The organism is Amycolatopsis sp. CA-211722 (assembly GCF_056828465.1).
In genome coordinates this window covers 8,613,806-8,669,928 of record NZ_CP184752.1, presented here as the reverse complement: position 1 = coordinate 8,669,928, position 56,123 = coordinate 8,613,806, and the positions used below count along the sequence as shown (strand labels likewise).

General features: G+C 69.8%; 54 protein-coding genes (2 of these 54 running past the window's edge). 34 read left to right on the top strand and 20 right to left on the bottom strand.

Annotation, left to right across the window (positions count from 1 at the left end; translation table 11 throughout):
* The 3 genes in view from trpD to ACOCEP_RS39770 are tightly spaced (at most 42 nt apart) and all read right to left on the bottom strand, a layout consistent with a single transcriptional unit that may run on beyond the window.
* A protein-coding gene (gene trpD / locus ACOCEP_RS39780; RefSeq protein WP_482335086.1) for an anthranilate phosphoribosyltransferase crosses the window boundary here: on the bottom strand, positions 1-255 show its 5' portion. The gene continues 777 nt to the left of window position 1, outside the view; 255 of the gene's 1,032 nt are visible here — the first part of the coding sequence; the start codon lies at positions 253-255; its stop codon lies off the left edge, out of view.
* Between the two features lie 4 nt (positions 256-259).
* A complete protein-coding gene (locus ACOCEP_RS39775) occupies positions 260-670 on the bottom strand; it encodes a hypothetical protein (protein WP_016336048.1) in 411 nt (136 codons plus the stop codon).
* 42 nt (positions 671-712) lie between these two features.
* Positions 713-1,147: a hypothetical protein gene (locus ACOCEP_RS39770; protein ID WP_482335085.1), complete on the bottom strand. Its 435-nt coding sequence runs from the start codon at positions 1,145-1,147 to the stop codon at positions 713-715.
* Between the two features lie 95 nt (positions 1,148-1,242).
* On the opposite strand from ACOCEP_RS39770, the gene ctaE reads away from it, so the two are divergent.
* From ctaE to qcrB, 4 genes are read left to right on the top strand one after another with little or no spacing between them, the layout of a single operon-like run.
* The gene (ctaE, locus tag ACOCEP_RS39765; RefSeq protein ID WP_091599208.1) at positions 1,243-1,866 is read left to right on the top strand and encodes an aa3-type cytochrome oxidase subunit III; all 624 of its coding nucleotides are present in this window, start codon (positions 1,243-1,245) and stop codon (positions 1,864-1,866) included.
* A gap of 55 nt (positions 1,867-1,921) precedes the next feature.
* Positions 1,922-2,740, top strand: a complete 819-nt coding sequence (gene qcrC / locus ACOCEP_RS39760; protein ID WP_038510197.1) for a cytochrome bc1 complex diheme cytochrome c subunit — start codon at positions 1,922-1,924, stop codon at positions 2,738-2,740.
* Positions 2,737-3,870 (top strand): cytochrome bc1 complex Rieske iron-sulfur subunit, encoded by a 1,134-nt coding sequence (qcrA, locus tag ACOCEP_RS39755; protein WP_482335084.1) that lies wholly within the window; start codon positions 2,737-2,739, stop codon positions 3,868-3,870. The genes qcrC and qcrA overlap by 4 nt, the downstream gene beginning before the upstream one ends.
* The gene (gene qcrB, locus ACOCEP_RS39750; RefSeq protein WP_482335083.1) at positions 3,867-5,534 is read left to right on the top strand and encodes a cytochrome bc1 complex cytochrome b subunit; all 1,668 of its coding nucleotides are present in this window, start codon (positions 3,867-3,869) and stop codon (positions 5,532-5,534) included. The genes qcrA and qcrB overlap by 4 nt, the downstream gene beginning before the upstream one ends.
* Positions 5,535-5,609: 75 nt before the next feature.
* Here the strand turns inward: qcrB and ACOCEP_RS39745 are convergent, their stop codons facing one another.
* Both ACOCEP_RS39745 and ACOCEP_RS39740 read right to left on the bottom strand, forming a co-directional pair.
* Positions 5,610-5,894: an Lrp/AsnC family transcriptional regulator gene (locus tag ACOCEP_RS39745; RefSeq protein ID WP_482335082.1), complete on the bottom strand. Its 285-nt coding sequence runs from the start codon at positions 5,892-5,894 to the stop codon at positions 5,610-5,612.
* Between the two features lie 40 nt (positions 5,895-5,934).
* Positions 5,935-7,653, bottom strand: a complete 1,719-nt coding sequence (locus tag ACOCEP_RS39740) for a DEDD exonuclease domain-containing protein (RefSeq protein ID WP_482335081.1) — start codon at positions 7,651-7,653, stop codon at positions 5,935-5,937.
* 84 nt (positions 7,654-7,737) lie between these two features.
* On the opposite strand from ACOCEP_RS39740, the gene ACOCEP_RS39735 reads away from it, so the two are divergent.
* On the top strand, positions 7,738-9,126 hold the full coding sequence (locus ACOCEP_RS39735; RefSeq protein WP_482335080.1) for an NYN domain-containing protein: 1,389 nt from the start codon (positions 7,738-7,740) through the stop codon (positions 9,124-9,126).
* A gap of 61 nt (positions 9,127-9,187) precedes the next feature.
* Here ACOCEP_RS39735 and ACOCEP_RS39730 read toward each other — a convergent pair whose 3' ends face one another.
* Positions 9,188-10,180 carry a hypothetical protein gene (locus ACOCEP_RS39730; RefSeq protein ID WP_482335079.1) on the bottom strand — a complete coding sequence of 331 codons (993 nt, stop codon included), beginning with the start codon at positions 10,178-10,180 and terminating at the stop codon, positions 9,188-9,190.
* A gap of 192 nt (positions 10,181-10,372) precedes the next feature.
* Between ACOCEP_RS39730 and ACOCEP_RS39725 the strand changes: the two genes are divergently transcribed.
* The 3 genes from ACOCEP_RS39725 to ACOCEP_RS39715 all read left to right on the top strand — a co-directional run bounded on the left by ACOCEP_RS39725 (position 10,373) and on the right by ACOCEP_RS39715 (position 13,348).
* Positions 10,373-10,615, top strand: coding sequence for a hypothetical protein (locus tag ACOCEP_RS39725; RefSeq protein ID WP_482335078.1), 243 nt, complete (start codon positions 10,373-10,375; stop codon positions 10,613-10,615).
* A gap of 445 nt (positions 10,616-11,060) precedes the next feature.
* Positions 11,061-12,113, top strand: coding sequence for a C40 family peptidase (locus tag ACOCEP_RS39720; RefSeq protein WP_482335077.1), 1,053 nt, complete (start codon positions 11,061-11,063; stop codon positions 12,111-12,113).
* A gap of 77 nt (positions 12,114-12,190) precedes the next feature.
* Positions 12,191-13,348, top strand: coding sequence for a glycosyltransferase family 4 protein (locus tag ACOCEP_RS39715; protein WP_482335076.1), 1,158 nt, complete (start codon positions 12,191-12,193; stop codon positions 13,346-13,348).
* 180 nt (positions 13,349-13,528) lie between these two features.
* On the opposite strand, the gene ACOCEP_RS39710 is transcribed toward ACOCEP_RS39715, so the two are convergent.
* The gene (locus tag ACOCEP_RS39710; protein WP_482335075.1) at positions 13,529-14,152 is read right to left on the bottom strand and encodes a nucleoside/nucleotide kinase family protein; all 624 of its coding nucleotides are present in this window, start codon (positions 14,150-14,152) and stop codon (positions 13,529-13,531) included.
* 124 nt (positions 14,153-14,276) lie between these two features.
* On the opposite strand from ACOCEP_RS39710, the gene ACOCEP_RS39705 reads away from it, so the two are divergent.
* The 10 genes from ACOCEP_RS39705 (at position 14,277) to ACOCEP_RS39660 (ending at position 26,016) form a co-directional block, all read left to right on the top strand.
* Complete coding sequence (locus ACOCEP_RS39705; protein WP_482339908.1) at positions 14,277-14,630, top strand: SRPBCC domain-containing protein; 354 nt, start codon at positions 14,277-14,279, stop codon at positions 14,628-14,630.
* Between the two features lie 24 nt (positions 14,631-14,654).
* Positions 14,655-15,854 carry a cytochrome P450 family protein gene (locus tag ACOCEP_RS39700; protein ID WP_482335074.1) on the top strand — a complete coding sequence of 400 codons (1,200 nt, stop codon included), beginning with the start codon at positions 14,655-14,657 and terminating at the stop codon, positions 15,852-15,854.
* 25 nt (positions 15,855-15,879) lie between these two features.
* Complete coding sequence (locus ACOCEP_RS39695) at positions 15,880-17,160, top strand: adenosylmethionine--8-amino-7-oxononanoate transaminase (protein ID WP_482335073.1); 1,281 nt, start codon at positions 15,880-15,882, stop codon at positions 17,158-17,160.
* Between the two features lie 239 nt (positions 17,161-17,399).
* Entirely contained in the window at positions 17,400-19,661 is a 2,262-nt protein-coding gene (locus tag ACOCEP_RS39690) for a bifunctional SulP family inorganic anion transporter/carbonic anhydrase (protein ID WP_482335072.1), read from the top strand.
* A 246-nt stretch (positions 19,662-19,907) separates the two neighbouring features.
* Complete coding sequence (locus ACOCEP_RS39685; RefSeq protein WP_482339907.1) at positions 19,908-22,106, top strand: SulP family inorganic anion transporter; 2,199 nt, start codon at positions 19,908-19,910, stop codon at positions 22,104-22,106.
* Positions 22,107-22,155: 49 nt separating this feature from the next.
* Positions 22,156-22,878: a dethiobiotin synthase gene (gene bioD, locus ACOCEP_RS39680; protein ID WP_482335071.1), complete on the top strand. Its 723-nt coding sequence runs from the start codon at positions 22,156-22,158 to the stop codon at positions 22,876-22,878.
* An 84-nt stretch (positions 22,879-22,962) separates the two neighbouring features.
* Positions 22,963-23,979, top strand: a complete 1,017-nt coding sequence (bioB, locus tag ACOCEP_RS39675) for a biotin synthase BioB (protein ID WP_482335070.1) — start codon at positions 22,963-22,965, stop codon at positions 23,977-23,979.
* Positions 23,966-24,169: a biotin synthase auxiliary protein BsaP gene (bsaP, locus tag ACOCEP_RS39670; protein WP_395882922.1), complete on the top strand. Its 204-nt coding sequence runs from the start codon at positions 23,966-23,968 to the stop codon at positions 24,167-24,169. The genes bioB and bsaP overlap by 14 nt, the downstream gene beginning before the upstream one ends.
* A 139-nt stretch (positions 24,170-24,308) precedes the next feature.
* Entirely contained in the window at positions 24,309-24,914 is a 606-nt protein-coding gene (locus tag ACOCEP_RS39665; RefSeq protein ID WP_482335069.1) for a DUF2567 domain-containing protein, read from the top strand.
* A 43-nt stretch (positions 24,915-24,957) separates the two neighbouring features.
* On the top strand, positions 24,958-26,016 hold the full coding sequence (locus tag ACOCEP_RS39660) for a M48 family metallopeptidase (protein WP_482335068.1): 1,059 nt from the start codon (positions 24,958-24,960) through the stop codon (positions 26,014-26,016).
* 407 nt (positions 26,017-26,423) lie between these two features.
* Here ACOCEP_RS39660 and ACOCEP_RS39655 read toward each other — a convergent pair whose 3' ends face one another.
* Together ACOCEP_RS39655 and ACOCEP_RS39650 are read right to left on the bottom strand one after the other, a co-directional pair.
* Positions 26,424-27,140, bottom strand: coding sequence for an LON peptidase substrate-binding domain-containing protein (locus tag ACOCEP_RS39655; RefSeq protein ID WP_482335067.1), 717 nt, complete (start codon positions 27,138-27,140; stop codon positions 26,424-26,426).
* A 40-nt stretch (positions 27,141-27,180) separates the two neighbouring features.
* Complete coding sequence (locus ACOCEP_RS39650) at positions 27,181-27,816, bottom strand: NUDIX hydrolase (protein WP_020630377.1); 636 nt, start codon at positions 27,814-27,816, stop codon at positions 27,181-27,183.
* A gap of 115 nt (positions 27,817-27,931) precedes the next feature.
* Between ACOCEP_RS39650 and nadA the strand changes: the two genes are divergently transcribed.
* Genes nadA through ACOCEP_RS39630 form a run of 4 tightly spaced genes read left to right on the top strand, consistent with a single transcriptional unit; the run spans position 27,932 to position 32,697 of the window.
* The gene (nadA, locus tag ACOCEP_RS39645; protein WP_482335066.1) at positions 27,932-28,942 is read left to right on the top strand and encodes a quinolinate synthase NadA; all 1,011 of its coding nucleotides are present in this window, start codon (positions 27,932-27,934) and stop codon (positions 28,940-28,942) included.
* On the top strand, positions 28,939-30,594 hold the full coding sequence (locus tag ACOCEP_RS39640) for an L-aspartate oxidase (RefSeq protein ID WP_482335065.1): 1,656 nt from the start codon (positions 28,939-28,941) through the stop codon (positions 30,592-30,594). The genes nadA and ACOCEP_RS39640 overlap by 4 nt, the downstream gene beginning before the upstream one ends.
* Positions 30,591-31,481: a carboxylating nicotinate-nucleotide diphosphorylase gene (gene nadC, locus ACOCEP_RS39635; protein ID WP_482335064.1), complete on the top strand. Its 891-nt coding sequence runs from the start codon at positions 30,591-30,593 to the stop codon at positions 31,479-31,481. Before ACOCEP_RS39640 ends, nadC begins: the two co-directional genes overlap by 4 nt.
* Before the next feature lie 46 nt (positions 31,482-31,527).
* A complete protein-coding gene (locus tag ACOCEP_RS39630) occupies positions 31,528-32,697 on the top strand; it encodes a S8 family serine peptidase (RefSeq protein WP_482335063.1) in 1,170 nt (389 codons plus the stop codon).
* A gap of 64 nt (positions 32,698-32,761) precedes the next feature.
* Here the strand turns inward: ACOCEP_RS39630 and ACOCEP_RS39625 are convergent, their stop codons facing one another.
* The 6 genes from ACOCEP_RS39625 to ACOCEP_RS39600 form a co-directional block, all read right to left on the bottom strand.
* Complete coding sequence (locus ACOCEP_RS39625) at positions 32,762-33,139, bottom strand: hypothetical protein (RefSeq protein WP_482335062.1); 378 nt, start codon at positions 33,137-33,139, stop codon at positions 32,762-32,764.
* A gap of 10 nt (positions 33,140-33,149) precedes the next feature.
* On the bottom strand, positions 33,150-34,496 hold the full coding sequence (locus ACOCEP_RS39620; protein WP_482335061.1) for an alpha/beta hydrolase: 1,347 nt from the start codon (positions 34,494-34,496) through the stop codon (positions 33,150-33,152).
* A 30-nt stretch (positions 34,497-34,526) separates the two neighbouring features.
* Positions 34,527-35,834 (bottom strand): WXG100 family type VII secretion target, encoded by a 1,308-nt coding sequence (locus tag ACOCEP_RS39615; protein ID WP_482335060.1) that lies wholly within the window; start codon positions 35,832-35,834, stop codon positions 34,527-34,529.
* Positions 35,831-36,235 carry a hypothetical protein gene (locus tag ACOCEP_RS39610; protein WP_482335059.1) on the bottom strand — a complete coding sequence of 135 codons (405 nt, stop codon included), beginning with the start codon at positions 36,233-36,235 and terminating at the stop codon, positions 35,831-35,833. Before ACOCEP_RS39610 ends, ACOCEP_RS39615 begins: the two co-directional genes overlap by 4 nt.
* Positions 36,236-36,345: 110 nt before the next feature.
* Complete coding sequence (locus ACOCEP_RS39605) at positions 36,346-36,648, bottom strand: hypothetical protein (RefSeq protein WP_005155348.1); 303 nt, start codon at positions 36,646-36,648, stop codon at positions 36,346-36,348.
* Between the two features lie 21 nt (positions 36,649-36,669).
* Positions 36,670-37,011, bottom strand: a complete 342-nt coding sequence (locus tag ACOCEP_RS39600) for a WXG100 family type VII secretion target (RefSeq protein ID WP_073848466.1) — start codon at positions 37,009-37,011, stop codon at positions 36,670-36,672.
* A gap of 194 nt (positions 37,012-37,205) precedes the next feature.
* On the opposite strand from ACOCEP_RS39600, the gene ACOCEP_RS39595 reads away from it, so the two are divergent.
* Complete coding sequence (locus tag ACOCEP_RS39595) at positions 37,206-38,195, top strand: hypothetical protein (protein ID WP_482335058.1); 990 nt, start codon at positions 37,206-37,208, stop codon at positions 38,193-38,195.
* Positions 38,196-38,564: 369 nt separating this feature from the next.
* Here ACOCEP_RS39595 and ACOCEP_RS39590 read toward each other — a convergent pair whose 3' ends face one another.
* The gene (locus ACOCEP_RS39590) at positions 38,565-39,263 is read right to left on the bottom strand and encodes a S1 family peptidase (RefSeq protein ID WP_482339906.1); all 699 of its coding nucleotides are present in this window, start codon (positions 39,261-39,263) and stop codon (positions 38,565-38,567) included.
* A gap of 201 nt (positions 39,264-39,464) precedes the next feature.
* On the opposite strand from ACOCEP_RS39590, the gene cpt reads away from it, so the two are divergent.
* Positions 39,465-39,986, top strand: coding sequence for a chloramphenicol phosphotransferase CPT (gene cpt / locus ACOCEP_RS39585; protein ID WP_482335057.1), 522 nt, complete (start codon positions 39,465-39,467; stop codon positions 39,984-39,986).
* A 401-nt stretch (positions 39,987-40,387) separates the two neighbouring features.
* Here the strand turns inward: cpt and ACOCEP_RS39580 are convergent, their stop codons facing one another.
* Entirely contained in the window at positions 40,388-41,569 is a 1,182-nt protein-coding gene (locus tag ACOCEP_RS39580) for an HNH endonuclease signature motif containing protein (protein ID WP_482335056.1), read from the bottom strand.
* 248 nt (positions 41,570-41,817) lie between these two features.
* Here ACOCEP_RS39580 and ACOCEP_RS39575 point away from each other — a divergent pair, with 248 nt between their 5' ends.
* Both ACOCEP_RS39575 and ACOCEP_RS39570 read left to right on the top strand, forming a co-directional pair.
* Positions 41,818-41,964 (top strand): hypothetical protein, encoded by a 147-nt coding sequence (locus ACOCEP_RS39575; RefSeq protein WP_482335055.1) that lies wholly within the window; start codon positions 41,818-41,820, stop codon positions 41,962-41,964.
* A 69-nt stretch (positions 41,965-42,033) separates the two neighbouring features.
* Positions 42,034-42,576 (top strand): GNAT family N-acetyltransferase, encoded by a 543-nt coding sequence (locus ACOCEP_RS39570; RefSeq protein ID WP_482335054.1) that lies wholly within the window; start codon positions 42,034-42,036, stop codon positions 42,574-42,576.
* A 53-nt stretch (positions 42,577-42,629) separates the two neighbouring features.
* On the opposite strand, the gene ACOCEP_RS39565 is transcribed toward ACOCEP_RS39570, so the two are convergent.
* Together ACOCEP_RS39565 and eccCa are read right to left on the bottom strand one after the other, a co-directional pair.
* The gene (locus ACOCEP_RS39565; protein ID WP_482335053.1) at positions 42,630-43,598 is read right to left on the bottom strand and encodes a serine hydrolase domain-containing protein; all 969 of its coding nucleotides are present in this window, start codon (positions 43,596-43,598) and stop codon (positions 42,630-42,632) included.
* A gap of 9 nt (positions 43,599-43,607) precedes the next feature.
* Positions 43,608-47,549, bottom strand: a complete 3,942-nt coding sequence (gene eccCa / locus ACOCEP_RS39560; RefSeq protein WP_482335052.1) for a type VII secretion protein EccCa — start codon at positions 47,547-47,549, stop codon at positions 43,608-43,610.
* Positions 47,550-47,701: 152 nt separating this feature from the next.
* Here eccCa and ACOCEP_RS39555 point away from each other — a divergent pair, with 152 nt between their 5' ends.
* From ACOCEP_RS39555 to eccD, 6 genes are read left to right on the top strand one after another with little or no spacing between them, the layout of a single operon-like run.
* Complete coding sequence (locus tag ACOCEP_RS39555) at positions 47,702-48,481, top strand: WXG100 family type VII secretion target (RefSeq protein WP_482335051.1); 780 nt, start codon at positions 47,702-47,704, stop codon at positions 48,479-48,481.
* A gap of 21 nt (positions 48,482-48,502) precedes the next feature.
* On the top strand, positions 48,503-49,549 hold the full coding sequence (locus ACOCEP_RS39550; protein WP_482335050.1) for a hypothetical protein: 1,047 nt from the start codon (positions 48,503-48,505) through the stop codon (positions 49,547-49,549).
* Positions 49,550-49,566: 17 nt separating this feature from the next.
* Entirely contained in the window at positions 49,567-50,916 is a 1,350-nt protein-coding gene (locus ACOCEP_RS39545; protein ID WP_482335049.1) for a WXG100 family type VII secretion target, read from the top strand.
* Positions 50,917-50,921: 5 nt separating this feature from the next.
* On the top strand, positions 50,922-51,440 hold the full coding sequence (locus ACOCEP_RS39540) for a hypothetical protein (protein WP_482335048.1): 519 nt from the start codon (positions 50,922-50,924) through the stop codon (positions 51,438-51,440).
* Positions 51,437-51,766: a YbaB/EbfC family nucleoid-associated protein gene (locus ACOCEP_RS39535; protein ID WP_016336001.1), complete on the top strand. Its 330-nt coding sequence runs from the start codon at positions 51,437-51,439 to the stop codon at positions 51,764-51,766. The genes ACOCEP_RS39540 and ACOCEP_RS39535 overlap by 4 nt, the downstream gene beginning before the upstream one ends.
* Entirely contained in the window at positions 51,763-53,139 is a 1,377-nt protein-coding gene (gene eccD / locus ACOCEP_RS39530; RefSeq protein WP_482335047.1) for a type VII secretion integral membrane protein EccD, read from the top strand. Before ACOCEP_RS39535 ends, eccD begins: the two co-directional genes overlap by 4 nt.
* Before the next feature lie 150 nt (positions 53,140-53,289).
* Here eccD and ACOCEP_RS39525 read toward each other — a convergent pair whose 3' ends face one another.
* Positions 53,290-54,363, bottom strand: a complete 1,074-nt coding sequence (locus ACOCEP_RS39525; RefSeq protein WP_482335046.1) for a type VII secretion protein EccE — start codon at positions 54,361-54,363, stop codon at positions 53,290-53,292.
* A 146-nt stretch (positions 54,364-54,509) separates the two neighbouring features.
* Between ACOCEP_RS39525 and eccB the strand changes: the two genes are divergently transcribed.
* Both eccB and ACOCEP_RS39515 read left to right on the top strand, forming a co-directional pair.
* A complete protein-coding gene (gene eccB, locus ACOCEP_RS39520) occupies positions 54,510-55,934 on the top strand; it encodes a type VII secretion protein EccB (RefSeq protein ID WP_482335045.1) in 1,425 nt (474 codons plus the stop codon).
* 14 nt (positions 55,935-55,948) lie between these two features.
* Positions 55,949-56,123 carry the beginning of a response regulator gene (locus ACOCEP_RS39515; RefSeq protein WP_482335044.1) on the top strand. The gene runs 548 nt beyond the window's last position, so the window shows 175 of its 723 coding nt (coding positions 1-175); its start codon is at positions 55,949-55,951; its stop codon lies off the right edge, out of view.

Here is a 56,123-nt window from a genome sequence, read left to right as displayed (position 1 = left end):
GCCGACGATGTCCACCGACGGCCTGTCGATCGTCACGCGCCTGGCGTGCGCCAGCATCGCGTCGGCCATGCCGGAGATCTCCGCCGGTGTCTCACCCTTCGCGCGCAGCGCGACGGCGAACCCGGCGATCTGGGAGGGCGTCGCCGTCCCGCTCATGATCTGGTCCATCGCCCACGCGGTGTCCTCCTCGGACAGGTCCGCGCGCGCGATGAGCTGGTTGAGCAGGGAGGGCCAGGTCTTGGCTGCCGAGCCCATCGGCTCAGCCGTGCACGGCCGGCACCCGCCGGGCGCGCAGCACGTCGGCGACGGTTTCGGCGGCGGTCAGCGGGTCGAGCGGGTGGACCAGCACCGCGTCGGCCTGCGACCAGGTCGCGAGCCAGCGGTCGTCCTTGCGCCGCACCGACACCACGATGGGCGGGCAATCCTCGATCTCGTTCTTCAGCTGCCGGGTCAGCCCGATGCCGCCGGTCGGCTGGGCCTCGCCGTCGAGGATGGCCAGGTCCACGTTGCCCGCGTCCATCTCGACGAGGACCTCGGAGATGCCGGACGCCTCGGTGTAGTCCACCCGGCCGAGGTCGGCGGCGGGCCTGCGGCCGACGGCGTTGATGATCGCCTCGCGCACCTCCGCCTTGTGGCTGAACACCAGGATCCGCATCGCCTGCTCGCCCATGAGCGCGCCTCCGCCTCGTCTAGTCATGTCGACCCCGCGATGTTATCCGCCATGACCGACATCACGTGGACCACCCGACGGCTGGAGCGCGTCCCACCCCAGCGAATCCCCGCCGAGCCGCTGCGCGAGGCCCGCCATCCGTGACCGTTCCTGCGCGCAGTGCAGCGCGTCGAGGGTCTGGACCCGCACCGCGTGCGCGAGGGCGAAAGCGCCGTCCGGGCCCTGTTCTCGCAGCTCCCAGCCGTCCTGGGCGAGGATCGAGGCCGCCTCTTCCACCTTTTCGGGCGGCAGCTTCAAGTGATGACGCAGGATCGCGGGCGCTTCGGCGACCCAAGCGGGTGATCTGGCCAACGCCGAAGAATCCGCCTCGGCGGGATCGAAGGCCTCCACGACGATCTCCACTCCGGGCGTGTCGACGGTCAGGCCAGGGACGGAAGGCTTCCTGACCAGGTCACGAAGCCGATCTAGTAAACCCATGAGTAGCCCTGTTCCCACTTTCGTTCAGATGTGACCCGACACGCACGCGACCCGCCGTGGACCCACCCGGCGGGCCCCGTGCGTGAGAGGACATAATGCGACGCGTGACAACGGCAGCTCCCACCATCAGCCAGCGGGTCCACTCGCTGAACCGGCCGAACATGGTCAGTGTCGGCACCATCGTGTGGCTGTCCAGCGAACTGATGTTCTTCGCCGGACTGTTCGCCATGTTCTTCACCGTGAAGGCGCAGAACGCGTCCGGCCAATGGCCGCCGCCGCTGCACGGTGAGCCCTTCCACCTGAACATCGCGCTGGCGATCCCGTTCACCGTGATCCTCGTGGCGTCGTCGTTCACCTGCCAGTTCGGTGTGTTCGCCGCCGAAAAGGGTGACGTGTTCGGCCTCCGCCGCTGGTACATCATCACGTTGATCATGGGCGCGATCTTCGTGGGTGGCCAGGCGTACGAGTACCTGAACCTGATCCACGAGGGGCTGACGATCCCGTCCGGCGCGTACGGCACGGTCTTCTACCTCGCGACCGGGTTCCACGGCCTGCACGTCATCGGCGGGCTCATCGCGTTCGTGTACTTGCTCATCCGCACCAAGCTGAGCAAGTTCACCCCGGCTCAGGCCACCTCGGCGATCGTCGTGTCGTACTACTGGCACTTCGTCGACATCGTGTGGGTGGGCCTGTTCGCGGTGATCTACATCCTTCCGTGAACGAAGCCGCCACCACGACCTATCGGCCTGAACTGACAGCAAGGGTTGCCGCAAGATGACCTCCAGCAAGAACAACACGGAGCGCCGCTTCCGCAAGCGGTCGAAGGCACGCAGGCGGTTCGCCGGCGCGCTGGCGCTCGGGATCGCGCTGCTCAGCGTGGGCGGGTTGTACGCCGTTTTCGCCCCGGAGCCGCAGACCGCGCAGGCGCAGGGCGAATCCGCCCTCCTGCGTGAGGGCGAGAAGCTCTACAACAACACGTGTATCGAATGTCACGGGCCGAAGCTCGAAGGTGTCACCGACCGTGGCCCGAGCCTCATCGGCATCGGCGACGCGGCCGTGTACTTCCAGACCTCCACCGGCCGTATGCCGGCGGTCCGCCAGGAAGCCCAGGCGCAGCGGAAGCCGCCGAAGCTGAGCGAGGCCGAGATCAACGCGCTGGGTGCCTACATCCAGGCCAACGGCGGCGGCGCCCAGCGTCCCGCCGAGAAGGGCGACGCGCTGCGCGGCGAGGACGTCGCGCGCGGCAGCGAGCTCTTCCGCCTCAACTGCGCCTCCTGCCACGGCTTCACCGGCCGCGGAGGCGCGCTTTCCTCGGGCAAGTTCGCCCCGAACCTGGACCCGGCCACGGAGGAGCAGATCTACACCGCGATGCTCACCGGGCCGCAGAACATGCCCAAGTTCTCCGACCGGCAGCTGTCGCCGGAGGAGAAGAAGGACATCATCGCGTTCGTGAAGTCCGTGAGCGATGGGAACAACGCACCCGGCGGTAGCTCGCTCGGCGGTCTTGGCCCGGCTTCGGAGGGCGCGATCGCGTGGATCGTCGGGATCGCCGCGCTGATCGGCGTGACGTTGTGGATTGGATCGAAGGCATGAGCGCCGAAGGGCCGAAGCCGCCGACAGAGGCGGAATTGGCGGACATGGATCGCGACCAGCTGGTCAAGCTGGGTACCGCGCTCGACGGTGTCGAGATCGTCGAGTACCCGCAGCCGTGGCCGGTCGAGGGGACCAGGGCGGAGAAGCGCGCCGAGCGCGCCGTCGCCCTTTGGTTCGTGCTGGCCGCGCTGTCCGGCCTCGCGTTCGTGGTCCTCATCGCGTGGCCGCACTGGTTCGAGTACAAGGAGCCGGGCACGCACGGCTACACCCAGTACACGCTGTACACGCCGCTGCTCGGGATCACCCTCGGGTTGGCCGTGCTCAGCCTCGGTATCGGGGTGATCCTCTACACCAAGAAGTTCATCCCGGCCGAGGTCTCGGTCCAGGAGCGCGGGGACGGCGGCTCCAAGGAGGTCGACAAGGCCACCATCGTCGCCCAGCTCGCCGACTCGGGCAGCCGCAGCACCATCGCCCGCCGCTCGATGATCAAGCGGTCCGCGGGTGCCGGCGCCGGTGTGCTCGGTCTCGCCGTCGCGGCGCTGCCGGTCGCGTCCTTCATCAAGGACCCGTGGAAGGACACCGAGAACCGCGATTCGCTGTGGCACTCGGGCTGGAAGAAGAACTTCCCGGAAGAGAAGGTCTACCTGCGCCGCAACACCGGCCGTCCGCACGAGATCTCCCTGGTCAAGGCCGAGGACCTCGACGCGGGCGCGATGGAGACGGTGTTCCCGTACCGCGATTCCGAGAAGAACGACGAGCACGCGCTGTCGGCCGCCTTCAAGCGGGTCGACAACCCGGTCATGCTGATCCGTCTCCGCCCGACCGACGCCGCCAAGGTCGTCAAGCGTCAGGGCCAGGAGGACTACAACTTCGGCGACTACTACGCGTACACGAAGATCTGCAGCCACGTGGGCTGCCCGACCTCGCTGTACGAGCAGCGGACCAACCGGATCCTCTGCCCCTGTCACCAGTCGCAGTTCGACGCGCTCCACTACGCCAAGCCGATTTTCGGGCCGGCGACGAGGCCGTTGGCCCAGCTTCCGATTACAGTGGACTCTGAGGGCTACCTGATCGCGCGCGGAGACTTCAACGAGGCCGTCGGACCGGCCTTTTGGGAGCGTAAGTCATGAGTTCACTCACCACCCCGACGAAGGGGACGAACCCGGTCGAGAAGGCCGCGGGCGCTGGTGCGAAGTGGGCCGACGACCGGTATCACCTGGCCAAGGGCATGCGGCACCAGCTCAACAAGGTGTTCCCGACGCACTGGTCGTTCCTGCTCGGCGAGATCGCGCTCTACAGCTTCATCATCCTGTTGCTGTCGGGTGTCTATCTCACGCTGTTCTTCGACCCCTCCATGGAGGAGGTCGTCTACAACGGCAGCTACACCGGCCTGCAGGGCGTCGAGATGTCGCGGGCCTTCGCGACCACGCTGGACATCTCGTTCGACGTCCGCGGCGGCCTGTTCGTCCGCCAGCTGCACCACTGGGCCGCGCTGATCTTCGTGGCCTCGATGATGGTGCACATGTTCCGGATCTTCTTCACCGGTGCGTTCCGGCGCCCGCGTGAGGCGAACTGGGTCATCGGCGCGCTGCTGCTGGTCCTGGGCATGTTCGAGGGCTTCTTCGGCTACTCGCTCCCGGACGACCTGCTCTCCGGTACCGGTATCCGCGCGACCCTGTCGGGCATCGTGCTCTCGGTGCCGGTCATGGGCACCTGGATCCACTGGGCGCTGTTCGGCGGGGAGTTCCCCGGCAACGAGATCATCCCGCGCCTGTACACGATCCACATCCTGTTGCTGCCGGGCATCATGCTCGGCCTGGTGGCCGCGCACCTCGCGCTCGTCTGGTACCAGAAGCACACGCAGTTCCCTGGCGTGCGCCGCAAGGAGACCAACGTCGTCGGCGTCCGCATCATGCCGGTCTTCGCGCTCAAGGGCGGTGCGTTCTTCGCGCTGGTCACCGGCATCATCGCGCTGATGTCGGGCCTCTTCCAGATCAACCCGATCTGGAACATCGGCCCGTACAACGCGGCGCAGGTCTCGGCGGGTTCGCAGCCGGACTGGTACATGGCCTGGGCCGACGGTATGCTGCGGATCTGGCCCGCGTGGGAGCTCTACCTCGGGAACTACACGGTTCCGGCGGTGTTCTTCCCCGGCGCGATCGGGATGCCACTGCTGATCGGGTTGCTGCTGATGTATCCCTGGATCGAGCGAAAGCTGTCCAAGGACACCGCGCACCACAACCTGCTGCAGCGCCCGCGCGACGTCCCGGTGCGGACCTCGCTGGGCATCATGGCCCTGACGTTCTTCGCGGTCATCATGCTCTCGGGCTTCAACGACATCATCGCGTTCGCCTTCGACATCTCGCTGAACGCGACGACGTGGGCGGGCCGGATCGGTGTCCTGCTGGCCCCGCCGATCGCGTACTACATCACCTACCGGATCTGCCTCGGCCTCCAGCGGGCCGACCGCGAGGTGCTGGAGCACGGTGTCGAAACCGGCATCATCAAGCGCCTGCCGCACGGTGAGTTCATCGAGATCCACCAGCCGCTCGGCCCGGTGGACGACCACGGTCACGCGATCCCGCTCGAGTACCAGGGCGCGTCGGTGCCGAAGAAGATGAACAAGCTCGGCTCGGCCGGGCACGCCGTCGCCGGTTCGACCTGGTCCCCGGACCCGGTCGAGGAGACGATCGCGCTGGAGCGCGCCCGGGCCAACGGGCACGGCAACGGCAAGGTCGACGACATCGGTGGCGAGCCTTCGGAGGAGCGCAAGGAGATCACCTCCGGGCACTAGCTCGTCAGAAATACGTGAAGGCCCCCTTCACTGCGCTAGACGCAGTGAAGGGGGCCTTCACGTACTTGGGGAGGCTCAGGCGCCTTCGACGCCGATGTCGAACGCGGACTCCTTGTCGGCCTTCGAGTACGAGCGGAACGCGATATGCGTGACCGTGCTCAGCACGCCGGGGACCTTGCCGATCTTCGCCGGGATCAGATCCGCGAGGTCTTCGTGGGCCGTGACCCGGACCGAAGCGACCAGATCGACGTCACCCGCGCAGGAATAGACCTCGCGGACACCGTCGATGTCCGCGATCGTCTGTGCCGCCTCGGGGATGGCATCGGCTTCGACCTGGATCAACACGATCGCGGTGATCACTAGAGCGCCTCCTGGTTCAAGGGAATCCGGTGCCGGAATCCTAGCCCGCCACGCGTTCCAGCGCCGTCGCGCTCGCCGCCAGGTCGAGCCATTCCTGCCAGCCGCCCGCGGCGGCGGGCTCCGCCCAAGGACGCGTCGTGCGCACGAGCCGGACGCCCGGGCGGGTCAGCCAGCGCAGGAGGATGCCGATCTCCTCCGGGATCGCGCCGAAGAGCGGGCCTGGCCCCGGGATCACCGTCTCCGCGGACGCCACGAGCATCTCGACGACCGGCATCGGCGGCACCCCGCGCCGCGCGACCCCCGCCGACGCGAGCCTGCCGTGCCGGATCACCGCCAGCTCCCAGCCGCCGTTCCCGTCCGGCCCGGCGGCGATCAGCTCCGGGATACCCGCCAGCGCCGACTGCCGGTGCGCGCGGCCGACCGCGCGGATCAGCCCGGCCAGATGATCGCGATGCTGAGCGGCCTGCTCGTAGTGCTCCGCCGCGGACAGGCGGGCCAGCTGGTCGGCGGCGGCCCGCAGCGGACGTCCGTCCGTCCCGGCGATGAGCCCGGACACCGCCAGCACGCTCGGCCGGTACGCCTCGATCGTCTGCTTCCCGGCGCACGGCGCCCCGCACCGTCCGAGCTCGGCGAGGACACAGGGCGTCCCGTCCGGCGCGGTGGCCGAGATGCGCTGGGTGCACGTCCGCAGGCCCGAGGCGCCGGCGAGGGTGTCCGCGGCGGTCCGGGCGTCGGTCTGGGTGCGAAAGGGCCCCAGCATCCCGTCTCGCGGCATGCGGACCACCGACAGGCGCGGGAACGCCTCCTCGGTCAGCGCGACCCACCACGCGTGCCGCGGGTTCTTGGAACGGCGGTTGTACATCGGGCGGTGGGCGGCGATCAGCCGCAGCTCCCGGACGGCGGCCTCCAGCGCGTGGGCGCATTCGACGGCGTCGACCCGTTCGGCCAGCGCGACCATCTCCCTGATCCGGCCCCGGCTCTCCGAACCGGTGAAGTACTGCCGGACCCGGCGGCGCAGATCGGACGACGTCCCGACGTAGAGGACCTCGTCGCTCGGGCCGCGGAACAGGTAGACACCGGGCCTCGACGGCAGATGCTCGGCCAGCGACCGTTTGCGGCGCTGGGCGGCGGTCACCTCGGGCAGATAGTCCAGCAGCTCCTCAAGGGTGTGGACGCCGAGGTTGCCCACTCGTTCCAGCAGGGCGTGCAGGACGTCGACGGTGGCGCGCGCGTCCGCGAGCGCGCGGTGGTTGGGCGTCGTGCGCGCGCCGAACAACGCGGCCAGCGCGGAAAGCCGGTAGCTGGGCGTCTCGTCGCGGGAGATGACCCGGCGGGCGAGCCGGACCGTGCAGACGACGGCCGTCTTCGGCCAGTGGTAACCGTGGCCTTCGCACGCCGCGCGCATGAAGCCGGTGTCGAAGGCGGCGTTGTGCGCGACGAGCACGGCGCCGGAGATGAACTCGAGGAAGGCGGGCAGCACGCGCTCGATGCGGGGAGCGTCGTAGACCATCGCGCTGGTGATGCCGGTGAGCTCGACGATCTGCGGCGGGATCGGCATCCCCGGATTGACGAAGGTGGCGAATTCGCCGACGACCTCACCGGCGCGGATCTTGACCGCCCCGATCTCGGTGATCCCGTCCGGACCGGGTTTCGTCCCCGTGGTCTCCAGGTCGAATACGACGAAAGTGATGTCCCGCAAGGGAGTTCCCAGCTCGTCGAAGGCGAGTTGCGCCGCGCCGGGCCGCCGTCCGGTGTCCATGGTCGGGCACAGTAGGGGCGGGCACCGACAATCCCGGGTGTCCCATCGAGCGCGCCCCGAGGGGATGGGGCCTACGCTGGAGCGATGCAACCGCAGCCCGCAGTGCCCGAAACGCCCGAGGACGCCACCGGCGGCCTCTCGGGTGTCGTGGCGTCCGCGGGCGCGCAGGAGACGTCCGAAGAGGTGCCCGCCGAAGGCTGGACCTCCTTGCCGGAGACCGTGCGGGAGCGGATCGCCGAGCTCGCGGCCGCCGCCGTCGGCAAACTGCCGTCCGCCGACGTGCCGAGGCAGCTGCGCCCGGTCGCGAAGTTCGCCCCGGCGAAACGCGCGAAACTCGGCGGGACGGCGTTGCTCGCCGCGTTGGGGGAGTCTTCGCAGTTCCGGGTCGCGGTCACCGAATGGCTGCGAGACCACCGCAAGGACGCCCTCGACCCGAACGCCCCCGATTCCGTCGCCGCCGCGGCCGCCGCCGTGCTCCTCGGCGAGGCGGGCGCGGCCGGGCGGGTCCGCCTGGTGGCGAAGAACGCCGAGGAGACGGCGTTGCGCGCCGAACGGGACGCGGCGCTGGCCCGCAATCAGCGGCTGGAGGCCGAACTGGCCCAGCTGCGCGAGGAGTTGCGTGAGGCCAAGGAGATCGCCAGTGGCGCGCGGGGAGAACGCGACGCCGAGGTCGAGAAGCTCCTGAAGCGCTTGCGAGAACAAGGTGTCCAGCTGCGCCAGGCGAAGGACGCCGTCGCCGAGGCCCACGCACAGCTGGAGAGCGGCGGCGCCGAGAGCGCTGAGGAGATCAAGGCGCTGAAGGCCCAGCTGGACCGTGAGAGGCAGCGTGTCGCGGCGGAGCGGGCGCGGGCCGAGAAGGCCGTCACGGACGCTGAGATCGCCCGTCAGTCCGCGCGCGAGGCGCGTCAGGCCGACGAGGTGAGGCTCGGGTTGCTGCTGGACACGATCGAAGGCGCCGTCGGCGGGCTGCGCCGGGAGCTTTCGGTGAGCGCGCGGGGACAGCGGCCGGCGGACATGGTCCGCGGCGCGACGTCGGGTCTCGGGGCGGGCGGCAAGATCCAGGACGTCACGGGGCTCGACCGGCATCTGGCGCTGCCCAACGTGCACCTGATCGTCGACGGCTACAACGTCACGAAGACCGGATATCCGGAGCTGGCGCTTTCCGACCAGCGCGACCGGCTGATCCACCAGCTTTCCGCGCTCGCCGCGCGGACTTCGGCCGAGGTCACCGTCGTGTTCGACGGCGCCGGTGTGCTCTCCGTGCCCGCCGCGGTGCCGCGCGGGGTGCGGGTGCTGTTCTCCGAACGCGGTGTCCTCGCGGACGACGTCATCCGGTCCCTGGTCGCGGCGGAGCCGCCAGGGCGACCGATGGTGGTCGCGAGCACGGACCGCGCGGTGGCCGACTCGGTGCGGCGCAAGGGCGCGCACCCTGTTCCGTCGGCGGTGCTGGTGTCGCGGCTGAGCCGGGTGTGAAGGTGACAGAGGGCGTTGGGGTCTCGTGAGTGGTAAGGACGGTTAGAACCGTCCTTACCACTCACGAGCACGTCGGGCAGGTGACGCGCTCGCTCGTCGGTCGCCACCCCTCCCGTATGAGGACCACCCGCACCTCAGCCGCGACCTGGCACGGCGAATTCCGGACGTCCTTCCAGCCGTAGACCAGACGCGCCCGGCCGGCTAGTTCGGCCGCGTTGTCCCGGCGGCGGTCCCGGAACGCGACGGCGTCCATCGCGTGGGTGGCTCGCCCGTCCAGCCGGACGGTCAGGGCCGCGCCTCGTGAGTCGTAAGTGACGTCCTCCCACAACGTCTTTCCGTCGACTTCGACCGCTGTCTGCCGGTCACCCGGCGGCAGGCCGTGTCTCTCCTCGACCTGCTCCTTGAACTCCACTTCGAGCGCCGACATGAGGCCGCCGGCCACCAGCTCGAGGCCTCGCTGGATCTCGGCGCGAAAGCGGAAAGGCGGGCGCATCGAGACGCAGTCCCGCATCGCGGAGACCGGGACCTTGCTCCGGCTGACCAGGTCGACGACGACGTTCACCGCGTCGCGTGCAGTGGCCTGGGAGACCGCCAGATCGACGATCGTGTCCGTGCGTTTGGTGCGTGGAGGCCATGCCTCGGCCGCGGAGTACGGGAGCGCTCGCGACCGGTGCACTTCCACCAGCGGAGGCTGGGAAATGGCGGAACTGGAATACGGCACGGTGATCTCGATCGGCCCCTCCTCGACCGGTAGGAGCCGCCATTCCTCAGCCGCGGTGCGATGGCTCAGCACCGCGTGGCCGCCTCCGTAGCTGAGCGCGGCATGAATCCAGGCCGATCTCGGGAGAGGACCGGTGAAGGTCGCGTAGACCCGCGGCAGCACACGCTGCCAGCGTCCTGCCTCCAGGTTCGCGACGATGTCGGCCTTGCTGTGCCCATAGGCCAGCAGCTGGGCTCTGGTCACGATGCCGTGCTGTTCCTGCAGCAGGACGGGCCAGCTGGGTCGTTGTTCGGCCGGAATGGCTTCTTCCGACCAGCGTTTGTGTAGGGGCACACGTCCACGGTGGCCTGGGCAGGGGACGAGAAGGAAAGACTGCCGAAAGTTGTGGATGGGCGGAGCGGTTGTGGACAGCTCAGGTCTCGTGAGTGGTAAGGACGGTTAGAACCGTCCTTACCACTCACGAGGCCGAAACTGTCGGTGGTCGCTCTTAAGGTGCACCTCACCACTGAAAGTGAGGAGTTCGAGATGGACGACAAGGCCATCGCCGACATAGCCGACATAGAGACGTTCGTCATCGATTGCGACCGGTGCGCGGTCCGCGGTGACGCATGTCATGACTGTGTCGTCAGCGTCCTTCTCGGCGCGCCCCCGGCGCTCGAATGGGACGCCGACGAACGGAAAGCGATCGACGCGCTCGCGGAGGCGGGGATGGTCCCGCGCCTCCGGATGGTCGCGATCGTGGAGCAGGAGCGCCGGAAAACCGCCTGAGACACGCCACTACCGGGACATTCGGCGAGTGGTCGATCCGATCGGGTGAACGGTAGGTAGTCGCGACAGGCCCCAGGATGTAACGCCCGTCACAACTTTCCGCTCATGCTGGTCCGAAGGTGTTTCGGCGCATCACGCAGAGTTTTTGCGCCTGCCATGGTGGACGTCGTGCCCGTGGTTTCGTAACCTGTCCGAGATCTCGTGGCCGGAAGTCGTCGCCGGACGACGACACGGGATCGCCACCGAGGCAGCTTTGTCGGGGAGTTGCGTCAGAACCAGCCACGCGCCAAACCTGTTGCGATAGCTCTCGGCCAGGCGCACGGCGGGAACGCGGGGAACCGCGCGGGCCTCACGGCCGGCGTCGCGGCTTCGCGGAAGAGGGCCCCCGACCTCTTCGTCCCGGGTTCCGAGTCGGTGGCCGACAGCAAAGGAGACACGCGCGACCGTGCAGTCGCATCCAGTGAAGCGCGTGGTGTCAGGAGCTTTGGCCGCGGCCGCGGTGATCACCGCGGTGACCGTCGTCCAGCCCCCCGCCACTGCCGCCCCAGGCCCCGCCCTCCAACAGCCCCCGTCCGGCTCGGACGCGCTCGCCAAGTACCGCGACCTCGCGGCACAGGCGGAGAAGGCGAACGAAGACCTCCTCAAGGCGAAGGACGACCTCGCCGCGAAGCAGAGCGAGCTCGACAAGGCGACAGCGGACGCCGCCGCCGCCAAGGAACTCGGTGTCAAGGCGGCCGGAGACGAGAAGACGTTCCAGGCCGAGGTGAACCGGTTCGCCGGTGCCTCCTTCACCAGCGGTGTGCAGCTGAACAAGCTGTCGTCGCTGCTGTCGGGCGCGTCGACCCAGGACTTCCTGGAGCGTTCCTCGGCACTCGAGGTCCTCGCCGCGAACAAGAACACCGCCCTCAACAACCTGAGCGGTGCCGTCGCCCAGGCCGCGGCCGCGGCCAAGCAGGCGGCGGACGCGCAGAACGCGGCCACCGCCGCCCGTGACACGGCCGCCAAGCTGACCACGGACATCGAGGCGCGCCAGAAGACGCTGAACGACCAGCTCGGCGAGATCCAGCGCGCGAGCAACAACCTCAGCGCCTCGGACCGCAACGCCCAGAAGGACAAGGGCGGCGCGTTCCCCAACGTGCCCGCTCCGGGTCCCGCCGCGGCGACCGCGCTGGCCGCCGCGAAGAGCAAGCTCGGCAGCCCGTACGGCTGGGGTGACACCGGCCCGTCGTCGTTCGACTGCTCCGGTCTGATGCTCTGGGCGTACAAGCAGGCGGGGCTCACCCTGCCGCGGTCCAGCCGTCAGCAGTCGACCTTCGGCGCCGCGGTGCAGCGTTCGCAGCTCCAGCCGGGCGACCTGGTGTTCTACAACTCGCCGGTCTCGCACGTCGGCATGTACGTCGGCAACGGCATGATGGTGCACGCGCCGACCACCGGTGACGTCGTCAAGGTGTCGCCGCTGCAGAACAACTACGTCGGCGCCCGTCGCCCGACGGCCTGACGAACAGACGACAAGGGGCGGTACCGCGCGAGCGGTGCCGCCCCTTTCGCCTGCGGAGGGCCAAGTAGCCTGCAGGGGTGCTGAGGACGCTGCTGGTGACCAACGACTTCCCGCCCCGGCCTGGCGGTATCCAGAACTACCTGAACTCGCTGGCCACCCGCCTGCCCGCGGACGACCTGGTCGTCTACGCGCCGTCCTGGGAATCGAGCACCGGCTCGCACGGCGAGTTCGACGCCGCCGCCCCGTTCGAGGTGGTGCGCCATCCGACGTCGCTGATGCTGCCGACCCCGGACGTGCTCAAACGCGCCAAGGAGATCATGCGCGCCCGTGACTGCGAGGCCGTCTGGTTCGGCGCCGCGGCGCCGCTGGCGTTGCTGGGCCATCCGCTCCGGTCGGCGGGTGCCCGCCGGGTCCTGGCGTCCACGCACGGCCACGAGGTCGGCTGGTCGATGCTGCCGGGTTCCCGCCAGGCGTTGCGGCGAATCGGCGACACCGTCGACGTCATCACCTACGTCAGCAAGTACACGCGCTCCCGGTTCTCGGCCGCCTTCGGCCCGATGGCGGGGCTGGAGATGCTCCCGTGCGGCGTGGACACCGCGCTCTACCGCCCGGATCCGGCCGCGGGCAAGGAGATCCGCGAGCGGCACGGGCTCGGCGATCGTCCGACGATCGTCTGCGTTTCGCGGCTGGTCCCGCGCAAGGGCCAGGACATGCTGATCAAGATCCTGCCCGAGCTCCGCAAGCGGATCCCGGACGTGGCGCTGCTGCTCGTCGGCGGCGGGCCGTACCGCAAGACGCTCACCGGGCTCGTGGAGGCGATGGGCGTCGAAGACAGCGTCGTCATCACCGGATCCGTGCCGTGGAAGGAGCTGCCCGCGCACTACAACGCGGGTGACGTCTTCGCGATGCCCGCGCGGACGCGGGGGAAAGGGCTCGACGTCGAAGGCCTGGGCATCGTGTACCTGGAGGCATCGGCGACCGGGCTGCCGGTCGTCGCCGGGAACTCCGGTGGCGCGCCGGAAACGGTGCTGGACGAGGTCACCGGGCACGTCGTCGACGGCCGTGACGAGCGGCAGCTGCGGGAGACGCTGGCCGCGTTGCTGGCGGATCCGGTGCGGGCGCGGCGAATGGGGGCCGCCGGCCGCGAATGGGTCGGCGAGAACTGGCGCTGGGACACCATGGCGGGCAGGCTTTCCGAGCTGCTCGACGGCGACCCCGTCGCGGCGGTGCGCTGAGTGTCTGTTGGTGAACCCGCGCCGCGATCGACGTCGGCAGGGCGCGACCTGGTAAAGCTCGTTCCTGTGGGTGACCAGGGCGCCCTGCCACCGCGATAGCGGGGCCTCCGGCCGGGCGGGTTCATGCGTTAGGTCCGTTCTACGAGGCCGTCCTCAGCTCCGCCAACAGGCTCTGAGGAGTCAGGGTTCGTAGCGCGCCGGATGCTTCGGATCGTCGACGCGGATCACCACGTCGGACAATGCCGACGGGTCGACTTCCCGTTCGTAGCGTTCGTACGCGGGGAGCGCCCATTCCTCGGGCACCCGCCGCTTGAGCGCGGCGGGCGAGAGCCACAGGTGCACGCTCAGGTCGAAGGCGAGCCCCGCCCCGAAGAGGAATTCACCGTCCAGCAGGACGACGCCGCCCTCGGGCAGGCCGACGCGTTCGGCACGGGTGGCGCGATCGCGGACCGGATCCCACAGCGACGGGAGGACCTGCCCGCTGCCGTCCTCGGCGAGCGGGTCCAGCACCTCGCGACGCAGGGCACCGAGGTCGAGCCAGTCGGTGTAGCGGGAATCCGGGTCTTCCTTGCCGCGTTCGAAGCGCAGCGAGGCCGGCCTGAGGAAGTCGTTCGCCGAGACCCGCAACGCCGCGTGACCGGCGACGCGCAGGGGATCGACCAGGGCGTCGGCGAGTTCTGTGGTGTTGGTCGCACCGGCCGCGCCGTCGATCGCGACCGCGATCCGGCGGCGGCCCGTGATCGCCGTGATGCGCTGGGTCAGTTCGGAGACCAGCAGAGCGGGAGAAATCGGACGGTAGCGCACAGACAGAGATCCTCCACCCGGACCGGTGACTGTCGCACCGTACACCCGATGGGATGATGGCCCGGTGACCAAGACAACGGCCAAAACAGCCGGAAGTGGTTGGCAGGTAGGCGTTTCCCAGACGGTGCCGTACAGCGGCACCCAGGTGTGGGACTTCCTGGTCGGACGCGAGGGCGTGGGCATCTGGCTCGGCCCGGGCGCCGAGCTCGGCACCGAGCTGGGCGCGGCGTACGAGACGGCGAACGGGACGACCGGCGAGATCCGCGGCCGCTCCGAGGGCGACAAGCTCCGCCTGACCTGGCGGCCGAAGGACTGGGACCACGACTCGACCCTGCAGATCACGGTGAGCGGAACCGAGCAGAAGACCACGCTCCGCTTCCACCAGGAGTGGCTCGCGGGCGCCGACGAACGTGAGGAACAGCGGGCATACTGGACCGAAGTGACCGAGCGAGTGGTGGCCGCGCTGGCCGAACGCTGAGCGGCGCGCCGGGGAGGCGTACCGATGGGGGAACCGAAGAACCTGGACTGGGAGCTCGTCCAGGATCCACACCGGGTTTCGGAGCTGCTGCGTGAAGAGGGCCCGGCCCGCAAGGTCCGGCTGCCGCGCGGGCTGAACGTCTGGATCGTCACCGGGTACGCCGAGGCCCGCGCGGTCCTCGCGGATTCCCGCGTCGGCAAGGATCCCGCGGCCATCCGGCGGCTCTTCGAACGTGACGGCTTCGAATCGGCGGCCGACAACGCCGTCCGCGCGCTCGGCGCGCACATGCTCAACTCGGACCCGCCGGACCACACCCGGCTGCGCAAACTGGTCAACCAGGCCTTCACCTCGCGCACGGTTTCCCGGCTGCGGCCGCGGATCGAGCAGATCACCGCGGAGCTGCTGGACGGCATCGGCGACGCCGAGCGCGTCGATCTCCTGCCCTCCTTCGCCGTCCCGTTGCCGATCCGGGTGATCTGTGAACTGCTCGGCGTCCACGCGGGCGACCAGCCGGCGTTCGCGACCTGGTCGAACACGATGGTCGCCTGGTCGACGCCGGAGGAGCTCCAGGCCGCGGCGGCGAAGATGCACGCGTACCTCGTGGACCTCATCGAGGAGAAGCGCGCCGAGCCTGCCGAAGACCTGCTTTCGGGCCTGATCCACGCCAGCGACGAAGGCGATTCGCTCTCCGCGGAGGAATTGCTGGCCATGGCGTTCCTGCTGCTGGTGGCGGGATTCGAGACGACGGTCAACTTGATCGCGAACAGCGTCTTGGCGCTGCTCCGGGAGCCGGAACAGCTGGCCGCGCTCCGTGCCGATCCCGCCCTGCTGCCCGGCGCGATCGAGGAGTTCCTGCGCTACGACGGCGCGATCCACCTGGCGACCATCCGGTTCACCAAGGAACCCGTCCCGGTCGGTGACGTCGAGATCCCGGCCGGCGAGTTCGTGCTCGTCTCCCTGCTCGGCGCGAACCGCGACGCCGGGCGGTTCGAGGACCCGCATCGGCTGGACGTCACGCGGCCGGCGGCCGGGCATCTCGCGTTCGGCCACGGCATCCACTACTGCGTCGGCGCCCCGCTGGCCAGGCTGGAGGCCGAGATCGCGTTGCGCGGGCTGCTGGAGCGGTTCCCGGCGCTGAGCCTCGACGCCGAGCCGGAAGCCTTGCGGTGGCGGGAAAGCACCCTCGTCCACGGCCTGGAAACCCTCCCTGTGCGCCTGCGCTGAGGAGAGGGTGTCGTAGGGTCGCCGGATGGACGCCGCCGAACTCCTCGCGCTCGACGCGGAACACGTCTGGCACCCGTACGGGCCGATGCCGAGCACGATCGATTCCCTGCTCGTGCGTGAGGCGAGCGGGGTCCGGCTCACCCTCGACGACGGCCGTGAGCTGGTCGACGGCATGTCGTCCTGGTGGGCGGCGATCCACGGCTACCGGCACCCGGTGCTGGACGCGGCGCTGGCCGAGCAGGCGGGCCGGATGAGTCATGTGATGTTCGGCGGGCTCACCCACGAACCGGCCATCAGGCTGGCGAAGACGCTGGTCGACCTCGCGCCGGAGGGTTTGCGGCACGTCTTCCTGTGCGATTCCGGGTCGGTGTCGGTCGAGGTCGCCGTCAAGATGTGCCTGCAGTACTGGCAGTCGGTGGGGCGCAAGGAAAAGCGGCGCCTGATGACCTGGCGCGGCGGTTACCACGGCGACACGTTCACGCCGATGAGCGTCTGCGACCCCGAGGGCGGGATGCACTCGCTGTGGCGCGGGATCCTGCCGGATCAGCTGTTCCTGCCCAGACCCCCCGGCGGATTCGCCGACGAGCCGGACCCGGCGTACCTCGAACTGCTCGCCACCGAGATCGAGCGGCACGCGGGCGAACTGGCCGCGGTCATCGTCGAGCCGGTCGTGCAGGGCGCCGGCGGGATGCGGTTCCACCCGCCCGCGTACCTGCGCGCGCTGCGCGAGATCACCGAGGCCAACGGAGTCCTGCTGATCTTCGACGAGATCGCCACCGGTTTCGGCCGCACCGGCACGATGTTCGCCGCCGAGCACGCCGGGGTCACGCCGGACGTCCTGTGCCTCGGCAAGGCGCTGACCGGTGGTTACCTCACGATGGCGGCGGCGCTGTGCACGCCGGAGATCGCCGACGGGATCTCGCGCGGTGAGCTGCCGGTGCTGGCGCACGGCCCGACGTTCATGGCGAACCCGCTGTCCTCGGCCGTCGCCAACGCCTCGCTGGGGATCCTGGCCGAAGGCGGCTGGAAGTCCGACGTCCCGCGGATCGAGGCGGCGCTGATAGCCGGGCTCGAACCGGCTCGCGAGCTGCCGGCGGTCGCCGACGTGCGGGTGCTCGGCGCCATCGGCGTGGTGGAGCTGGACCATCCCGTGGACATGGCGGTGGCGACCGAGGTCCTCACCGCGAACGGGGTCTGGCTGCGCCCGTTCCGGAACCTGATCTACACGATGCCGCCGTACATCGCCGGGGCGGACGACCTCGCCACGATCACCTCCGCAATGGTCTCGGCCGCACAAAAAGCGTAAATACGGCGAAATTCAGCCCAAAGAGTGTGACAGCGGCCACAGCAAACCGGAGGGGCCACGCTGGGTACAGAGCGTGGTCGCGAGTTGATCTTGGTCAGGCGAACGGGCGAGTCCGATCGAGGTCCAACTCGGGCGGTTTGTCGGCAAAGCGTGGTATGCCCTAGTTCCCCGGCGCACAAGCAAACCTGAGAATCCTTTGCGTAGCGGACTTTTGCGCGCCGATCGGGTTTCCTGCCCCCATGATCGACTTCGTTGGTGACGAGCACGACACCGGACCTCCGGGCCGCCGCAGCAATCCCGCATCGACCCTCCTGAAGAACCTTCGCCACGACATCCCGGCTTCGGTCGTCGTCTTCCTCGTGGCCGTCCCGCTTTCGCTCGGCGTCGCACACGCCGCCGGGGCCCCCTTGCTCGCCGGACTCGTCTCCGCCGTCGTCGGCGGGATCGTCGCGAGCCTCTTCGGCGCCTCCGTCCTTCAAGTCAGCGGTCCCTCCGCGGCGCTGACCATCGTCATCGCGGAGACCATCGCCACCTTCGGCTGGGCCGCCACCTGTGCGATCACCGCCGCGGCCGGCGTGGTCCAGATCCTCTTCGGCGTCTGCCGGGTCGCGCGGGCGAGCCTGGTGATCTCGCCCGCCATCGTGCACGGCCTGCTCGCCGGGATCGGGTTGATCCTCGTCCTCGGCCAGCTGCACGTCGTGCTCGGCGGCACACCTCGGAGTTCCGCGGTCGAGAACGTCCTCGCGCTGCCGGGCCGGATCGTCGGGCACCACGACCAGGCCGCGCTGATCGGTGTCGTCACCGTCGGTGTTCTGCTGGCCTGGACGCGGATGCCGCGTTCGGTGCGCCGCGTTCCCGGCCCGCTCGCCGCCGTCGCGCTGGCGACCGGCCTTTCCGTCGCGGCCGGGATGGACCTGCCGCGCGTCGACCTCCCGAACGGCTTGCCAGGGCTGGGTTTCGTCCCCGAGGTGCCGTCCGGTTCCTGGGCCGCGATCATCGCCGCGGTCCTCTCCATCGCGCTCATCGCCAGCCTGGAGAGCCTGCTTTCCGCCGTCGCGATCGACAAACTCCGCGACGGGCCGCGCACCGACCTCGACCGCGAGCTGATCGGGCAGGGCCTGGCGAACGCCGCTTCCGGGTCGCTCGGCGGATTCCCGGTCACCGGCGTAGTCGTGCGCACCATGACCAACTACGAAGCGGGCGCCCGCACCCGGATGTCGGCGATCCTGCACAGCGTCTGGATCCTCGGCTGCTGCCTGTTCCTGGCGGGCGCGCTGCGGCTGATCCCGCTGGCGGCGCTCGCCGGTCTCCTCGTCTACGTCGGCGCGAAACTGGTCAACCTCACCAATCTCCGCGAGGTCCGCCGCCACGGTGACCTGCCGGTCTACCTCGCGACCCTGCTCGGCGCGGTCGCGGTCGACCTGCTCACCGGCGTCGCCGCGGGGATCGTGGTGGCGCTCGCGCTGATGCTGCGCCGGATGCTGTTCTCCGGGATCCACGTCGAGCGGGACGGCCCCCGGAGCCGCGTCGTCATCGAGGGCGCGCTCACTTTCCTTTCCGTGCCAAGGCTCACGACCGTCCTCGCCGAAGTCCCCGGACGTTCGGAGGTGACGCTCGAACTGTTCGTCGACTACCTCGACCACGCCGCTTTCGACTGCCTGCGCGGCTGGCAGCGCGCGTACGAGCGGGCCGGAGGGACCGTGATCGTCGACGAGATCGGCCATCCCTGGTTCGGCCGCGGGAAGGCGGGCGTCCCGACCGTGCGCCGCGGCGTCGCCTCGCGCGTGGTGCCGCGGTGGCTCGCGCCGTGGTCGCAATGGCAGGCCGAACATCTCGAACTGCCGGGTCAGCGCGGTGGCAGTGTTCCGTTGTGCCGGGGTGCTTCGGAGTTCCAGCGGCGGACGGCGCCGCTGCTGCGGAGTACGTGGGACGGGCTCGCGAACGGGCAGCGGCCGCACACGTTGTTCGTCACCTGTGGCGACGCCCGGATCGTGCCGAACCTGATCACCACCAGCGGGCCGGGGGACCTGTTCACCGTACGGAACATCGGAAATCTCGTCCCGCACGCCAGTGCCGAAGCGGATTTCTCGGTGGGGGCGGCGATCGAGTACGCCGTCGGGCTGCTGCGGGTGCGGGAAGTGGTGGTGTGCGGGCATTCCGGCTGCGGGGCGATGAAGGCGCTGCTCGGTGACGCGCCCACCGGACTCGTGCACCTCGGTGGCTGGCTGCGTCATGGCGAGGCGACGATGCGGCGCAGGGAAAGTGAAGGGCCCGTGCTGCTCGACGGTGCCCGTCCCGGCCACGAGGCGGATCTGCTCGCGTTGCACAACGTGGTGCAGCAGTTGGAAAACCTGCGCTCGTACCCGGTGGTGGAGGCCGCGCTGGCGCGGGGCGAACTCCGGCTGACGGGGATGTACTTCGACGTCGGGAAGGCGAACGTGTACCTGCTCGACGAAGCGCTGCGGTCGTTCACCTCGGCGGCGACCCCGGTGAAGTCTTAAGCGCGTGAAGGCCCCCTTCCCTCGGCTGAGCCGAGGGAAGGGGCCTTCACGCGCAATCGGCCCGAAGTTGGCCGGGCGGCCGATCGATAGATCCCAGGATTCGGGAGCCCGCAAGGCTTTTCGCAATGCCGCGGACACCTTCGGGTAACAGAACAGGCCGAAAGTGGGCCACGCCACCCGCCGGTGGAGTGATATTCACTCGATCAGGTGGTGCATATCGGACAATTCACCAGTTTCCTGGTGATCATGATGGTGATCATCAAAAAACCTCTCGCCGTGCTCCGGCACGACCTGCCCGCCTCGTTGGTGGTGTTCCTCGTCGCCGTCCCGCTGTCACTCGGGATCGCGCTCGCGTCAGGGGCGCCGATCGTCGCGGGGTTGATCGCCGCCGTGGTGGGAGGTGTGGTCGCCGGAGCCCTCGGTGGCTCCGCTCTCCAGGTCAGCGGCCCGGCCGCCGGGTTGACGGTGATCATGGCGGAAACCATCGCGACGTTCGGCTGGGCGACCACCTGCGCGATCACCGTCGCCGCGGGCGCGCTCCAGATCCTGCTCGGGCTGAGCCGCATCGCCCGCGCGGCGCTCGCGATCTCGCCCGCCATCGTCCACGGCATGCTCGCCGGTATCGGCGTCACGATCGTCCTCGGCCAGCTCCACGTCGTACTGGGCGGAACCGCCCAGAGCTCGGCGCTCAAGAACATCGCCGAACTGCCCGCCCAGATCGTCGGCCACCACGACACCGCCGCGGTGATCGGCGTGCTCACCATCGGCATCCTGCTGGTCTGGCCGCGGCTTCCCGCGTCCGTCCGCAAGGTGCCCGGCCCGCTCGCCGCGATCGCGCTGGTGACCGTGCTGTCCGTCGCCGCCGGGATGACCCTGCCCCGCGTCGACCTGCCGGGCGACCTGCTCAACATCCGTTTCGCACCGGAGTTCCCGGACGCGGGCTGGGGCGCGTTCGCCGTCGCGGTCATCACCATCGCGCTGATCGCCAGCGTCGAAAGCCTGCTCTCGGCCGTCGCCGTCGACAAGATGCACACCGGACCGCGATCGAACCTCGACCGCGAACTGATCGGGCAAGGCGCCGCGAACATGACCTCCGGCGCGCTGGGCGGGCTCCCGGTCACCGGCGTGATCGTCCGCAGCTCCACCAACGTCGCCGCCGGCGCCCGCACCCGCGTGTCCGCGATCCTGCACGGCGTCTGGATCCTGGTGTTCGTCGCCGCGTTCGCCGGGCTGATCCAGAACATCCCGCTCGCCGCGCTGGCGGGCCTGCTCGTCCACGTCGGCGCGAAACTGGTGAACCCCGGCCACATGAAGCAGGTCCTCAAACACGGCGACCTGGGGCTGTACCTGGTGACGCTCGCCGGGGTCGTCGTCTTCGACCTCCTGACCGGCGTCCTGCTCGGGATCGCGCTTTCGGTGCTGCTGATGCTCCGGCGCACGGTGTGGTCCGGGATCCACGCCGAACGCGCCGGTGACGAATGGCGCGTCGTCGTCGAAGGTGTCCTGACGTTCCTTTCGGTGCCGAGGCTCAGCCGGGTGCTCGCGACCGTGCCCGACGGCGCGAAGGTCACCCTGGAACTGGTCGTCGACTACCTCGACCACGCCGCCTTCGAAAGCCTGTCGAACTGGCAGCAGGCGCACGAACGCGCCGGTGGGCAGGTGATCGTCGACGAGGTCGGGCATCCGTGGTTCGCCAACGGCAAATCCGGCGACCCCACGCTGACCAGGACGGCCGCGGTGCGGTCGGTACCGCGGTTCCTCGCGCCGTGGTCGGACTGGCAGGCCAAGGACATCGAGGTACCCGGCCAGCGCGGCGGGCCCACCCTGCGCGGGGCGACCGAGTTCCAGCGGCGCACCGCCGCGCTCATGCAGCCCGCGCTCAGCAAGCTGGCGGGCGGCCAGGCACCGCACACGCTGTTCATCACCTGCGGTGACGCGCGGATCGTGCCGAACATGATCACCACGAGCGGTCCCGGCGACCTGTTCACCGTCCGCAACATCGGGAACCTGGTGCCCGCCCGCCGGGCCGACCCGTCGATGGGCGCCACCGTCGAGTTCGCCGTCGGTGTGCTGAAGGTGCGCGAGATCGTGGTCTGCGGGCATTCCGGCTGCGGCGCGATGCAGGCGCTGGCCACCGGCGCCCCCGACGGCGCGCCGATGCTGGCTTCGTGGCTGCGGCACGCCGAGCCGAGCGCGAAGCGCGAGGTGACGGTGACCCTCGACGGTGCGCGCCCGGACGCCGAGGTCGACCGGCTGGCCCTGCAGAACGTGCTGCAGCAGCTGGAGCACCTGCGCCACTACCCGCTGATCGCCGAAGCCGAGGCGCGCGGCGAACTGCACCTGACGGGCATGTACTTCGACGTCGGGGCGGCGCAGGTCTACCTGTCCGACGACGAGAGCCCGGCGTTCATCCCGGTCGGGGCCGTCACCACATCCGGGACCTAACGGAAGCCGTTCAGCGCCACTCGATCCGGACCCACTACATTCAACGCACGTGAGCATGCTGGTCATGACCGGCACCGGTACGGGTGTCGGCAAGACGATCTCCACCGCCGCCATCGCCGCTCTGGCCGCCGGTCAGGGCCAGCGCGTCGCCGTGCTGAAACCGGCGCAGACCGGAGTGGGCCCGGACGAACCGGGCGACCTCGCCGACGTGCTCCGGCTCGCCGGGCCGGTCACCACCCGGGAGCTGCGGAGATACCCGGACCCGCTGTCGCCGGAGGCGGCCGCCAGGCTGTCGGGACTGCCGACGCTGGCCCCGAGCGAGATCGCCGCCGCGGCGAGCGACCTCGACGGCGAACACGACCTCACGCTCATCGAGGGCGCGGGTGGCCTGCTGGTCCGCTTCGACGCGGCCGGGGCCACCCTCGCCGACGTCGCGTGGTCGCTGGGGGCGCTGGTCATCATCGTCGCGGAGGCCGGGCTGGGCACCCTCAACGCGACCGCGCTGACCGCCGAGGTCGCCACCAAACGCGGCCTCACCGTGGCCGGGGTGATCATCGGCTCGTGGCCCGACGAGCCGGATCTGGCGGCGGTGTCGAACCTGGCCGACCTGCCGGTCGCCGCCGGCGCCCCGCTGCTGGGCGTGCTGCCCGCCGGGCTGGGCACGGCGGGGCCCGAGGAGTTCGCCGACCGGGCCAAGGCGGGTCTCTCGCCGTGGTTCGGCGGGGAGTTCGACCCCGAATGCTTCGTCGGCCGCGCGTCGGCCCAGAAGTGACCTGCGTCGCTGTGGCCGAGAGGCCCGGTCGTGCACGATGATGTGCCTTCGCTTCACCGCCCCACCCCGAACAGGAGCCGCCTCGTGACCACTGCCCCGGAGACCGTCGACATCCTCGCCGTGGCGCGTGACCAGGTCCTCGAGCGTGGTGTCGGGTTGAGCGAAGAGCAGATCCTCGAGGTCCTGCGGCTCGACGACGATCACCTGACCGACCTGCTGGCGCTGGCCCACGAGGTCCGGATGCGCTGGTGCGGCCCCGAGGTCGAGGTCGAGGGCATCATCAGCCTCAAGACCGGTGGCTGCCCCGAGGACTGCCACTTCTGCTCGCAGTCCGGCCGCTTCCCGACGCCGGTGCGGTCGGCGTGGCTGGACATCCCCGGCCTGGTCAAGGCCGCCCGCCAGACCGCCGAGACCGGCGCGACCGAGTTCTGCATCGTCGCCGCCGTCCGCGGCCCGGACAAGCGGCTGCTCTCGCAGGTCCGCGAAGGGATCAAGGCCATCCGCGAGGACGGCAACGACATCCAGATCGCGTGTTCACTCGGCATGCTCACGCAGGAGCAGGTCGACGAGCTCGTCGAGATGGGCGTGCACCGCTACAACCACAACCTGGAGACCGCGCGCTCGCATTTCGCGAACGTCGTCACCACGCACACGTGGGAAGAGCGCTGGGAGACCCTGCGCATGATCCGCGAGGCGGGCATGGAGGTCTGCTGCGGCGGCATCATCGGCATGGGGGAGAGCATCGAGCAGCGCGCCGAGTTCGCCGCGCAGCTGGCCGAGCTGAACCCGGACGAGTGCACGATGAACTTCCTCATCCCGCAGCCGGGTACACCGTACGAGGGATACGAGGTCGTCGAAGGCAAGGACGCGCTGCGCACCGTGGCCGCGTTCCGGCTGGCGATGCCCCGTCCGCTGCTCCGCTTCTCCGGCGGTCGTGAGCTGACCTTCGGCGACCTCGGGACCAAGCAGGGCATGCTCGGCGGCATCAACGCGATCATCGTCGGCAACTACCTGACCAACCTCGGCCGTCCGGCCACCGCGGACCTGGCGATGCTCGACGAACTGAAGATGCCGGTGAAGGCGATCAGTGACGTCCTCTGACCCCGCGGCGTACTGCGTCCACTGTGGACAGCCGTCCGACGGGGGCGCGGAACATCCCGCCTGCCACAACCCGAGAACCGCGCTCGAACCGCCGCGCTACTGCACGTATTGCGCGCGGCGGATGGTCGTCCAGATCACCCCGGTCGGCTGGACGGCCCGGTGCAGCCGTCACGGTGAACTCGCCGGCTGACTCCCCGCGTTTCGTCCTCTAGTTGCGGTAGTTGCACGCGCAACTACCGCAACTAGAGGACGAAACGCGGTGGAGGCGCGTGCGCTGGGGGCGTCATTGGTTACGCTCTGCACAAGCAGCACGAGGGAGGAGTCCGGGGTTGGGCGAGACGACGGGTAAACCGGCGCACCTGTCTTCCAGCGTGCCCGACCCCTGGTCGGTGCCCGTGCTGCCGCGGCCGCGCCGCCCGCACCCCAAGGTCGTCATCAAGGCCGATCTGCTCCCGGCGATCAGCGTCCTGTCCACGGCGGGGCTGCTCGGCTTCCCGCTGGCCTGGCTTTGGTCGCGGCTCGCGCCGCCCCAGCGGATGCGCGTGATCAACGACCGCGGCACCCTCGCCCCGCTGGAGCTGGAGAGCTGGCATCGTTTCGACGATCTGGCCGTCTACGGTTTCCTCGCGCTCGGCGCCGGGCTGCTGATCGGCATCGTGACCTGGCTGCTGCGGGAGCGCCGCGGTCCGGTCGTGCTGATCGCCGCGACCGGCGGCGCGACCCTCGCGGGCTGGCTGGGGACGACGATGGGGGTCGCGTTCGCCAACGGCCGCTACGAGGTCGGCGCGGCGCCCGCCGTCGGCGACGTCATCGCGAAGGCGCCGCAGATCGAATCCCCGTGGATCATGCTGGCCGCGCCGTTGATGACCACGCTGGCGTACACCCTGCTGACCGCGTGGAACGGGCGGGAAGATCTGGGTCGCCGCCTCGGCTGACGAATTCCTCTAGGGTGGGCGGCAACTTCTCTAGGGGGCTTTCTTGACCGACGACATCGAGGTTTCCCGGCACAACGCCGTCCGCTTCCCGGGTATCAGCCCGCGCGCGTACGAACACCCCGTCGATCGCGGTGCGCTGGCGACGCTGCGCGCCGTTCCCGGGTTCGCGCAGGTCGTGAAGGCGGTTTCGGGCTTCTACGCCGAACGCGGCGAGCGGCTGATGGCCCTCGCGTCCGCGATCCGGGTCGGCCCGACGCAGTATCCGGAGCTGGACAGGCTGCGCAACGAATGCGCCGAAACGCTCGACCTCGACCGTGTGCCGAATCTGTTCGTCGCCCGCAGCCCCGAGGTCAACGCGCAGACGATCGGGATGGACGAGCCGTTCATCGTGCTCAACACCGCGGCCGTCGAGGCGATGGACCTCGCGTCGCTGCGGTTCGTGATCGGGCACGAGATGGGGCACGTGCTGTCCGGGCACGCGGTGTACCGCACGATCATGATCCGGCTGATCGGCCTGCAGATGTCGATGTCGTGGACGCCGGTGAGCGCGATCGGCATCCGTGTCGTCATCGCCGCGCTGCGCGAGTGGTACCGCAAGGCCGAACTGTCCTGCGACCGCGCCGGGCTGCTGTGCTCGCAGGATCCGACGGCGGCGCTGCGCTCGCAGATCCTGGTCGCGGGCGGGATCGACCCGTCGAAGATCGACATCCCGGCCTTCCTGCAGCAGGCGGCGGAATACGAGTCGGTCGAGGACATCCGGGACAGCTACCTGAAGCTGCGCTACGTCGAGACGATGTCGCATCCGCTGGCCGTCGTGCGCGCCGCGCAACTGCAGAAGTGGGCCGCGTCGGAGGAGTACCGCGGGATCCTGGCGGGCGAGTACCCGCGCCGGGACGAGGACGCGCCGTCGTCGAACTGGACCGACGACCTGAAGTCCGCCGCGAAGTCGTACAAGGACTCCTGGAACAGCTCGGCCGACCCGCTGACGAAGGTGTTCAGCGACGTCGGCGAGGCGGTGTCCGGGGCGGCGGGCAAGGTGTGGAGCAAGTTCGGCGGGGGCAACGGGTCGGACGAGGGGTCTTCCTCGGAGTCCGGTAAGTAGCGCCTCGCGAGTGTCATGAAAGGGTCGTTCAGGACGTTTCTTGTCCTGAACGACCCTTTCATGACAGGGGAGCAGTGACCCGCGAGTGCCAGGAAAGGTCCGTTCCTTGCGAAATTCGCGAGGAAGGGACCTTGCCTGGCGTTTGAGGGGCGGGGTGAGGGGGACGGGTGCAGGGGGCAGCCTGGGGGGTGAAGGGGACTTTCACCGCGTCTCGTGTGGCGAAGGGAGCTTTCACCACGTGGCATGTGGGGAAGGCGTCCTTCGCACCCGGAGGGAGCGGTACCGGCGCCGTGCCCGCGTGGTCGCTGGTGCACCTGGGACGAGATGAGAGTAGGCAAGGAGGCCTTCACGACCAGCCGCAGCCCGAGTAGCCCGATACGCTCCGGACCCATCGCCAAAGAGGCGCCTCAGTTCAGGTTCGAGGGGCGGGTGAACTCGCCGAGTTCCCCGGGCGGCATCGGTACCGCGCCCAGCGTGCTCAGGAACCCGGCCTCCCGCGTCAGCAGCCGGCACGCGATCCGCAGCCGCCGCAGCGGGTTCGTCTCCTCCAGCAGGCGCTGCCGGTCCTCCAGCGGGAGCAGGCAGTCCGCGGTGAGCCGGTACGCGAGCGCCGCGATGTCGCCGTCTTCGGGCGGGGTGGTCCAGTCGTCGGCGTCCCAGGCGGATTCGCAGTAGCGCCGGTGCGCGGCCTTCGCGACGTCGGCGAGCCTGTTCACGGTGTCGCCGGGTACCGAGGCGACCCGGTCGTCGGGCACCCACTCGACCGTGCCGATCAGGTACGGCGCGGAGACGCGGTCGATCTCGAGCAGCCGGAACCGGCGCCGAGCGGTGGTGACGACGTCGAATCTGCCGTCCGGCAGCCGTTTCGCCTCGCGCAGCACCGTGCTGCAGCCGACCTCGTGGACGTGTTCCGGCCCGCTGACCTCCCTGATCATCGCCGAACGCAGGGCGACGACGCCGAATTCGCGGTCCGGGACGACCTCGCCGACGAGGTCGGCCATCAGCTGCCGGTACCGCGGTTCGAAGATGTGCAACGGAAGGTGTGTTCCGGGCAGAAGCACGGTCTGTAGCGGGAACAGCGGCAAGATCGCCTTCCCGGTGGACTCCTCGCTCGGCTCGGTCACCCGTTCAAGGTACGGGGACCGGGAGGACTTCGCAGGGCGGTCACTTCCCGGCGGGCGGGCGGAAGACGGCGAACGGGTCGGTGATCTGCATCCCCTTGCCCGCGAAGGAGAAGAGCGCCGCCGGGCGGCCGCCGCTGCGGCCGGGCGGGGCGGTGTGGCCGGTGGGCAGGAGCAGCCCGCGCCGGGACAGCACACGCTGCAGGTTCGTCGCGGAGACGCGGTAACCCAGCGCAGCCGAGTACAGGCCCCGCAACGCCGATACGGTGAACTCTTCCGGGGCGAGCGCGAACCCGAGATTCGTGTAGCAGAGCTTCGAGCGGAGCCGGTCCCGCGCGCGCAGCACGATGGACTCGTGGTCGAACGCCGTCCGCGGCAGCTCGGAAACGTCGTGCCACTCGGTGTCTTCGGGGATCTCGGGGTCCACATCGGACGGTACGAGGCCGAGGAACGCCGTCGCGACGACGCGGGGGCCCGGCACCCGGTCCGGCGCGCTGAAGACCGCCAGTTGCTCCACATGCTTCAGCTGGCGTACGTCGACCTTCTCCGCGAGCTGCCGCCGGATGGACGCCTCGACGTCTTCATCCGGGCGAAGCCTGCCGCCGGGAAGCGACCAGCGGCCCAGGTGCGGATCGAGCGCACGCCGCCACAGCAGGACCCGGAGTGTGTCGGAGCGCACTTGAAGGACCGCTCCCAAGACCTCGTGGGCGAGGGGGGTCTGGGTGTTAAGATGACTTCGCACGGTTTTCGATTATAAGGCGAAAACCGGAGACAGGTCCAGGAGGGCCAGAACGATGACGAGCACTCTGCAGAACGACTTGACTCCGTACGGTGGCGTGGTCGCCGACGCGGCTTGGGCGGAGGAGGTGCGCGGCCTCGCGCGCAAACGCGACGCCGTCCTGCTCGCGCACAACTACCAGGTCCCCGAGATCCAGGACATCGCCGATTTCACCGGCGACTCCCTCGCGCTCAGCCGCATCGCGGCCAGCAGTGACGCGTCCACCATCGTCTTCTGCGGCGTGCACTTCATGGCCGAGACGGCGAAGATCCTGGCGCCGGAGAAGACGGTCCTGATCCCGGACGCGCGGGCGGGTTGCTCGCTCGCGGACTCGATCACCGGCGACCAGCTCCGTGCCTGGAAGGCCGAGCACCCCGGCGCGGTCGTCGTGTCGTACGTGAACACCACGGCCGAGGTCAAGGCGGAGACCGACATCTGCTGCACGTCGTCGAACGCCGTCGACGTGGTCGCCTCCATCCCCGCTGACCAGGAAGTTCTCTTCCTGCCGGACCAGTTCCTCGGCGCGCACGTCAAACGCGTGACCGGCCGCGAGAACATGCACGTCTGGGCCGGGGAGTGCCACGTGCACGCCGGGATCAACGGCGCCGAGCTGGCCGAGCGGGCCTCGGAGAACCCGGACGCCGACCTGTTCATCCACCCGGAATGCGGCTGCGCGACCTCGGCGCTGTACCTGGCGGGCGAGGGCGCCGTCGCTCCTGAGCGGGTCAAGATCCTTTCGACCGGTGACATGGTCCACGCCGCCCGTGACACCAAGGCGAAGTCGGTGCTCGTGGCCACCGAGATCGGGATGATCCACCAGCTGCGCAAGGCCGCGCCGGAGATCGACTTCCGCGCGGTGAACGACCGGGCGTCGTGCCGGTACATGAAGATGATCACGCCGGCCGCCCTGCTGCGCTCGCTGCGCGAGGGGGCCGACGAGGTCCACGTCGACGCCGAAACCGCCGCCCGTGCCCGCGCTTCCGTGCAGCGCATGATCGAGATCGGGCAGCCTGGCGGCGGAGAATGACCGACCCGGTTACCGCCCTCCAGGCGAAAACCCACCCGGTCTGGGAGGCCGCCGCCGATCTCGTGGTGATCGGCAGCGGGGTGGCCGGGCTCACCGCCGCGCTGCGTGCGCGGGAGCTCGGCCTGCACGTCCTGGTGGTCACCAAGGCGACGGTCTCCGACGGCAACACCCGCTGGGCGCAGGGCGGTATCGCGGTCGTCCTGGAGGGTGAGCACGAGCGAGGCGATTCGGTCGGCAAGCACGCCGAGGACACGCTCACCGCCGGTGCCGGGCTGTGCGACTCCGGCGCCGTCCGGTCGATCATCGCCGGTGGCCCGGCCGCGGTCGCCCGTCTGCGCGCCGAGGGCGCCCGTTTCGACCCGGCGGCCGAGGGACGGCCCGAACTGGCCCGCACGCGGGAAGGCGGGCACAGCGCGTTCCGTGTCATCCACGCCGGCGGCGACGCGACCGGCGCGGAGGTCGAGCGGACGCTGGTCGCGACGGCCGGTGACCGGCGGATCCCGGTGCTGGAGCACCACATCGCCGTCGACGCGATCCGCACACCTGCGGGCGAGGTCGTGGGCGTGACGGTCCTGGACCACAACGGCGTGCCCGGGGTCGTCCGGGCGCCGGCGGTGTTGCTGGCCAGCGGCGGGCTGGGGCAGCTCTACCAGGCGACGTCGAATCCGGAGCTCGCCACGGGGGACGGGCTCGCGCTGGCGTTGCGCGCGGGGGCGCAGGTCGCGGACGTCGAATTCGTGCAGTTCCATCCGACGGTCCTGTTCACGCCCGGCGCGCGCGGCCGTCTCCCGCTGGTCACCGAGGCGGTGCGCGGAGAGGGCGCGACGTTGCACGACGCGACGGGCGCTTCGGTGATGCGGGGAGTCCACCCGCTCGGCGATCTCGCGCCACGGGACGTCGTCTCGGCGGCGATCACCCGCCGGATGGGGCAGGCGCCCGGTGGTGTCGACGACCATGTTTTCCTTGACGCGGCAGGGATTTCCGGGTTCGCAAAGCGGTTCCCGACGGTGCACGCGGCATGCGCGGCGATCGGGCTGGACCCGGCGAAGGAACCGATCCCGGTCACGCCCGCGGCGCATTTCGCCTGCGGTGGCGTGGTGACCACTGTGGACGGACGCTCCGGCGTTCGTGGTCTCTACGCGGCGGGCGAGGTCGCCAGGACCGGTCTGCACGGTGCGAATCGCCTGGCCTCCAACAGTTTGCTCGAAGGGCTGGTCGTCGGCCAGCGGGCGGCGGAAGCGGTCGCCATCGATCTCGCCGCCGGACTGCTGGGCGATCCGCGGCGCGGTGTGCTCCTGCCCCCGGCGAAGGTCTCGGTGGCCGATCGCGACGCGCTGCAGCGGGCGATGAGCCGGTACGCCGCCATCGGCCGGGACGCCGAAGGTCTCGCGGTCGTGGGTTCGGTGCTTGATCTGTCCGTGACCGAGAGTCCTTTGTGGACGCCAAGGATCGTGGAGGACGCGGCGCTCACCCTGGTGGCGGAGGCCTTGGTCGCGGCGGCGGCGCGCCGGACGGAGTCCCGCGGCTGTCACGTGCGGACCGATTTCCCGGACCGTGACGACGACGGCTGGAAACGCGGTCAGCTCATCCGGCTCAGCCCGTCGGGGCAGCCGGTGCTGGCCGATCCGATCGCCTTGGAGGGTGTGGCATGAGCGAATTCTCCCCGTGGGTCGTCAAGGCGCTGGCCGATCACGGCCTCGACGCCGCCGATGCGCACCGGGTCGTCACGACGGCGCTGGCCGAGGATCTGCGGTACGGGCCCGACGCGACGACGAACGCCACCGTGCCCGAATCCGCGCGGGCGCTGGCCGAACTCACGCCGAGGACGGCCGGGGTGGTCGCCGGGATCCCGGTGGCGCTGGCGGTGTTCGACGTCGTGCTCGGCTCCGGCCTGGAGATCCTGGCCGCCCGCGACGACGGCGACCGGCTGACCGCCGGTGAGCCCGCGCTGGTGGTGCGGGGTCCGGTGCGCGGCCTGCTCACCGCGGAGCGCACCGCGCTGAACCTGCTGTGCCACCTGTCCGGTATCGCCACCGCGACCGCCGCCTGGGTGGCCGCGGTGGACGGGACCGGTTGCCGGATCAGGGATTCCCGCAAGACGCTGCCCGGGCTGCGGTTGCTGGAGAAGTACGCCGTGCGCGCCGGCGGTGGGGTGAACCACCGGCTCGGGCTCGGCGACGCGGTGCTGATCAAGGACAACCATGTGGTCGCCGCCGGTTCGGTGACCGCCGCGCTCGCCGCCGCGCGCGAGCACGCGCCCGAACTGCACTGCGAGGTCGAGGTCGACGACCTGGCCCAGCTGGACGAGGCGCTCGCCGCGGGGGCCGACGAGGTGCTGCTGGACAACTTCACGCCCGACGAGTGCGCGAAGGCCGTCGACAGGCGCGACGAGGTTTCACCGAAGACTCGCCTGGAATCCTCGGGCGGCCTGCGGCTGGACGTCGCTCGGGCGTACGCGGAGTCCGGTGTGGATTTCCTCGCCGTCGGAGCGCTTACGCATTCCTCACCCGCGCTCGACCTCGGGATGGACCTCCGCTGATCCGCGGCACTAGAATTCCCTTGTGTGACAAGGGAATTCTGGAGGAATGGTGGGCTTTGCCGGTAAAAGTGCCGTCGCGGGATGCGTCGGTTTCGTGGCACTGCTCGGCACCCCCGTCCCGTCGACGGCGGTCGCCGAGCAGTGCGCGAACCCGACGGGCACCTACACCGCGGCCGTCCCGTGGGGGCAGCGGCTGATCGATCCCGTGCGGATCTGGCCGCTGTCCCGCGGCACCGGCCAGCTGGTCGCGGTGATCGGCACCGGCGTCGACGGCGGCAACGGCCAGTTCGCGCCCGGTCAGCTTCTCGGCGGCCAGGGCACCCAGGCCGACGACTGCGACGGCCGGGGCACCATCGCGGCCGGGATCGTCGGCGCGCAACCGGATCCGTCCACGACGTTCACCGGGATCGCGCCGGGCGCCAAGATCCTGCCGATCCGCTACACCCAGGTGAACGGCGGCGGCGACCCCGGGCAGCTCGCGGGCGCCATCGAAACCGCGCTGAACCGCGGCGCCGGGATCATCCTGATCGCCGTCCCGGCCGCCTCCGACAGCCCCGCGCTGACCGGTGCCGTCTCGCGTGCCAAGGAGAAAGGCGCCTTGATCGTCTCTCCCGCCGCGGGGACGCAACAGGGCCAGACCTCCTACCCGACCGCGACACCGGGCGTGCTCGCGGTGGGATCGACCAACCAGACCGGTGCGGCGGTGCAGACGGAATCCGGTTCCTACGTGGGGATCTCCGCGCCCGGCGCCGAACTGGTCAGCACGTCCGCGGGCGCGGGCGGGACCGTGGCGCACCGGTGGCCGGTGAGCGATCCGAGCCTGGCCGCCGCGCACGTCGCCGGTGTCGCCGCGCTCGTGCGCGCGTATCACCCGGAGCTGACACCCGAGCAGGTCGTCACGCGGCTGACGCTGACCGCGCACCGCGGGCCGAACGGCGGGCACGATCTCCGGCGGGGCTGGGGCGCGATCGACGCCTACGCCGCCGTTTCCGCCTCGATCCCGGCCGGCACCCCCGGCCCGGGAGGGCCGCCGAGCGCAGGGCCGGACACCTTCGTCGTCCCCGCCGCCGCGCCCGCGCGGGCCAACGCGGACAAGGTCTCCGGTGTGCTGGCCATCTCCGGGGTGGCCGCGGCCATCGCGGCGGGTGTGGTGGTGGCGGCGGTCCGGCGAGGCAAGCGCCGGGGCTGGAAACCTTCGCGATTCCGCGCCTCGTGAGCGGCAGCGGTGTACTGGGGGACACCACTGCCGCTCACGAGGTCTTTCGCGACCCCCTGGGGTTTTAGGGGACGGATACGCAGGCGGTCGAGCCCACGATGGCCACGCCGTCGCCGGCGCGGGAGACGTGCACGTTGAAGTCGGCGCCGTCGCGGCTGAACTGGGCGATCAGCTCACGCGGGTTGCTGCGGTCGCGCGTCCGCCAGCCCTGGCTTTCCAGCAGCGGCAGGACGACGTCGACGAGTTTGCGGATCGCGTCGGTCGCGTCGTCGACCCGGAGGCCGTACTGCCAGCAGAGCAGGCGACCCGGCTGCGTCGGGTCGCAGTCCAGCTCGCCTTCCACGGTGCGCTCCGCGCTGGAGCCGAAGGTGCCCGCGACGCCGTCGATGACCGCTGTCAGGTCTTCGGCCAGCGGGTCGAGCTCGGTGTTCCTGGTGATCATGTCCAGCCCCTCACAAGCCTCGTCCGACGCCTTCGATGACCATCTCGCGCAGTGAGCCACCGGTGAAGCCCTCGTGGGTGACCGCGCCGCCGGTGATCACACCGTAGATGTTGTTCCAGGAATCGGAACCCGGCTTGAGCACCCCGCTGTGGGACTCGAAACCCCACTGCAGGTCGCCGTTCGCGTCGCGGCCGGTTTCCAGTTCGACGACGCCGGGGAAGCGGTCGGGGTCCGCTCCGTGCCCGGCGCCGAGCCATTCGACGAGACCCGCGTTGCCCTGTGCCACCACGATGGGGTCGAACGGGGCCGTCATGGAGTACCGCTGCACGCCGGCCTGGCTGGCCGGGAGGTCGTCCGGGCCCCAGATCCCGTGGCCCATCCCCGCGGACTCGACGTGCAGTACCTGGTCGGCCCTGAGCCCGAGCTGTTCGGCGAGCCCCACGGTCGCGCCGCCGTAGCTGTGCCCGACGGCGGTGACCACGACGCCCGGTCCGGCGTGGCTGTCGATCTGGCCGCGCAGTTCGTCGCCGAACGCCTTGAGCTCGGGTGCCATCGTCTGCGCGTAGTGCGCGGCCGGCCCTTCGGTGACGACGTTCTGCGGGAAGACCCCGTCGGCCCAGACCACCATCGCGGTGCGTCCGGTGGCGTCCGCGGCGACCAGGCTCTTGCCGAGGTCGGCGTAGCTCTGGAAGTTGTCGAACGAGGTGTTGACGCCGGGGACGAACAACCCGACGTTGCGGGTGCCCGGCTCGATGCGGCCGACCAGTTCGACGATGCGCCCGTTACCGGACGGATCGAACCGCAGGATCTGCCGGTCGTTGGCGAGGATGTCCTCGTACAGCGCGATCCGGGTGCGCGCGCTCGCGATGTCGTCGGCTTTCCCGCCCTGTGCCAGGAGATTCGCGAGCCGCTCGCGTTCGGCGGTCAGCGCGTCGGTGACCTTCGTGCGGTTCTCGGCGATCGCTGTCGCCCACGAGCCGGTGTCGGCCGCGCCGCCGACGCCCGCCGGATTCCCGGCCTTGGGCAACGGGTTCTCCGGCATGAGTGACCGGTACGCGGCGGCGATCTGGACGTCGGCGCGCCGGTAGCCGCCGCCCGCGGCCGTCAGGCCCTGGTGGATCACCGTCGCCTTGGTGATCTGGCCGTCGAGTTTGCCCGCGACGTCCTTGATCGTCTTGGTGTACGTGGCCGAAGCCGCGCTGGAAGCCGAAACCTGGCCGAACGCGGTGGCGGGGACGTTCTCACCCGCCAGCGCGGTCTGCGCGGTCTTGAGCACGCCGGCGCGCTGTTCGAGTTCGGCCGCCGCCGCTTCGAGCCTGGCGGGGGCGACTCGGTAACCGCCCGCACTGGATGCCATCACCGAGCCGCCTCTCCTGGTGGAAAACGATCAGTACTGTTCGGGTTCTTCGCCGAGCACGGCGGGAGCGACCGGGGACGACTGGCCCCAGACGTTCTCGGTCTCCACGAGCCACGGCGGGATCCGCCGCCCGGAACCCATGTCGCCGCCCGCGCCCATGCCCATCGGCATCATGGGCATCATCGGCATCGCGCCCTTGGCCGCCGCCGCGCCCGCGGCACCGGCCGCTCCGCCCGCCAGGCCGCTCATCGCGCTGCCTGAGCCGCCGTCGCCCGCCAGACCGGAGAACGCCGCCGGTGCCTCGCCGGGACCGGAGACCCCGCCGCCGCCCGCGCCGATCGCGCCGCCGTCCAGCGACGGCGCTCCGCCACCCCCGATCGGGATGCCGCCGCCCGCGCCGCCCGCGGTCGCACCCGCCGAACCGGCGCCTCCACCCGTGGGTTCGCCGTTCTTGTCCTTGCCGTCGTTCTTGCCGCTGGCCCACGCGGGCACCCGCGGCATGATCGAGCCGAACCGGCCGAACGCGGCGGCCGAGGCAGCGGCGAGACCGGCGGTGAACATGTCGCCGAACAGCGGGTTCGACTTGGGCACCTGGCCCGGCTGCCCGGTGGTGGGCGGCGTGGAGCCGTCCGACGGCAGCGGATGCGTGTTGTCGCCCGGCACCAGGCCGACGCCGGGTGTGCCGCCGCCGATGTTGTTGCCGACCGAGCCACCCGGGGCGGTGCCGCCACCGGTGACCGGCGGCGGGGTGACGGCGTTCGGTGAGGCCGGAATGGACTCCTCCGCGGTGGAGTACTCGCCCGCGAGCTGGGTCATCACCACGATCGCCTTGCTGTGGGCCGCGCTGGCCGCGCCCGCGGCCTGCTGCTGCGCTTCGACGTTCGCGATGGCCTGCTGCCGCTGCTGCGCCGCGTTGACGATCGTCGCCGGCGACGAATCCGGGGGCAGGAGCGGGGGATTGACGGCCAGCGCGAGATCCGCGGGGGAGACGTCGGGCACCGCGACCGGCGGCGGCATCTCCTTCTTGGCCTTCACCAGCGCGTCCGCGGCGTCCTCGAGGAGGTTGTTCATCGCCTGCGCGGTCTGGGCGACCTTGCGGATTCCGCCGACGAGGTCACTGATCATCGTGTGGTACTTGTCGGCGGCGCCACCGGTCCAGTTGCCGGAGAATTCCTTCAGCTCACCGGTCAGGTTCTCCGCCTGTTCGAAGAGCCCGAGGCCGGTGGACTGCCATTTGTGGGCCGCGTGGCGCGCCGTGTTGGGGTCGCCCGTCTGCAGCATCGCGTAGAGCTGCTGGTGCGAGTACGCGGCGAAGTTCGTGTGCGCGGTCTCGGTCATCCCTTGGTCCCCCCGCCGTTCGAGCCGTTGGTGCCGCCCAGTACGCCCCCGAGGACGTTGAGCAACGGATCGAGCAGCCCGGTCTGCTGGCTCGCGTGGTTGATGTCGCCCGCCACCGAGTCGTCCGCGGCCGCGTAGCCGTCGGCGACGGTCGTCGTGACGTCCTGCGCGAAGGTGATCGCGCCTTTGACCTGGTCCAGGAGGCCCTGCATCTCGGCGACGGCCGCCTGGTGCGCCTTGGTGAGTGAACCCGCCTCGCCGAACTCCCCGAACAGCAGCGGCTGTTCGGTCAGGGTCAGCAGGAAGTCGTTCGGCTTGGACATCGCGTGGATCTGGGTCTCCAGTTCCCGCACGAAGTCCTTCAGTGATTCCAGATGGACGTAGTACGACTGGTCTTGCATTGATCCCGGCTCTCTCGTGAACGGCCACGCCGACAAGGGGACGACTACGCGCAAAGCCGGCCGGCCGGTGCCGAGGGGGGTGAAAGCACCGGCCGGCCGACGGATGGGGATCAGCCGGCGAACAGGCCCTGGTTGCGGTTCTCCAGGCTGTGCTGGAGATCGTGGGCGTCGCCGACCTTGCCACCGAACTGCGCGATGATCGCCACGATGTCCGCGGTGGCCTGGCGCAGGCGGGTTTCAGACGCACGGGCGGCCTCACCGGCGGAGCTGCCGGAGGCGTACCAGGTCTGGGTGATCGGCTGCAGGTTGGTGTGCAGCTGTTCGAGCTGGGAGGTGAGCGCCTTGGCCTTGGCGGCCAGCGAGGCCGAGCTGTGCTGCAGCGCGGCGAAGTTGATTTCGACGACGTCAGCCATGATTGGTGGTCCTCTCGCGGATCAGGGGTTCAGCCGGTGGATCACGGTCTGGTCGACGGTTCCGCTGACCCCGGTGAGGCTTTCCCGGACCTGCTCGTCACCCGAGTTGTAGTTCCGGTTGCTCTCGTGCACGAGGCGCGACATCGTGTTGAGCTCGTTCACGGCGATGGTCATCTTCTCCTGCAGACGGCGCTGCAGGTCCCAGAACGCGACCGCCTGGTCACCCTTGTAGTTGTGCAGGGTCTGGGTCAGCTCGCTCTCCAAGCTGGCCATCGTGGTCTTGGCGTTCGACGCGGTCTCCTCGAACCCCTGGACGGCGCGCGCCATCGCAGCTGCGTCTGCCTGATATCCCGTACCGGTCATGGATGGGCCACCTCCTCTCATCTCGCTGGAAATCCCGGTGAGCACCAGGGGACGCCCTGTCTGCTCTTGTGAAGGACACGCTAGAAAACAGGGGAGTGCGGTCAAACGGCACAACTGCCGGTCGCGCTGACGGCACTATTACCCACAGGTCGGTGGTAGGGCTTTCCCCACCCTGGAGCAGGGGGAGTGCTCCAGTGTCCGGATCGGAGCTTCCCGGCACGCTCGATCCCATGGTGGACAAGGGATCCAGGGTATCGCCGCATCGGCCGTTGATGATCTTGGCGGCGGCGATGGCGGTGCTCGGGGTCGTCGCGCTCGGCGGTCTCGTTTTCGACGACCGCAGCCTCGTCAACGCGCCCATTTGGCTCAAACCGCTCAAGTTCACGATCTCCGTCGGGCTCTACGCGGTGACGCTGGCCTGGCTGATCGGGCAGCTGACGCGGGGCAAGCGGCTCGGCTGGTGGCTCGGGACGGTGTTCGCCGCCGGGCTCGGCCTGGACATGGCGTTGCTGTTCTGGCAGATCGCCGTCCGCGGCCGGACACTCCACTTCAACCGGGAGACGCCCGTCGACCAGTGGATCAACAACATGATCGCGAACGGCGCCTTCACCGGCTGGGGAGCGACGGCGGCCATCGCGCTTCTCCTGCTGTTCCAACGTCTTCCCGACCGGGCGATGAACTCCGCGTTACGCGCGGGTGCCGCGCTGTCGGTCGCCGGCATCGGGGTCGCGCTGCTGATGTTCGGGCCGAACGAACAGCAGATGGCCCAGTTCCGGGCCGGCGAACGGCCGTCGGTCCTCGGCGCCCACGCGGTCGGTGTCCCCGACGGCGGCCCGGGGCTGCCGGTGCTGGGCTGGAGCACCGTGGGCGGGGACATGCGGATCCCGCATTTCTTCGGGATCCACGCGATCCAGGTGCTGCCACTGGTCGCCTTCGGGCTGCTGAAGCTCGCCCGGCGGTATCCGGTGCTCGAAGCGGAGTTCGTGCGGCGGAATCTGGTGCGGACCGCCTCGGTGGGCTTCGCCGGGATGCTCGTGCTGCTCACCTGGCAGGCTCAGCGAGGACAGTCCATCGTGCACCCGGATTTCTGGACGCTGGTCGCGGGTGCGGGGATTCTGGCCGTCGTCGCCGCCGGTTCGGTACTTTCGCTTCGGGCCCCGCGGCCGATGCACCAGCTGACGTGATCTCCTCGAAACCCGCTCGCGACTTCCTGCGGGATCGCGTGGGTTTCGGGCGTTCGGCGGCTTTCGGTGTGGTGTTCACCGCCGTGGCGGTGGTGATCGGCGGGGCGGCTTGTTCGCCGGCTTCGCCGCGGCGGTCTTCGGCCCGGCGGTCTTCGGCCCGGCCGGCTATCGCGGGCCGGCTATCGCGGGCCGGCCTCGCGGGATGGCCGAGGATACCCGCTCGTCACGGCGGTGGCGTCCACTTTGGACGGTTGGCCGCCGACGCCGCGCGGGTTTACGAGTTCACCGTCAACAGGACAAGGCCGGCTCGGCTATCCGGTTTCAGGCGGAAAGGGGCCGTTCGTTTCCGGGCGGCCCCTTCCCGTCGGCTCAGACTCCCGCGGTGGTGCGGATCCAGTCGCGGCTCGCCGCGACGCTGGCGTAGTTCTGGGTGCCCTGCGGGTTCGTGCCGGAGTTGCTGCCGGTCGAGCAGACACCGACCTGGACGCCGTTCGCAAGCTGCGGGCCGCCCGAGTCGCCGTGCCACGCCGAACCGTTGACACCCACGCTGGCGATGGCCTGGCCGCCGTACGCGTCGCTGCTGGTGCCGGTGATGCGGACGTCGGCCGTCTTCAGGACGCTCGACGGCGGGTTGTTGCCCTGCGTGCGGCCCCAGCCGTAGATCTGGTTGGTGGTGCCGTTGGCCGGGTTCGCCGTGCCGAGCTTCATGTACGTCGTGCTGACCGCGGTCGTGAGGTGCAGGAGGGCGATGTCGCCGCGCGGTGCGGCCTTCTGCTGGTCGACGTCGGCTTCGGTGCCCTGGTTCAGGTCGACGTCGCCGACCTTGACGTGCATGCCGGGCGTGTTGAGGCAGTGTTTCGCGGTGAGGACCCATTGCGGGGCGATGATCGTGCCGGAGCAGTTGAAACCGCCGAACGCGGTGGCGTCGTCCCAGTAGATCTGGGCGCCCCACGGCGCGGAACTCACGGTGCCGCCGCCGATGATGTCCTGGCTCGCGTTCGCGGCGGGGGTGGCGGCAAGGGTCAGTGCCGCGGCGGCACCGGCCACCGTGGCGACGATCTTGGACATACGCATGAATACGCCCTTCAGCCTGCGTCGGGGATCCGTTTCGGTTTCACCAAGTTAGGCTGCGGTAAGGGTTTTTGTAACCTACAGAAGTCGGTATCCGTCCTGTGTGAATTCGGAATCGGGGCGGAAACTACTTTTTGCCTTGGACGTCCGTTGTATCCGGATTCCCGTGGCTCGCTTGCCGACGTTTAGGGTGTTCGCGTGACGACAGTGATCGTGCTCAACGGTGGCTCCAGTTCGGGCAAGTCGGGGATCGCCAGGTGTCTGCGAGCGGTGTTGCCGGATCCCTGGCTCACCCTCGGTGTGGACACCTTGATCGACGCCATGCCGTCCACGGTGGACGACGGGATCGACTTCGCAGCGGACGGTGGGGTGAACGTCGGATCCGGTTTCCAGCGGCTCGAGAACGCGTGGATGGCCGGTGTCGCGGCGATGGTCCGGGCCGGGGCCAGGGTCATCATCGACGACGCGTTCCTCGGTGGGGCCGCGTCGCAGCAGCGGTGGCGTGAAGCGCTGGCCGGACTCGAGGTGTTGTGGGTCGGGGTCCGGTGTGACGGCGTCGTGGCCGCCGGACGGGAGATGGCGCGGGGGGATCGGGTCACGGGGATGGCGGAGGCGCAGGCCGAAATCGTGCATCGGGGCGTGGTTTACGACCTTGAGGTGGACACTGGGGTGGAGGAAGCGTTGGTTTGTGCGCGGGAGATCGCCGCACGGGTGGAGTGATTTCGCTGAGGGGTGGGCTGTTTGGTCGGCGGGACCGGCGCTGGCGTCTGCCGTGGCCGGGGAAGCGTGATCCAGCCGTGAGTGCGTCGCGTCTTGGTGGTCAGGTTGTTCCGCGCTCACCGCTGGGATCCAAGGTGGACAGTGCTGAGGGCATGACCGGGCCGTTAAGAGCGGATGTTGCCCCGTGCGAAGTGGCCGCTGGGTGGAGGAAGCGTTGGTTTGTGCGCGGGAGATCGCTGCACGGGCCGAGTGCTTTCGCTGGGCGCGACGGCGGTGAACTGCATCTTGACGGCCAGCCTTGTTCCGCGCTCACGGAAACCTCCAAAGTGGACAGACCCCGGCGGGCGCGACCTAGCCGCGAAGGGGCTTCGGGAGCCTTCGCCTAATTCGGTGCGCGCTGGTTAGAAGGGTGGGGTGTCGTCCTCTGGTTCTGGTCGTGGGTCGTGGAGTGGTTCGGGTGCTGTGGTGTAGGTGTGGCCGGTGGGGGTGGTGATGGTCGTGCCGCCGTTGCTGGTGGGTTCGGTGGTCCAGCCGGGTTCTTCTTTGAGCATGTTGTGGGTTTTGCAGGCGGCGTGGCAGTTGTGGTGGTCGGTGTCGCCGTGGTGGGCCCAGGTGGTGATGTGGTCGATTTCGGAGAACTCGGCTGGCCGGTGGCAGCCGGGGTGGGTGCATTCCCGGTCGCGGGCTTTGATCAGTCTGGCCAGTGAGGCCGGGGGCCGGTAGGTGCCGGGGCTGGCTTCGAGGAGCTGTCCGGTGGTGGGGTCGGTGATCAGCCGCGACCAGGTCGAGTCCGGGGCGGCGGCGATCTCGCGGGTGAGCCAGCCGGGGATGGGGCCGTAGCCGGCCAGCGTCGCGGGGTCTTCCCGGGCACCGGTCAGGGTCAGTAAGTCGACATAGACGTGGATATGCGCGCGGGGTGTGCCGTGGCCGTCTTCGGCCAGGAGACGTTCGGCGAAGATGTCCGCCCGGTGCTGGTCGAGGGTGCGGGTCTGGTCGGATGCGCGGCGGGCCTTGGCCGCACGGGACAGGGACGCGTAAACCGAGCTGGCGACTTCGGCGGGAAGGTAGCCCGACAGTTTGGACATGGTCTCGTCTTCGTGGTCCAGCGCCACATGTCGTAGCGCGCGTTTCGCCGCGGCGCGTTCCCGGTAACCGTCGGGATCATATTTCTGCACGGCGTGGTCCACCGATTTCCGGATCGCCGTCGGGTCACGCTCGGCCAGACGTTTCGCCATCCACGCGTCCACCTGGGCGGCGACCTCGTCGGACACCTCCCGGGTCAACTGGGACACCTTCGACGCCTTGTACAGATCGATATCGCCGTTTTCCAGCGCCGCCAACGTGTTCGGCAACCGCGCCACCAACGCACACGAGGTCTCGACCAGCAGATAGGCCTGATTACGAGAGACCGAGAAGACCAGAGCGACCTCCTCGGTCACCGATCTTCGCGAACCACCCACCCCGGCGTACTGGGCTATCGAATGCACCTGCCGTCCCTGCGCACGGCGAAGCACTACCTCCTCGTCATAGGCGACGTCGAGAAAACGAGCGGCTTTCGGGTTGAAAGCAAGAGACTGGGTCATGACCAAGATCATACTCGAACGTGCGTTCGAGCGCTACTGAATCGATGGGTAGGGCAAACCCTAGCCTGAAAAACACTTTGCTGAACGCATAGAGGGTTTCAGCAAACCAGCACGCGTCGTGGCCGGTCGTTGAGTTCGTCCTGCGAATACCAGGTAGGTCAGTTCCTGCGGGGTAGACAATCCAGTGGGGTCGCCGCCGCTTGTCAAGCGACCGCGGATCGCAAATGCATCGGCATGCCAGTGGTCACGTGAACTACCTGTGGCCGCTCATCGCGTCGGCATGGCAAGGTCGCGATCTGCGATCGATCGTCGCCGACGATCAAATCGCCTTCCCAAAAGTCGGCTCGGCCGGCCGCTCGTCGATCAGGAGCCTCGCCACATTCAGCACCTGGTGACCGACAAGCTCCAGGGCGGGAAGTGCTCACTGCCTGACAGGCAGTGTTCCGGGCGCGATACTGGTCTTCATGACTCCAGCGAACCACCCGGACAAAGTCCACTTGAGGGCGTTCACCGAGGCCGACCTCGCCTTTCTCGACCGCCTCTGCACGGATCCCGATGCGCTCGGCGAGTTCGAGTGGCCCGGATTCGGTGATCCGAGGACACGCCGCAAGCGATGGGAGACCGACGGGTACATCTCCGCCGAGTCGTCGGCGGTCGCGATCGCGCGGGCCGACGACACGGTTGTCGGTATCGTCAGCTGGAAGCCCCGCGGCTTCCCCGCGGGGGTCACCTACGAGATCGGCGTGGGGGTGCTGCCCGAGCATCGTGGGCAGGGGGTGGGCACGGCGGCGCAGAGGCTGCTCGTGGACTACCTGTTCGGCCGCACGACCGCGAACAGAATCGAAGCCCTCACCAACGGCGGTAATCTCGGCGAGCAGAAAGCCCTCGAACGGCTGGGGTTCCGCCGGGAAGGGGTCATGCGCGGCAGGTCCTTCTACCACGGCGAGTATCTCGACGTGCTCGTCTACGGTCTGCTCCGCTCAGAGCATCGTCCCGGAACGCCATGAGCGCTCCAGCGTGAGGCTCAAGGGAGACAAGGCAGAAGTGACCCGAGAATCGTTCACCTCACGGCAGGAACGGCCTCCGAAACAGCGCGCACGAGTTCCTCGACCCGTTGTCCCCACCGGGAAACGATGACGAGATCACGATCAGGGTCGACCCACAACAAGTGCTGATCGACGTTACCGCGCGCGGCACGACCGGTCGACGGCGTGGACGGGAACGGGCCGAGCCACCAGAGATAGCCGTAGTCGGTATTCCAGGGACAGGGGGTCCAACTGCGTTCGATCCAGCTTCCGCTGAGCAACCGGCCGTCGAGATAGAGCAGGCCGAGCAGCGCGAGATCCCTGGCGGAGATCCGCAATCCGCCTCCCCAGTGGGCGCCACCGCTGACCACCGGGACGGTCTCGCCGTCGATGATGGTCACCGAGTCGCGATAGCCGTGCCAGGACCACGTATCCGACGCGCCGAGCGGGCCGAGGACGTGCTCGTCCAGCACCGAAGGCAACGCTCGGCCGAAAAGGTGGGTGAGGGCCAGGCAAAGAAGGTTGACACGAACGTCGTTGTACTCCCAGGCCGAGCCCGGCGTACCGACGCGGCGAGGGCCGTCCAGCCAGGACGGTTTGCCCCAGAGCTCACCGTCCCATTCACTGGTCTGCTGCAACAGGTGATGCCAGGTGATCGACGTCCCGGCCAGCTCCGGCAGGTCGAGAGTGTCGGCCACCGGCCGGTGCGGATCGGAGATCAGCCCCCGGTCGAAGGCGATACCGGCGACCGTCGACACGACGCTTTTCGTGACGCTGAAGGCCATTTCCGGCGTATCGGGATCACCCCACGCGGCGATGCGCTCGCCGCTGTGAAGGATCACTCCACTGGCGCCGGACGCCGGCCACAGCGGCCCCAGCACCTCACGGTGCGAACGTTCCTTCACCTGGCTCGCCAGATACGCGCTCATGTCGCCGATACCCGGCGTGACGCGCTCGGCCTGTGCCGCCGCGGCGGCGCGGACGGCGGGCAGGTCCAGTGCCATGCCCCGAGACTAGTCCTCCACCGGCTTCGTCCACGCCACCTGCACCAGCCCGGTCCCGTGCCGCCGCGACACCAGCACACCCCGCCCGGCGGGCTGCGGCCCCGGCTTCACGTCTCCGAGCAGCGCCCCTTCGTCCCGCGACCCGGACATCACGAGACCGGGGGAGCCCAGCTCCCGGATCCGTTGCAGCACAGGTTCGAACAGGGATCGCCCGGCACCGCCGCTCCCGCGCGCGATGACGAGGTGGAGCCCGATGTCCCGCGCCTGCGGAAGGAATTCCAGCAGCGGCTGCAACGGGTTCCGGCCGACGGTCGCGACCATCTCGTAGTCGTCGACGAGCACGAACAGTTCCGGACCGCGCCACCAAGACCGGTTCCGCAACTGCTCCGGCGTCACGTCCGCGCCGGGCAGACGGTTCCGCATGGCCTGCTGGCACTGCTCGATCAGCCCGGTCAGCACGGTTTCGGAACCCGCGTAGCCGAGCAGATGCGAATCCGGCACCGCGCCCAGCATCCCTCGCCGGTAATCGGCGACGACGATCGCGGCCTCTTCCGCCGAGTACTTCGCCACGATGCCTTGCGCGATCGCGCGCAGGAGCGAGCTCTTGCCCGACTCCACGTCACCGAAGGCCAGGAAGTGCGGTTCGGTGGCGAAGTCGAGATACACCGGCCGCAGGTTCGATTCCGCGATGCCGAGCGTGACCTGCTTGCGCGGCCCGGCTTCCAGCGAGTCCAGCGGGACCTCGGGAGGCAGCAGCCGGACCTGCGGCGCCGCCGCCCGGGTCCAGGCGGCCGAAATCCGGCGGTTCAGGTCCAGGCCGCCGGCGCCGATGGTGTCCGGGCGCTGGTCCGAGTCGATCCGCGGCAGCGCCGCGAGGAAGTGGAGCTTGTCCGCCGTCAGCCCTCGGCCCGGCCTGTCCGCGGGGACGTTCTGCGCGATCTTGCGGTCGATCAGCGAGTCCGCAGGTTCACCGAGCCGCAGCTCGAACTTGGTGCCGATGGCGTCGCGCAGCGTCGCCCGCATCCCCATCCACTGGTTGATCGAGACGACGACGTGGATGCCGAAACCGAGCCCGCGCGAGGCCAGGCTGGTGATCTGTTCCTCCAGCTGCTCGTATTCCTGGCGGATGGTGGTCCAGTTGTCCACGAACAGGAAGACGTCGCCGAATTCGCGCCCCTCGGTGCTTTCCTGGTATTCCGAACGCCGCTGGCGGAACGTCGTGATCGACTCGATCCCGTTGGCGGCGAAGAACTCCTCACGCTGTTCGAGCAGGGTCGTCAGCTCCGCCACCACCCGGCGGCACCGCTGGGCGTCGCGCCGGGTCGCGTAGCCGGACACGTGCGGCAGCCCGGCGATCGGCGCCAGCGCGCCACCGCCCATGTCCAGCACGAACAGCTGGACCTCTTCCGGTGTGTGGGTCAGCGCGAGCATCGCGGCGATGTCGCGCATCAGCGTGCTCTTGCCGCTCTGCGGCGCCCCGACGATCAGCGCGTGCCCGGCGGCACCGGAGAAATCGGCCCACAGCATGTCACGCCGCTGTTCGAAGGGCTTGTCCACCAACGCGACCGGGATCATCAGCTTGCCGTTCCCGCCCCAGCCCAGCGGGCACAGACCGCGTTCGGGGTCTTCGCCGAGCGGCGGCAGCAGCTGGTCCAGTGTGGGCGGTTCGGCCAGTGGCGGAAGCCAGATCTGGTGCGCCTCCGGGCCTTTGCCTTCGATCCGCGAGATCATCGCGCCGATGATCGTCTCGCCGGTGCCCTTCTCGACCGGCTCCTCGGCTTCGACGGTCACCGGGATCTCCACCGGCGCCAGTGTGAACGGCATCAGTCCGAGACTCCGGCCGTCCTTGCGCACGATCTTGCTGCGCGGCGGCAGCTCCCCGGAGACGTACGCGGCCTTGAGCCGGATGAGCGTGTCGTTGTCGGACTTCAGATACGCCGAACCCGGCACGGGCGGCAGCTGGTAGGCGTCGGCGACACCGAGCACCGCGCGGCTCTCCGACGCGGAGAACGTCCGCAGGCCGATCCGGTAGGACAGGTGCGAGTCCAGCCCGCGCAGCCGCCCTTCTTCGAGGCGTTGCGAGGCCAGCAGCAGGTGGATTCCGAGGCTCCGCCCCAGCCGCCCGATCGCGACGAACAGGTCGATGAACTCCGGCCGCGAGGACAAGAGCTCGCTGAATTCGTCGATGATCACCAGCAGCGACGGCAACGGCCGCAGGTTGGCGCCCGACTCCCTGGCCTTTTCGTAGTCCCGCACGGACGCGTAGTTCCCGGCCGCGTGCAGGAGTTCCTGACGCCGCAGCAGTTCGCCGTTCAGCGCGTCCGCCATGCGGTCGACCAGCGCGAGGTCGTCGGACAGGTTGGTGATGACGGCGCAGGTGTGCGGCAGCCCGGTCATCCCGGCGAACGTCGCGCCACCCTTGAAGTCGATCAGCGCGAGGTTCAGCTTCTCCGACGAATGCGTGACCGCGAGCGCGGTGACCAGCGTCCGCAGCAGCTCGCTCTTACCGGATCCGGTCGCGCCGATGACCAGGCCGTGCGGCCCCATCCCGCCTTCGGCCGATTCCTTCAGGTCGAGATCGACCGGCCTGCCCTCGGGATTCACGCCCAGCGGGATGCGCAGCCGGTCCCGCGCGGACCGCGGCGCCCAGGTGACCTCGGTGTCGGTGTCGCGCGGATCGCCGATGCCGAGCAGCCCGGCCAGCCCGAACGTCGCCGACATCGGCGCCTCGCTGACCACCGCCGCGCCCTGGAACAGCGGCGTCAGCATGCGGGACAGCGCTTCGGCGGCCCCGCGGTCCAAGGTGTCCGGCTTGCCTAGGAACCCGAGCCGTTGCTCCGTCCCGTCGCCGACGACCATCCCGAGCTGCTCCGGGCTCATGTGCAGGCTCAACAGCCGTTCCGACGAGACCGACCGCGGCTGCTCCGTGCCGATCTCGATCACGGTGACACCGAGCTTGCCCTCCTCGGCGACGAGCCGTGTGTCGCCGTGGGTGTGCCCGCCGTCCACGATCACGACGACGTGCGGCAGGTCCAGCCGGGCGTCCGGCCGCCGGGTGAACGCGGGCCGGTCGCCGAGGTCGGGGCCGAGGAGTTCGGCGAGCTTCCCGGCGCCGGAGTCGACGAGCCGCCGCGGACCGGCGGCGTCGGCGGCGGTGGAGGCGACGTGCGGCAGCCACTTCGCCCATTCCCAGTCGTGCAACCGGTCGTCCTTGACGCACAAGGCGATCCGCAGGTCCCCGGGCGAGTGGAAGGTCGCGAGCTGGGTCAGCAGTGCCCGCGCGGTCCCGAGCGTGTCCGGGCGGCGGCCGGACAGGCTGACCTGCGCGAACGATCGCAGCGAGACCGCGACCGGGAGCCCGTCGACCGTCGAATAGGTGCGGATGAAGTGCTTGAGGTTCGTCGAGCACACCGGGTCGAGGTCTTCCAGCGGCACGGTCTGCGGCGCCTTCAACGGGGTCGCCAGCCGCTGCGGCCCCGTTCCGATCCGCACCTGCCCGAACTGCGCGTCGGACCGGCGGCGATCCCACAGCCTGCCCGTTTCGACGCAGGCCCACAGATCCGCCGGATCGGGTTGCAGCGCCGTCATCGCCGCGCGCTGGTTGTCCGCGATGTCGCGGACCTGGCCGCGCAAACCGGTCAGATACCGCTGGTAGTCCCGGCGCTCCTCGTTGATCTGCGCCTTCTTCTGCGCGCCGCCGCGGCCGAGCGACATCACGACCATGCCCACCATCGCGGTGAGGAACAGCGCGCCGAAGATGTAGGTCATCACCCCGCCGTCGCGTCCGATGTAGACGAACGACATGGCGCCCATGCCCAGCATCATCGGCATGAACATCAGCAGCTGCATGGCTCCGCCCGAGGAGCCCTTCGGCAGCATCGGCGGGGACTGCAGGACGATTTCACCGGGCTGCTCGCCCAGGGCCGGCAGGCGGTCGCGAGTGGCGCTCATCAGGGTCTTTCTGGCCGCTTGTGGGTAATCCTGCCGATCATTCTGGCCACTCGTGCCGCCGTCGCGGTGGGTACTTTTGCCGTCCGCTCACGTCTGGTGGCGAACTTACGCTGCTGGTCACGCAGACGTGGGGGAACGAGAAAAGGAGAGCCATGGTCGGCACGGGCGAGTACCGGGCGGAGCCCGAGGCCATGCGCTCGGCGGTCGGGAACCTGGGCGGCATCATCATGCAGGGCATCAACGTCGTCGCCGACCTCGAACGCACCGTCCTCCAGCCGATGTCGTTCGCCACGTTCGGCAGCGCGGTGGCGGCCGCCAACACGGCCATGCAGAGCCAGCAGGTGGTCGCGGTCCGGACGCTCCTGCAGCTGCTGCAGCAGATCAACGGCTTCATCAAGAGCAGTGCCGACGCCTACCAGGCCGCCGACGAGGCGGTCGCGGGTGGTTACGGCGGCCGTCCCGGTGGCGGCGCGGGTTCGACGTCGTCGTCGATCTGGGGCAACTCGCACGCCTCCGAACTGGCGACCCTGGCCATCAACGACAGCGCCGGCGGACAGGGCGAGCCGTCGTCGGTCGGCAACGTGCTGCGCTACCTGGGGGACGCGCGGCTGGGTCAGCTCGGCGACCACCCGATCACCGACACCCGGTTCCACGGCGTCTCGGATTTCAACGACTGGCTGGCCGGGGACGCCGACAACCAGGCGCGGGTCGGGGTCATCGAGGTCTACGCCGGTACGGCGCGCAACTTCGGCGACGTGCCGGGCGGGGTGCACAGCGGCGACGTCGTCGTGGTGGAACCGCTCCTGTTCTCCGACAGCAAGCCGATCATCGCCATCGCCGGAGAGGGCGGGCTGCTCTACAACCACGGAATCGTCGACGCGGACATCGACGGCCTGGCGAAGGTCAGTGTCTACCGCCCGGCTTCCGTCTGACTTCCGGCCTGAGGAGCGACCATGCTGACTTACCCCAATTCCAGCGCGATGGACGCCACGGCGTCCTCGGGCGGGCCGATCACCATTCTGCCGCAGATCCTCACCGGCCAGCCGGAGCAGATCGCGAAGCACGTCCTCGAGGTGCTCAAGAAGGCCAACGAGTTCCTCACCATGTACAACGAGGTGACGAAGGCCGCCGAGCAGCTGGGCAAGATCTGGTCCGGCGGCGCGTCGGACTCCGCGCTGAAGAAGATCACCGACTCCCTGAACTCGCTGACCAAGATCATCCAGGTCGTGCAGAAGGGCGCCGAGCTGCTCGGCATCGCGGGAACACTCATCAAGACCGCGCAGACCGCGTACAAGGCGGTGGTCTCGGCGGTGAACCCGACGGTCGCGGGCCTGATGTCGAATCCGTGGACCTACGGCGCCGCCGTCGCGCTTTCCACCGCCACCAGTGCTTCGCTGCGCGCGTTCATCACCGCGATCGGCGCGCTGCTGAAGGCGCTCGGCGTGGTCGACCTCGCCAACCAGATCACCCAGATCGCCACCATCATCGGCGAGGTCCAGAAACTGTTCGGGCACGACGCCGCCGGGGACAACGGCGCGGCGGGCAACTCGGCGGTCTCGGGCACCCCGGTCACCAACCCGCAGGCGCCGGGCTCGGTCGCCAGCGGTTCGGGACAGGCCGCGATCGGCGGTTCCGGTGGCGGCGCGGGCGGTGGTTCGACGCCGGGCGAGACGCCGCCGTTCACCCAGTACCGGCCGCCGGCCTTGGGCGGCAACGGTTCCCAGGGCAACTGGCCCGGTGGTGCCGACGCGTGGATCCCGGTGGACAGACCCTCCGGTGGCGGCGCGGGTTCTTCCGGAGGCTCCCTGCCGGGCGTGGGCAACGGCAACACGGTCACCATCACCACCGATCTGAGCACCGGCAAGTCCACCGTGCAGGCGCCGGGCGGCCAGGACATCGATATCGACATCGACATGAACTACGGCGGTAAGCACTTCGAGCAGCACATCGACATTGACGTAGACAACGCTGTCGCTGACTCACCGGCGAAGGGCAGGTAGCCGTGTGGGGGAGCGGTGTGGTCGACGCTTCGGGCGTCGTCAGCTCGATCCTGTCGAATTACCGGCGGCTCGTGGTCGAGTACCAGCGGAGGGTCACCGGTGATCCTTCGGCGCTGACCGCGGCCGGCCAGCGATGCGGCGACCGGGCGTCGACGGTTTCCGGCCGGGCGGACGAGATCGGCAAGGCGTCGAAGGCCCTCAACGCGTCTTGGGAGGGCGACGCCTACACGGCGTTCTCCGTCTCCGCCGCGAAGCTGTGCCAGGAACTCGGTGAGCTCGGCGCGAAACTGAGCGACCAGTCGAACCGGCTGCGGGCCGGAGCGCAGGCCCTGCAGGGCGCGAAGTCGTGTGTGGACTCGATCCTCGCCCAGTTCGACCAGTACGCCGCGCAGCTCACCAGCCAGGCGCGGACGGCGAACGCGAACGCGGTCGACGCCTTCATCTCCGCCGCCCGTCAGCTCGGCGAACGGGCCGCGCAGGCGGCACAGGAGATCGCCGACGAACTGAGCGAGGAACTCGCGCGGCTGTTCCCTCCGGAGGGCACCGGCCGGATCGAGCACGAGCTCGGCAAATGGGGCCGCGGCCCGTTGTACTGGCTCAACGGCGAAGCGCTCGACGGTCGCAAGCGCCCGCGTTCGCATCCGTCGTGGTTCGGCAACTCCGGCTGGAAGAAGCTCACCTGGGACGGTCTCGAAGGCACACGCGCTCCGAGGGCGGGCGACACCCCGTTCGGCAGGCCGAAGCCGGAGACCCTCGGCGAAAAGGCCTGGGGCAACACCGAGATCACCTACGCCAAGTGGAAGCAGGAGCAGGACGGCTTCACCCCGGGGTGGGACGCCAAGATCTCCACACAGGGCTGGGACTTCAAGGCGTCCGGCCACGCCGAATTGGCCGCCTTCAAGGAAGAACTCGAAGGCAAGAAGGAATGGGGCGTCGCTTCGGCCAGTGCCAAGGGCACCGCGTTCGTCGGCGGTGAGGTGAACGGCTCGCTGCAGGCGGGCGCGCACGGCGTCGGCGTCCACGCCAACGCCTTCGTGGGCGGCAAGATCGAAGGCGAGCTCGCGGCGGACGTGGCCGGGGTGGGCGTCGGCGCGAGCGGCACCCTCCAATATGGACTCGGCGCGCAGCTCGACGGCCAGGCCGTTTACGACGCAGGGCACATCAAGGTCAACTTCAAGGCCGGTGTCGCGCTCGGCCTCGGTGCCGGGATCGGCGCGAAGATCGACATCGACCTGCCGAAGATCGCGGACACCGTCGGCGAGTACGGCGGCGCGGCCGTCGACGCGGTCAGCGGTGCGGCGGTCCAGGCGGCGGACGCCGTCGGCGAGGCATGGGACGACGCGATCACCTACGTGGGCACGTGGTGACGGGGATGAGCGAAACGATGACGCAGGACCGGGTCTCCCTTCCGCTCGGGTTCGACATCCCCGAGGGCTGGACGCCGGTCGAGCCGGCGTCCGTCGGCGCCGACGGCGCGGTCTTCGTGGCGGTGCGCTCCGGGACGGACGCGGAGTTCACCCCGAACATCACCCTGAGCATCGGGCAACGGCCCGACCAGGCGGAGATCACCGGTATCGCCGACGAGGCCGTCGAACGGCTCGGCCGGACCATGGCCGCGCTCGAAGTGGTGCGGCGCAAGGTGATCGGCACCGGGATCGCGCCGGGGGTGACGCAGGTGCTGCGCGTCCGCACCGGCGAAGGACAGGATCTCGTACAGACGCAGGTGCTGCTGACCGTGCCGGGGGCGACGCCGGCCGAGCGGCTGATCCTCGAAATCGCCTGTACCGCGACGCCCGAGGCGGCCCGTGGCCTCGGCGACGACTTCCGGCGGTTCGTGGGCAGTGTCCACGTCCGGCGGGATTTCACCGCAGATGAAGGAGAAGACTCGTGACCACCGACCCCTACGCCATGCCGGACATGGACGAGCTGCTGGACCAGGTCCGCAAGCAGACCGAAGAGGTGCAGCGCATCCAGCGTTCGGTCGAGGCGATGGAGGTCAAGGCGCACTCGCGACAGAACGAGGTCACCGTCGTGCTGCGCGGTGACGGCCGGTTCACCTCGATCGACATCGACCCGCGAGCGGTGCGGCAGTACGACGCGCGCAATCTCTCGGAGATCGTGCTGGAGGCGGTCAACAACGGGCTGCAGAAACTGGCCGAGGCCAGCAGCGCCAAGTTCGCCCCGGTCATCGAATCCGCCAAGTCGATCGAAGCATGACGGCCGCGATCGCGGGCTCCACCAGGCGCGTCACCGTGGTGACACCGCGGGCGCGCGTCGACGTGGCGCTGCCGCAGCAGAGCACGTTCGCCGAACTCGTCCCGCAGCTCGTGCGGCTCGCGGGTGCTTCGGGGCAGGCGTCGGCCGAGCATCCCGGCTGGGTGCTGTCCCGGCTCGGCGGTGCTCCGCTCGCGCTCGGGCTCACGGTCGCCGCGGCGCAGGTGCGCGACGGCGAAGTCCTCCATCTGACCCCGCGGGAACGCCCGCGGGGCCCGCTGCTGTTCGACGACGTCGTCGACTCGATCGCCAGTGTCGCCGAGTCGGGTACCGGGCGGTGGGGGCCGTCGGTGGCGCGCAAGGCGGGCATCGTCGCGTCCGTGGTGCTGCTGCTCGCCGGGGGTCTGCTGGTGCAGGCCGCGGCGTCCGGCAGTGTGCTGGCGCCGATCGGGACCGGGCTGCTCGCGCTGGTGCTGGTGCTGGGTGGCGGCGCGTTGAGCCGCGCGTACGGCGACGCGGAGGCCGGTGCCGCCGGCGCGCTCGCCGGGGTCGGCGCGGCGCTGCTGGCGGGGATGTCGATCCTGCCGCCGCATCCGCTGTTCTCCCTGTCGGCCGGGCCGCTGGCCGCCGGGCTCGCTGTGGTGACCGTCTACGGCGTGATCGCGGCCGTTTCGGTGGCGGACCGGTTGCCGTGGTTCGTCGCGGTGACGGTGGCGGCCGGGCTCGGCGCGATCACCACCGCCATCGTCCTGCTGGCCGACGTCCGCCCCGTTTCGGCGGCCGCCGTGGTCGCGGTGGTGGCGACGGCGCTGGCGGCGGTCGCGCCGATGATGGCGCTGCGGCTCGGCAGGCTGCCGCTGCCGCGGGTGCCCGACGACATGGACGCCTTCCGAGCCGACGAGAACCCTTCGCTCGGCGAGGACATGGTCGGCGGCACGACGTACGCGCAGGCTCTGCTGACCGGGCTGCTGGTCGCGCTCGGACTCGTCGTGGTTTCGGCGTCGGTGGTCCTGTCGTCTTCGGGAGGGGCTTGGGAAGCCGGTTTGAGCGCGCTGCTGGGGCTGGCGCTGATGTTGCGCTCGCGCGCCTTCGCCGGCCGTTCGCAGCGGGTGGTGCTCATCGGGTTCGGCGCGGCGGCCCTGGCGGCGGCCGCGTTCTGGCTCGCCGCCGGTGGTCCGCGGTCGTTCGTGTTCGCCGCGGGCTGTGCCGTCGTCGTCGCGGCGGGCGTCTGTCTCACCTACGCGACACGTGTCGCGAAGGGACGTCGTTCCCCTTACTGGGCAAGGACTCTCGATATCGTCGAGTTCCTCGTGCTGCTCTCGCTGGTCCCGTTCGTCGGCATGATCGCCGGTGTCTACGAGGCCGTGCGGGGCTGATCTCTCCCGCCCTCCCTGCCCGCGTTTCGTCCTCTGGATGCGGTACTTGCGCCACGCAACTACCGCATTTAGAGGACGAAACGCGTTACGTCCGTGAAGGACTCCTTCCCTACCCTCAGAGAAGGAAGGAGCCCTCCACGGACCGCCCCCTCAGGTCTCCAGCGCCAGCGGCAGGGTCCGCCGGACCGACGCCGCGTGCCGTCCGTGCAGCGGGGTCACCGCGATCCCGGTCGGGCGCACCGGTTCCGCGCCCGGCCGCCCGCCCACCCGGATGGTCACTTCGGTCTTCTCGCGTCCGCCGGGTGAGCGGTACACCGTGTACGAAGTCGCGGTGAACGCCGAGCCGGGGACGTGAAGATCCAGTGTCCGCGCGAGTTCCCGCTCCGACCGGGGCCGGTAGCAGACCTGCGACGCCCCGCCCCACTCCCAGGAACGCCAGCCGTCCACCGGCGCGTCCTGTCCGCTGCCGAGCGCGACGCGCAGATTTTCCGTCACCTCACCGGCTTCGAGCACGGTGCTCTCGAACCCGGCTTCGGCCAGCGTGCCCATCAGCGACAGCGCCGCGCAGGCGGTGCTGCGCAGCGCGCCGAGTTCTCCGCCGCCTCTGGCGAGCGCGGCGATCGGCGCGTCCTCGGGCCGGTAGCGGACGGTCAGCCAGCGGACCCGCAGCAAGGACTGTCCATTGGGGACGGTCCAGGTCAGCAGTTGCGCGCTGGACAAAGGGATCCCGGTGCTCGTGTACGCCTCCCGCAGGAGGCCGACGAGAGTGTCCGGCGACGGTGCCACGGTGCCGGGGGTGAGCCGCACGATGGCGCTCCACCCGTCGCCGACCTCGGCGACCCCGAAGCGGTTGCCCGCGCGGTCGACGTGCTGGCGCACCCGGACGGGGCCGGCGAGCCGGTGCAGCGGATCGGGGACTTCGTGTTTGTCGCGGCGCTTCAGCCGGTAAGCGGCCCAGGTGAGCGCCCAGCCCGCGGCGTGGCGTCCGGCGAAGCGGACCGAAGTCGTCAGCACGAGGACGCCGGCGACCGCGACGATGCTGATCCACGCGGCTTCGGGGATCCCGTCGACGGTGAGGGCCAGCAGGATCGCGATCCCGGCGATCTCCCAGAGCGCCGCCTGAAGCGGCCGGATCGGCAGCAGCCAGGGCAGTGGCGCCGCGCCCGCGACCCCGCGCGCGGGCGCGGCTTCCGGGACCGGGCGGGCCGGGGCTTCAACCGACAAGGAATTCCCCTCCTCCGTGCACGCGCACGACGGTAGCCCCGCCCCGCGCGGGGGAGGGGCGTAAAAAATACCCTCACCGCGAACCTGGCCGGAACCTAACGTGAGCACCCTCGAACGGGTGGGCAAGAGCGGCGGGGGACGGGAGCGTGTGGACGCAGCGGGACCAGATCCAGGCCTACCAATTCCTCCGCAGGAGACTGGTTTCGGCACTGGTCTCGGCTGACGCCAACCATCCGGTCGCCCCGAGCAGAAGGCTCGTCATCGGAACCCTGTGCGGCCTCGGCGTCGCGTTGCTGGTCACCGCGGTGTTCGGCGTGATCGGCCTGCTGAACCCCTCCGGCGGCAAGGACTGGCTGGCGGGCGGCAAAGTGATCGTCGAAGAGGGCACCGGCGCGCGCTACATCCTCGGCCAGGACGGCGCGCTGCACCCCGTGCTCAACTACGCCTCCGCGCGGCTGATGGCGGGCGGCAACGGCGAGGCCACTGTGACCGTCCCATCGGACAAACTCGCGAAGGCGCCGCGAGGTTCGCAGATCGGCATTCCCGGCGCCCCCGATTCGCTGCCCGCGGCGGCCGCGCTCGTGAACACGCCGTGGACGAGCTGCTCGCGGACCACACAGGACGCGCCCGCTTCGGCCGAACCGGAGACGACGGTGCTCCTCGGCGCGCCCGCCGCCGGGGTCGACCTGCCGAGGGATCAGGCCGTCGTGGTGCGTGTCCCCGACGGCGAGCGCTACCTCGTGACGGCGGGGCGCCGCTACAAGCTCACCCCGGAAGCCGCCACGGCGCTGCAGTTCGACACGTATCCGGTGATCGCGGTGTCCTCCCGGTGGATCGGCACCGTCGCCGCCGGACGCGATCTGGCCTACCGCGCGGTCGACGACGCCGGGCGGCCCGGTCCGAAGGTCGGCGGCACCGCGACGAAGATCGGTTCGGTGCTCGGCGTCGTCGACGCGATGGCGTCACCCAACGACGCGACGTCCTACTACCTCGTCCGTGCCGAAGGGCTCCAGCCGATCGGCCAGACCGAGGCGAGCCTGCTGATCAACACACCGGAGAACGCGGCCGCCTACAACGGTGTCCCGGCGCCCGTCGCGGTGCGCGCGGCCGACGTCGCCGCGGTGCCGAAGGTCGCCTCGGCGAGGACGGGCGGGGCCGATCCCGCCGAGTATCCGGACCGGATCCCGCGAAAAGCGCCCGTTACCGGACAATCCGTGACGTTATGCGCGCAGGGTTCTCGAATCGTTATCTCCGCACAGGTCCCGTTGCCGCAAGGTGCGAAGGCGATCCCGGTGACGGCGCGCACGGACGCGCTCGTCGCCGACGCCGTCTTCGTGCCTCCGTCCGGCGGCGCGGTGGTGGCGGAATCCGGTTCCGGCACGGTCTACGTCGTCACCGACACGGGCCTGAAGTACCCGGTCGCGAGCACTGAGGCACTCGCTTCCCTCGGGTACGGCCAAGCCGAACGGCAGCCCGTTCCGAATGGATTGCTGGCACTGGTTCCGCGCGGTCCCGCGCTGGATCCGGCGCAAGCGGGTCGTGCGGTGTCCGCGGCGGGTGGGACGGGGTGATCGGGAACGTGCAGATGACCGAAGACAGGCCGGAGACCGACCGCGTCGACGTCGCGGTGATCGAAGACCATCCGCTGTACCGGCACGCCGTGGTCCGGGTCCTCACCGAGGCCGAAGGGATCGAACTGGGCGCCGTGGTCGATTCGGTCGCCCGGTTCCACGTGCATCCTCAGCCGCCCGGCAGCGTGG

Coding starts and splice junctions, on each gene's coding strand:
- ACOCEP_RS39775 (WP_016336048.1), bottom strand. CDS start 670: ATGGGCGAGCAGGCGATGCGGATCCTGGTGTTCAGCCACAAGGCGGAG.
- ACOCEP_RS39770 (WP_482335085.1), bottom strand. CDS start 1,147: ATGGGTTTACTAGATCGGCTTCGTGACCTGGTCAGGAAGCCTTCCGTC.
- ctaE (WP_091599208.1), top strand. CDS start 1,243: ATGCGACGCGTGACAACGGCAGCTCCCACCATCAGCCAGCGGGTCCAC.
- qcrC (WP_038510197.1), top strand. CDS start 1,922: ATGACCTCCAGCAAGAACAACACGGAGCGCCGCTTCCGCAAGCGGTCG.
- qcrA (WP_482335084.1), top strand. CDS start 2,737: ATGAGCGCCGAAGGGCCGAAGCCGCCGACAGAGGCGGAATTGGCGGAC.
- qcrB (WP_482335083.1), top strand. CDS start 3,867: ATGAGTTCACTCACCACCCCGACGAAGGGGACGAACCCGGTCGAGAAG.
- ACOCEP_RS39740 (WP_482335081.1), bottom strand. CDS start 7,653: ATGGACACCGGACGGCGGCCCGGCGCGGCGCAACTCGCCTTCGACGAG.
- ACOCEP_RS39735 (WP_482335080.1), top strand. CDS start 7,738: ATGCAACCGCAGCCCGCAGTGCCCGAAACGCCCGAGGACGCCACCGGC.
- ACOCEP_RS39725 (WP_482335078.1), top strand. CDS start 10,373: ATGGACGACAAGGCCATCGCCGACATAGCCGACATAGAGACGTTCGTC.
- ACOCEP_RS39700 (WP_482335074.1), top strand. CDS start 14,655: ATGGGGGAACCGAAGAACCTGGACTGGGAGCTCGTCCAGGATCCACAC.
- ACOCEP_RS39695 (WP_482335073.1), top strand. CDS start 15,880: ATGGACGCCGCCGAACTCCTCGCGCTCGACGCGGAACACGTCTGGCAC.
- ACOCEP_RS39690 (WP_482335072.1), top strand. CDS start 17,400: ATGATCGACTTCGTTGGTGACGAGCACGACACCGGACCTCCGGGCCGC.
- ACOCEP_RS39685 (WP_482339907.1), top strand. CDS start 19,908: ATGATGGTGATCATCAAAAAACCTCTCGCCGTGCTCCGGCACGACCTG.
- nadA (WP_482335066.1), top strand. CDS start 27,932: ATGACGAGCACTCTGCAGAACGACTTGACTCCGTACGGTGGCGTGGTC.
- ACOCEP_RS39640 (WP_482335065.1), top strand. CDS start 28,939: ATGACCGACCCGGTTACCGCCCTCCAGGCGAAAACCCACCCGGTCTGG.
- nadC (WP_482335064.1), top strand. CDS start 30,591: ATGAGCGAATTCTCCCCGTGGGTCGTCAAGGCGCTGGCCGATCACGGC.
- ACOCEP_RS39630 (WP_482335063.1), top strand. CDS start 31,528: ATGGTGGGCTTTGCCGGTAAAAGTGCCGTCGCGGGATGCGTCGGTTTC.
- ACOCEP_RS39625 (WP_482335062.1), bottom strand. CDS start 33,139: ATGATCACCAGGAACACCGAGCTCGACCCGCTGGCCGAAGACCTGACA.
- ACOCEP_RS39620 (WP_482335061.1), bottom strand. CDS start 34,496: ATGGCATCCAGTGCGGGCGGTTACCGAGTCGCCCCCGCCAGGCTCGAA.
- ACOCEP_RS39615 (WP_482335060.1), bottom strand. CDS start 35,834: ATGACCGAGACCGCGCACACGAACTTCGCCGCGTACTCGCACCAGCAG.
- ACOCEP_RS39610 (WP_482335059.1), bottom strand. CDS start 36,235: ATGCAAGACCAGTCGTACTACGTCCATCTGGAATCACTGAAGGACTTC.
- ACOCEP_RS39605 (WP_005155348.1), bottom strand. CDS start 36,648: ATGGCTGACGTCGTCGAAATCAACTTCGCCGCGCTGCAGCACAGCTCG.
- ACOCEP_RS39600 (WP_073848466.1), bottom strand. CDS start 37,011: ATGACCGGTACGGGATATCAGGCAGACGCAGCTGCGATGGCGCGCGCC.
- ACOCEP_RS39590 (WP_482339906.1), bottom strand. CDS start 39,263: ATGTCCAAGATCGTCGCCACGGTGGCCGGTGCCGCCGCGGCACTGACC.
- ACOCEP_RS39580 (WP_482335056.1), bottom strand. CDS start 41,569: ATGACCCAGTCTCTTGCTTTCAACCCGAAAGCCGCTCGTTTTCTCGAC.
- ACOCEP_RS39570 (WP_482335054.1), top strand. CDS start 42,034: ATGACTCCAGCGAACCACCCGGACAAAGTCCACTTGAGGGCGTTCACC.
- ACOCEP_RS39565 (WP_482335053.1), bottom strand. CDS start 43,598: ATGGCACTGGACCTGCCCGCCGTCCGCGCCGCCGCGGCGGCACAGGCC.
- eccCa (WP_482335052.1), bottom strand. CDS start 47,549: ATGAGCGCCACTCGCGACCGCCTGCCGGCCCTGGGCGAGCAGCCCGGT.
- ACOCEP_RS39555 (WP_482335051.1), top strand. CDS start 47,702: ATGGTCGGCACGGGCGAGTACCGGGCGGAGCCCGAGGCCATGCGCTCG.
- ACOCEP_RS39550 (WP_482335050.1), top strand. CDS start 48,503: ATGCTGACTTACCCCAATTCCAGCGCGATGGACGCCACGGCGTCCTCG.
- ACOCEP_RS39540 (WP_482335048.1), top strand. CDS start 50,922: ATGAGCGAAACGATGACGCAGGACCGGGTCTCCCTTCCGCTCGGGTTC.
- eccD (WP_482335047.1), top strand. CDS start 51,763: ATGACGGCCGCGATCGCGGGCTCCACCAGGCGCGTCACCGTGGTGACA.